The sequence below is a fragment of the Pseudoclavibacter sp. RFBG4 genome (assembly GCF_002931515.1).
Taxonomy (GTDB): domain Bacteria; phylum Actinomycetota; class Actinomycetes; order Actinomycetales; family Microbacteriaceae; genus Pseudoclavibacter.
The window spans coordinates 1-56,912 of record NZ_PSYC01000035.1 but is presented as its reverse complement, the minus strand read 5'-3'; the positions used below and the strand labels follow the sequence as shown (position 1 = coordinate 56,912).

At 63.5% G+C, this 56,912-nt stretch carries 55 protein-coding genes (1 of these 55 running past the window's edge); 31 read left to right on the top strand and 24 right to left on the bottom strand.

Features of this window, described 5'->3' with window-relative positions; genetic code table 11:
* The 5 genes from C5E10_RS13515 to C5E10_RS13495 all read right to left on the bottom strand — a co-directional run.
* Positions 1-283 carry the start of an iron ABC transporter permease gene (locus tag C5E10_RS13515; RefSeq protein WP_258071136.1) on the bottom strand. 710 nt of this gene lie to the left of the window's left edge, so only the first 283 of its 993 coding nucleotides appear in the window; the start codon lies at positions 281-283; the stop codon falls past the left edge of the window.
* Between the two features lie 61 nt (positions 284-344).
* The gene (locus C5E10_RS13510) at positions 345-1,427 is read right to left on the bottom strand and encodes an ABC transporter substrate-binding protein (protein ID WP_104332079.1); all 1,083 of its coding nucleotides are present in this window, start codon (positions 1,425-1,427) and stop codon (positions 345-347) included.
* 1,030 nt (positions 1,428-2,457) lie between these two features.
* Positions 2,458-3,015 carry an OsmC family protein gene (locus C5E10_RS13505; protein WP_104332078.1) on the bottom strand — a complete coding sequence of 186 codons (558 nt, stop codon included), beginning with the start codon at positions 3,013-3,015 and terminating at the stop codon, positions 2,458-2,460.
* A 48-nt stretch (positions 3,016-3,063) separates the two neighbouring features.
* Complete coding sequence (locus C5E10_RS13500; protein WP_104332077.1) at positions 3,064-4,275, bottom strand: mandelate racemase/muconate lactonizing enzyme family protein; 1,212 nt, start codon at positions 4,273-4,275, stop codon at positions 3,064-3,066.
* A gap of 43 nt (positions 4,276-4,318) precedes the next feature.
* Positions 4,319-5,758: an MFS transporter gene (locus tag C5E10_RS13495; protein WP_219820370.1), complete on the bottom strand. Its 1,440-nt coding sequence runs from the start codon at positions 5,756-5,758 to the stop codon at positions 4,319-4,321.
* A 104-nt stretch (positions 5,759-5,862) separates the two neighbouring features.
* Here C5E10_RS13495 and C5E10_RS13490 point away from each other — a divergent pair, with 104 nt between their 5' ends.
* Together C5E10_RS13490 and C5E10_RS13485 are read left to right on the top strand one after the other, a co-directional pair.
* Positions 5,863-6,708 carry an IclR family transcriptional regulator gene (locus C5E10_RS13490; RefSeq protein WP_146080282.1) on the top strand — a complete coding sequence of 282 codons (846 nt, stop codon included), beginning with the start codon at positions 5,863-5,865 and terminating at the stop codon, positions 6,706-6,708.
* A gap of 13 nt (positions 6,709-6,721) precedes the next feature.
* A complete protein-coding gene (locus tag C5E10_RS13485; protein ID WP_181062771.1) occupies positions 6,722-7,693 on the top strand; it encodes a C-terminal binding protein in 972 nt (323 codons plus the stop codon).
* Between the two features lie 73 nt (positions 7,694-7,766).
* On the opposite strand, the gene C5E10_RS13480 is transcribed toward C5E10_RS13485, so the two are convergent.
* Positions 7,767-9,008 carry a MalY/PatB family protein gene (locus C5E10_RS13480; protein ID WP_104332073.1) on the bottom strand — a complete coding sequence of 414 codons (1,242 nt, stop codon included), beginning with the start codon at positions 9,006-9,008 and terminating at the stop codon, positions 7,767-7,769.
* Positions 9,009-9,125: 117 nt separating this feature from the next.
* Positions 9,126-9,452 (bottom strand): thioredoxin, encoded by a 327-nt coding sequence (trxA, locus tag C5E10_RS13475; RefSeq protein WP_104332134.1) that lies wholly within the window; start codon positions 9,450-9,452, stop codon positions 9,126-9,128.
* A gap of 209 nt (positions 9,453-9,661) precedes the next feature.
* Here trxA and C5E10_RS13470 point away from each other — a divergent pair, with 209 nt between their 5' ends.
* A complete protein-coding gene (locus C5E10_RS13470) occupies positions 9,662-10,279 on the top strand; it encodes a GntR family transcriptional regulator (protein ID WP_219820369.1) in 618 nt (205 codons plus the stop codon).
* A 581-nt stretch (positions 10,280-10,860) separates the two neighbouring features.
* Positions 10,861-11,424, top strand: a complete 564-nt coding sequence (locus C5E10_RS13465; RefSeq protein WP_104332072.1) for a class I SAM-dependent methyltransferase — start codon at positions 10,861-10,863, stop codon at positions 11,422-11,424.
* 84 nt (positions 11,425-11,508) lie between these two features.
* Here the strand turns inward: C5E10_RS13465 and C5E10_RS13460 are convergent, their stop codons facing one another.
* Positions 11,509-12,354, bottom strand: a complete 846-nt coding sequence (locus C5E10_RS13460) for an NmrA family NAD(P)-binding protein (RefSeq protein WP_104332071.1) — start codon at positions 12,352-12,354, stop codon at positions 11,509-11,511.
* Between the two features lie 52 nt (positions 12,355-12,406).
* Between C5E10_RS13460 and C5E10_RS13455 the strand changes: the two genes are divergently transcribed.
* From C5E10_RS13455 to C5E10_RS13430, 6 genes are all read left to right on the top strand, one after another.
* On the top strand, positions 12,407-12,799 hold the full coding sequence (locus tag C5E10_RS13455; RefSeq protein ID WP_219820368.1) for a helix-turn-helix domain-containing protein: 393 nt from the start codon (positions 12,407-12,409) through the stop codon (positions 12,797-12,799).
* 852 nt (positions 12,800-13,651) lie between these two features.
* Positions 13,652-14,173, top strand: coding sequence for a hypothetical protein (locus C5E10_RS13450; RefSeq protein ID WP_104332070.1), 522 nt, complete (start codon positions 13,652-13,654; stop codon positions 14,171-14,173).
* A gap of 437 nt (positions 14,174-14,610) precedes the next feature.
* Complete coding sequence (locus C5E10_RS13445) at positions 14,611-15,030, top strand: hypothetical protein (RefSeq protein ID WP_104332069.1); 420 nt, start codon at positions 14,611-14,613, stop codon at positions 15,028-15,030.
* 83 nt (positions 15,031-15,113) lie between these two features.
* The gene (locus C5E10_RS13440; protein WP_104332068.1) at positions 15,114-15,335 is read left to right on the top strand and encodes a hypothetical protein; all 222 of its coding nucleotides are present in this window, start codon (positions 15,114-15,116) and stop codon (positions 15,333-15,335) included.
* The gene (locus tag C5E10_RS13435) at positions 15,332-15,592 is read left to right on the top strand and encodes a hypothetical protein (protein ID WP_104332067.1); all 261 of its coding nucleotides are present in this window, start codon (positions 15,332-15,334) and stop codon (positions 15,590-15,592) included. The genes C5E10_RS13440 and C5E10_RS13435 overlap by 4 nt, the downstream gene beginning before the upstream one ends.
* A gap of 38 nt (positions 15,593-15,630) precedes the next feature.
* Positions 15,631-16,050, top strand: a complete 420-nt coding sequence (locus tag C5E10_RS13430; protein WP_104332066.1) for a single-stranded DNA-binding protein — start codon at positions 15,631-15,633, stop codon at positions 16,048-16,050.
* 386 nt (positions 16,051-16,436) lie between these two features.
* Here the strand turns inward: C5E10_RS13430 and C5E10_RS13425 are convergent, their stop codons facing one another.
* The gene (locus C5E10_RS13425; RefSeq protein WP_146080281.1) at positions 16,437-17,120 is read right to left on the bottom strand and encodes a hypothetical protein; all 684 of its coding nucleotides are present in this window, start codon (positions 17,118-17,120) and stop codon (positions 16,437-16,439) included.
* A 455-nt stretch (positions 17,121-17,575) separates the two neighbouring features.
* Here C5E10_RS13425 and C5E10_RS13420 point away from each other — a divergent pair, with 455 nt between their 5' ends.
* The 3 genes from C5E10_RS13420 to C5E10_RS13410 all read left to right on the top strand — a co-directional run bounded on the left by C5E10_RS13420 (position 17,576) and on the right by C5E10_RS13410 (position 20,194).
* Entirely contained in the window at positions 17,576-18,529 is a 954-nt protein-coding gene (locus C5E10_RS13420) for a helix-turn-helix domain-containing protein (RefSeq protein WP_181062770.1), read from the top strand.
* 88 nt (positions 18,530-18,617) lie between these two features.
* A complete protein-coding gene (locus C5E10_RS13415) occupies positions 18,618-19,181 on the top strand; it encodes a hypothetical protein (protein ID WP_104332063.1) in 564 nt (187 codons plus the stop codon).
* Positions 19,181-20,194 carry a zeta toxin family protein gene (locus tag C5E10_RS13410; protein ID WP_258071128.1) on the top strand — a complete coding sequence of 338 codons (1,014 nt, stop codon included), beginning with the start codon at positions 19,181-19,183 and terminating at the stop codon, positions 20,192-20,194. Before C5E10_RS13415 ends, C5E10_RS13410 begins: the two co-directional genes overlap by 1 nt.
* A gap of 88 nt (positions 20,195-20,282) precedes the next feature.
* On the opposite strand, the gene C5E10_RS13405 is transcribed toward C5E10_RS13410, so the two are convergent.
* Positions 20,283-20,660 (bottom strand): hypothetical protein, encoded by a 378-nt coding sequence (locus tag C5E10_RS13405; protein WP_146080280.1) that lies wholly within the window; start codon positions 20,658-20,660, stop codon positions 20,283-20,285.
* A gap of 277 nt (positions 20,661-20,937) precedes the next feature.
* On the opposite strand from C5E10_RS13405, the gene mobC reads away from it, so the two are divergent.
* The 5 genes from mobC to C5E10_RS13380 are packed head-to-tail and all read left to right on the top strand — an operon-like array spanning position 20,938 to position 26,137.
* Complete coding sequence (gene mobC / locus C5E10_RS13400) at positions 20,938-21,348, top strand: plasmid mobilization relaxosome protein MobC (protein ID WP_104332131.1); 411 nt, start codon at positions 20,938-20,940, stop codon at positions 21,346-21,348.
* A gap of 26 nt (positions 21,349-21,374) precedes the next feature.
* Positions 21,375-23,054: a relaxase/mobilization nuclease domain-containing protein gene (locus C5E10_RS13395; protein ID WP_258071127.1), complete on the top strand. Its 1,680-nt coding sequence runs from the start codon at positions 21,375-21,377 to the stop codon at positions 23,052-23,054.
* Positions 23,055-23,070: 16 nt separating this feature from the next.
* The gene (locus C5E10_RS13390) at positions 23,071-23,919 is read left to right on the top strand and encodes a hypothetical protein (protein WP_104332060.1); all 849 of its coding nucleotides are present in this window, start codon (positions 23,071-23,073) and stop codon (positions 23,917-23,919) included.
* A 50-nt stretch (positions 23,920-23,969) separates the two neighbouring features.
* A complete protein-coding gene (locus C5E10_RS13385; RefSeq protein ID WP_146080279.1) occupies positions 23,970-25,490 on the top strand; it encodes an AAA family ATPase in 1,521 nt (506 codons plus the stop codon).
* A 14-nt stretch (positions 25,491-25,504) separates the two neighbouring features.
* Complete coding sequence (locus C5E10_RS13380; RefSeq protein WP_146080278.1) at positions 25,505-26,137, top strand: HNH endonuclease; 633 nt, start codon at positions 25,505-25,507, stop codon at positions 26,135-26,137.
* A 117-nt stretch (positions 26,138-26,254) separates the two neighbouring features.
* On the opposite strand, the gene C5E10_RS13375 is transcribed toward C5E10_RS13380, so the two are convergent.
* The 8 genes from C5E10_RS13375 to C5E10_RS13340 form a co-directional block, all read right to left on the bottom strand.
* The gene (locus C5E10_RS13375) at positions 26,255-26,635 is read right to left on the bottom strand and encodes a DUF4913 domain-containing protein (protein ID WP_181062769.1); all 381 of its coding nucleotides are present in this window, start codon (positions 26,633-26,635) and stop codon (positions 26,255-26,257) included.
* 67 nt (positions 26,636-26,702) lie between these two features.
* On the bottom strand, positions 26,703-28,502 hold the full coding sequence (locus C5E10_RS13370) for a type IV secretory system conjugative DNA transfer family protein (RefSeq protein WP_104332056.1): 1,800 nt from the start codon (positions 28,500-28,502) through the stop codon (positions 26,703-26,705).
* Positions 28,499-30,070, bottom strand: a complete 1,572-nt coding sequence (locus C5E10_RS13365; RefSeq protein WP_219820367.1) for a type IV secretory system conjugative DNA transfer family protein — start codon at positions 30,068-30,070, stop codon at positions 28,499-28,501. The genes C5E10_RS13370 and C5E10_RS13365 overlap by 4 nt, the downstream gene beginning before the upstream one ends.
* Positions 30,067-31,578: an SCO6880 family protein gene (locus C5E10_RS13360; RefSeq protein ID WP_181062768.1), complete on the bottom strand. Its 1,512-nt coding sequence runs from the start codon at positions 31,576-31,578 to the stop codon at positions 30,067-30,069. Before C5E10_RS13360 ends, C5E10_RS13365 begins: the two co-directional genes overlap by 4 nt.
* Positions 31,565-33,163, bottom strand: coding sequence for a hypothetical protein (locus tag C5E10_RS19205; RefSeq protein ID WP_181062767.1), 1,599 nt, complete (start codon positions 33,161-33,163; stop codon positions 31,565-31,567). The genes C5E10_RS13360 and C5E10_RS19205 overlap by 14 nt, the downstream gene beginning before the upstream one ends.
* 110 nt (positions 33,164-33,273) lie before the next feature.
* Positions 33,274-34,032: a hypothetical protein gene (locus C5E10_RS13350; protein WP_104332054.1), complete on the bottom strand. Its 759-nt coding sequence runs from the start codon at positions 34,030-34,032 to the stop codon at positions 33,274-33,276.
* Positions 34,033-34,045: 13 nt separating this feature from the next.
* Positions 34,046-34,348, bottom strand: a complete 303-nt coding sequence (locus tag C5E10_RS13345; RefSeq protein ID WP_219820366.1) for a hypothetical protein — start codon at positions 34,346-34,348, stop codon at positions 34,046-34,048.
* A 10-nt stretch (positions 34,349-34,358) separates the two neighbouring features.
* Complete coding sequence (locus C5E10_RS13340) at positions 34,359-34,976, bottom strand: DUF6668 family protein (RefSeq protein ID WP_104332053.1); 618 nt, start codon at positions 34,974-34,976, stop codon at positions 34,359-34,361.
* Positions 34,977-35,118: 142 nt separating this feature from the next.
* Between C5E10_RS13340 and C5E10_RS13335 the strand changes: the two genes are divergently transcribed.
* From C5E10_RS13335 to C5E10_RS18910, 10 genes are all read left to right on the top strand, one after another.
* Positions 35,119-35,445, top strand: a complete 327-nt coding sequence (locus C5E10_RS13335; RefSeq protein ID WP_258063905.1) for a helix-turn-helix domain-containing protein — start codon at positions 35,119-35,121, stop codon at positions 35,443-35,445.
* 161 nt (positions 35,446-35,606) lie between these two features.
* Positions 35,607-36,158 (top strand): hypothetical protein, encoded by a 552-nt coding sequence (locus tag C5E10_RS13330; protein WP_104332052.1) that lies wholly within the window; start codon positions 35,607-35,609, stop codon positions 36,156-36,158.
* A gap of 2 nt (positions 36,159-36,160) precedes the next feature.
* Complete coding sequence (locus C5E10_RS13325) at positions 36,161-37,252, top strand: M23 family metallopeptidase (protein WP_104332051.1); 1,092 nt, start codon at positions 36,161-36,163, stop codon at positions 37,250-37,252.
* Between the two features lie 12 nt (positions 37,253-37,264).
* Positions 37,265-38,845 carry an AAA family ATPase gene (locus C5E10_RS18915; protein WP_146080277.1) on the top strand — a complete coding sequence of 527 codons (1,581 nt, stop codon included), beginning with the start codon at positions 37,265-37,267 and terminating at the stop codon, positions 38,843-38,845.
* Positions 38,846-38,847: 2 nt separating this feature from the next.
* Positions 38,848-39,696, top strand: coding sequence for an FHA domain-containing protein (locus C5E10_RS13315; RefSeq protein WP_104332050.1), 849 nt, complete (start codon positions 38,848-38,850; stop codon positions 39,694-39,696).
* Positions 39,697-39,948: 252 nt separating this feature from the next.
* Positions 39,949-40,281 (top strand): Lsr2 family protein, encoded by a 333-nt coding sequence (locus C5E10_RS13310; RefSeq protein ID WP_104332049.1) that lies wholly within the window; start codon positions 39,949-39,951, stop codon positions 40,279-40,281.
* 199 nt (positions 40,282-40,480) lie between these two features.
* Positions 40,481-41,383: a type IV toxin-antitoxin system AbiEi family antitoxin domain-containing protein gene (locus C5E10_RS13305; protein WP_104332048.1), complete on the top strand. Its 903-nt coding sequence runs from the start codon at positions 40,481-40,483 to the stop codon at positions 41,381-41,383.
* Entirely contained in the window at positions 41,380-42,003 is a 624-nt protein-coding gene (locus C5E10_RS13300; protein ID WP_258071126.1) for a hypothetical protein, read from the top strand. Before C5E10_RS13305 ends, C5E10_RS13300 begins: the two co-directional genes overlap by 4 nt.
* Positions 42,004-43,010: 1,007 nt before the next feature.
* Positions 43,011-44,174: a DUF262 domain-containing protein gene (locus C5E10_RS13295; RefSeq protein ID WP_181062766.1), complete on the top strand. Its 1,164-nt coding sequence runs from the start codon at positions 43,011-43,013 to the stop codon at positions 44,172-44,174.
* Positions 44,171-45,610 (top strand): AAA family ATPase, encoded by a 1,440-nt coding sequence (locus C5E10_RS18910; protein ID WP_146080276.1) that lies wholly within the window; start codon positions 44,171-44,173, stop codon positions 45,608-45,610. The genes C5E10_RS13295 and C5E10_RS18910 overlap by 4 nt, the downstream gene beginning before the upstream one ends.
* 218 nt (positions 45,611-45,828) lie before the next feature.
* On the opposite strand, the gene C5E10_RS13285 is transcribed toward C5E10_RS18910, so the two are convergent.
* Positions 45,829-48,213 (bottom strand): ATP-dependent endonuclease, encoded by a 2,385-nt coding sequence (locus C5E10_RS13285; protein ID WP_181062765.1) that lies wholly within the window; start codon positions 48,211-48,213, stop codon positions 45,829-45,831.
* 693 nt (positions 48,214-48,906) lie between these two features.
* Between C5E10_RS13285 and C5E10_RS13280 the strand changes: the two genes are divergently transcribed.
* Together C5E10_RS13280 and C5E10_RS13275 are read left to right on the top strand one after the other, a co-directional pair.
* Entirely contained in the window at positions 48,907-49,143 is a 237-nt protein-coding gene (locus C5E10_RS13280; RefSeq protein WP_104332043.1) for a hypothetical protein, read from the top strand.
* A 303-nt stretch (positions 49,144-49,446) separates the two neighbouring features.
* Positions 49,447-51,294, top strand: coding sequence for a hypothetical protein (locus tag C5E10_RS13275; protein ID WP_104332042.1), 1,848 nt, complete (start codon positions 49,447-49,449; stop codon positions 51,292-51,294).
* 89 nt (positions 51,295-51,383) lie between these two features.
* Here the strand turns inward: C5E10_RS13275 and C5E10_RS13270 are convergent, their stop codons facing one another.
* The 5 genes from C5E10_RS13270 to C5E10_RS13250 all read right to left on the bottom strand — a co-directional run bounded on the left by C5E10_RS13270 (position 51,384) and on the right by C5E10_RS13250 (position 56,374).
* Entirely contained in the window at positions 51,384-52,397 is a 1,014-nt protein-coding gene (locus tag C5E10_RS13270; RefSeq protein ID WP_104332041.1) for a YhcG family protein, read from the bottom strand.
* 116 nt (positions 52,398-52,513) lie between these two features.
* Entirely contained in the window at positions 52,514-52,753 is a 240-nt protein-coding gene (locus C5E10_RS13265) for a hypothetical protein (RefSeq protein WP_104332040.1), read from the bottom strand.
* Between the two features lie 463 nt (positions 52,754-53,216).
* Positions 53,217-54,242, bottom strand: a complete 1,026-nt coding sequence (locus C5E10_RS13260; RefSeq protein WP_181062764.1) for a PASTA domain-containing protein — start codon at positions 54,240-54,242, stop codon at positions 53,217-53,219.
* Between the two features lie 339 nt (positions 54,243-54,581).
* Positions 54,582-55,247 (bottom strand): recombinase family protein, encoded by a 666-nt coding sequence (locus tag C5E10_RS13255; protein ID WP_104332038.1) that lies wholly within the window; start codon positions 55,245-55,247, stop codon positions 54,582-54,584.
* 146 nt (positions 55,248-55,393) lie between these two features.
* Positions 55,394-56,374: an arsenic resistance protein gene (locus C5E10_RS13250; RefSeq protein ID WP_258071125.1), complete on the bottom strand. Its 981-nt coding sequence runs from the start codon at positions 56,372-56,374 to the stop codon at positions 55,394-55,396.
* Between the two features lie 97 nt (positions 56,375-56,471).
* On the opposite strand from C5E10_RS13250, the gene C5E10_RS13245 reads away from it, so the two are divergent.
* Positions 56,472-56,906 carry a MerR family transcriptional regulator gene (locus C5E10_RS13245; protein ID WP_104332036.1) on the top strand — a complete coding sequence of 145 codons (435 nt, stop codon included), beginning with the start codon at positions 56,472-56,474 and terminating at the stop codon, positions 56,904-56,906.
* The last annotated feature ends 6 nt before the right edge of the window (positions 56,907-56,912 follow it).

The following is a 56,912-nucleotide window of genomic DNA, read 5'->3' as shown; positions in this document are numbered from 1 at the left end:
CGGACGAGACGCCAATGATGTAAGGGTCTGCGAGAGGGTTGCGCAGGAGCCCCTGGAGTGCGGCTCCCGCGAGAGACAGCCCTGCACCGACGACACCGGCGAGGAGGACGCGCGGGGCTCGGAGCTCCCACACGATCTTCTGATGCAGGGGATCGACACCAGTGAAATCACCGCTGAGATTCGCGCTGACCACTGACAATACCGCTGTCGGGCTTACCTGCACGCTGCCGATCGAGACGGCGAGCACAGCCGTGATGGCAGCGGCCACCGACAAGTAGAGCATCCACACGAGAAGTGACCTGCGGGGAGCTCGGGTGGCAGGACTCCCCGCAGGTCTCATCGTGCTAGAAGGCGTCAGGATGGGCGGCCTGCGCGATCTTGGTCACGGCCGCCGCGTTCGTTGGGCCGACATAGACGCCGTCGGACACGGTGACGTACTTATTGTTCTTCGCGGCGTCCCACTGGGGATACTCGGCAAAGAGGGCCGCAGCTTCAGCGTCGAGGTCTTCGTCTCTCATGAACCCGCCGACGACAAGGATGTCGACGTCGGCGGCTGCCAGTTGCTCTGCGTCGATGGACGAGGTGAAGTCCAGACCCCCCCCGTCAAGCGCTCCGCCGACTCCGGCTCGGGTCAGGACGTCGTCGAAGATGCCGCCGAGGAAGACGGCCGGCATCCCATTCGGGGTCATCATCGACATGCCAGGGAACACGATCAGGCCGTTCGGCTTCTCGCGGCCTTCGACCGCCGCTGAGACCGCGTCGATCTGAGCGCGAAGGTCAGTGACCAGCGAGTCGGCTTCGTCCTGGCGATCAAAGACGTTGCCGATGAGGTTGAGGAGCCCGAAGGAGGATTCGACGGTGGCGTTGTCGAACGCATCCTGCTCTGCTGCTGTGGCGTCTTCCTTGCCCATCGCGCAGTTGGCGGGATTGACGATTGTCTTGATGCCTGCGGCGGCAAGCTCGTCTCGCGAGGATTGGCCTGAATCGGGGTCGAACCCGCCGGAGGTGGTGGCGATCACGAGGTCAGGTTTGAGGGCCAGTAGTTGCTCTGCTGGGATTTCGAAGCTGCCGGCCATTTCCAGATCGCCTGTTGGGAGTGCATCGATCTGTTCGACGAGTTCCGGCTGGTCGGACATCCCGTAGTTCTGCGTGTTCGCGAGGACGGTGTCTCCGAGTCCGAGGAGCAGGAGCGACTCCACCTCTGCGACGGATGCCCCATTGAGGAGCACAACCCGAGATGGGGCTGTTTCGAAGGTCTGCTCGAACCCGCAGTTGTCGACTGTCAGAGGGTATTCGGTTGACCCGCCAATCAGAGTGGTGCCGTCGGTGGCCTCTGCGGTAGCTGGGCTGGTCGAGCAGCCCGCGAGGGCCACCAGGACCGCGACCGAGCCGAGGGCCGCTGAGGCTCGAAGTGGTGTCGTGCGCATGGGGAGTTCCTTCTGTAGACGAGATCTTCATTTAATCTACAAGAAGTAGCGTTAATTCGCGAGGTGCGTGCCGGGGCATCGATGGCAGAACGCGCCCGCTGTTACCAGCGGGCGCGTTCGACTGGGCACGTTCCTTGCGTGAGGCTTCCCTCAGTTCATCGAGGGTCATGCCTTCCAGGCGGCATCCATTTCGGCGAGGACCTGGTCAACGGTTTTCTGGTCGGTCAGAAGGCCCAGTACGCCGACCGACAGGGCGTCCTACACGGCTATGGCTCGGCCAGCTGGATCGGTGACGAAATTGCCCGAATTCACGATCTCGCTGGCGGGCATTTCGGAGTGCCAGTCAAGTCGAGGTCGGCGTATCCGACTGAGGGGAGGCTGTTGTTCAAGGTCGACGTCAGCTCTGCCTGCGCGGGTTCCGCGGCCAACGCTGCGAAGTCGAGGGTGGCTTCGTGCGACGACGCTGTCGTGCATCGACGATGCTGCTTTCCACCAGCCCTTCCTTTTCTGAACTCGGTTGCAGTGTTGGCAGAACCAAGTGGCGGCGAGTCTCGACGTCCACGTTACGAGCGACACTTGGCATCACGTCGGGCCATGTCCCTATCAGCGATCACAAGCCGCCAGACCAGGCTGGGTGACAACACCCACAGATCATCAACGACAGGGGCAGGAATCACGCTGAGCCAGGGATGGCCAACATCCTACAAGGATCACTCCTCAATCGGATAGGAAGAGAACAACGGGGAATCAAGTCACCGGTCGGCGGAAATTTGAGTTGAACCTAATGGTGCGTCCTACCGAATTCCGACTTCTCTCGCGCCTGGACATAAGTCCCCTCCGACGGATGTCATCTGGACGGTTAGTTCTCGGAGCTTCTAAGACGGAGATGGCGAGCGGGAAACAGGCGGGTCTCTGTGGCACGCTGGGTCCAAGGCTGAATAAATGGAACCATATTCCAATCTCAAATTGGCCTTACCCAACGTTCACGAGCCGAGAGGCGCTGCAGGCGTCTCCCGGCTCGATTGACGCATTACGCGAGCGTGGTCACGACCTTGACAGGGTTGATCAGCGTTTCGCGGATAACGGACGTCTGCTCAAGGACTTCGACGAGCTCAGCGAGCGTTGCGTCCGAGACTCCTGGCGCATCGATCTTGACACCGACTCGGATCTCCTGGATTCCATTACGGACACTGTCGTCGACGCCAAGGAACCCGGCCAGGTCCAGGTCCAGGTCCAGGTCCAGGTCGATCTTCTCGAGTTCGATTCCACGCTGTGCTGCGATCGCGCCGAGGCTGACGATGTAGCACCCGGCAAGCGCGTGTGAGATGTACTCGGCTGGACTCAATGCCGCGTCCGTGCCGAGCAGAGCAACAGGTTCGTCGCTGTGCACCGTGAACTTGCCCGCGCGGGAGTTGTCAGTCTCTCCTGCCTGGACAGTGGTGCCTGTGGATGTCTTGCCCGTCGTACCGCCAGTCGAGACGCTGCTCACTGAGATGGTGAGCTGGCCCAGCGCGCGGTTGTCAGTGACTGCAGCGATCGTCTCCTTGAGTGCGACGGCGTTAATCCCAGGCTTCTGCGTGTTTGACATGTGTGTCCTTATTTCTGTGTTGTGGTTGGTGGTCGGTGGAGGAAATGGTCAGCGCTTGAGAGGCTTGTTGCCGAAATAGCCTTCTCGGTGCACGGGAGGGCGGCGCCGGATCTCGTCCTCGATGGGGGTCATGCCCCAGCCAGGACCGCTCGGCACGGTGAGCTCGTCGCCCACGATCCGCGGACGGTCAGTAAAGAGGTCATCGTCATAGCTGAGACGATCGACGTCGTGCTCCATGATGCGGAGATTCGGAACAGCCATCGCGAACTGGGCGCTCATCGTGGTGGCTAGGTGGCTGTAGAAGTTGTGTGGCGCGATGTTGACGTCGAATGCTTCTGCGGTGTGTGCGATCTTCATTCCTTGGGCGACGCCGTTCCAGACGACGTCAATGATGCCGACATCGATTGCCTGTGCCCGCAGGTACGGCAAGAACTGACGCACGCCGAACGACGTCTCACAGGACGCAACGGCGACCCCCGATTGCGCGCGGATGAAGGCAAGTGCGTCTGGGTTGTAGATGTCGAATTCGGCCCAGGAGATGTTGAATCCGTCGAGCGCACTGAGGAGCTTGAGCACTCCCTCTGGCTTCGCGTTGAAGTTGAAGTCAATGAAGAGCTCGACCTCGTCACCGACTCCGTCGCGAAGTGCACCCACGTGGGCGGTGACATCGTTGAGGAGTTTGGTCGTGATGTTGAGACCGGGGTTGAAAGGGTTCGCGAACCCTGTCGCCCAGGATTTAGGGCCGGACTCGCCGTACTCAAACAAGTTCGTCTTGACCGCGTGGAAGCCTCGCTCTCGAGCTTCCTCGCCCGCGGCCCGGACGCCCCCAAGATCAGTGACCGCGTTACCGTAGTGCTGAGGGTGGCTGATGCGCCAGCTTGCGCAGTGTGACCAGTAGATGTTGATGCTGTCGCGAATCTTGCCGCCGAGGAGCTCGTAGACGGGAACTCCGATCGTGCGAGCCTTGGCGTCGAGCATCGCGTTCTCGATCGCGCCGAGGACTTCGCCGGTGATGCCATGTGGGGCTGGTCGCATCGTGGTCGCGAGTGCTTGGTAGGCGCGTTCGGTCTCCATGATGTCGGCCCCCAAGAAGAGTGGCGTGTAGAGCTCGAGTGCCTGGGTGAGGCCGCGAGGGCCGTAGTCCTCGTCGTACTCGGACCATCCAATGACGCCGTCGGAGGTTGTGAGCTTCACGAAGTGATAGTTGCGCCAGCCGGCGTCACAGGCCAGCAGCTCGATGGATGCGATGGTGGAAGTCAATTGCTTCTCCTTTTGGTTGGAGGTCAGAGCGTCGTTGCGGTGACTAGTTGTTGATTTCTTGAGGAATGACTCTGACTTCGCGGGTCGCCTCGCCAGCTCGGCGCAGTCGCGTGCGAATCAAGAGCACTGCGACCGACGCCGACACGATGAAGAGCCCGGCGAGCAGCATGCCGGCTTGGTAGGAACCGGTGGCGTCCTTGAGTCCGCCGATGATGTACGGCGCGAAGAAGCCCGCGAGGTTGCCGATCGAGTTGATGATGCCAATACCTGCTGCTGCGGCTGCGCCGGTCAGGAACAGCGAGGGGATCTGCCAGAACACTGGGATGGTGCTGAACATGCCGATGGCTGTCACGGTTACTGCGGCCATGATCGCGTAGGGCGAGTCGAACGTGAAGGCGAGCGTGAGCGCGATTCCGCCGGCGGCGGCGGCTATGGCGACGTGCTTGAAGCGCTCGTTGGTGCGGTCGGAGTGCTTGCTCCAGAGAAACATCGCAACGGCTGCAAAGGCATAGGGGATCGCGGAGATCAGGCCGACTTGAAGGAGGGAGAGCTCGAGTCCGAACTGCGTCTGGAAATCGCTGATGGCCAGCGGGAGCAGGAAGCCGATGCCGTAGATGCCCCATGCGATACCGAAGTACACGAAGGCAAGCGCGAACACGCGTGGGGTGAATGCTTTCTTCAACGTTCCAGCTCCGTGGACGGCGGCAATTTCTTTGTCTTCCCCGCTGATCTTCTCCTCGAGATCCTGTGCTTCCGCGGCGCTCAGCCACTTCGCTTTCGAGGGGCGGTCGACGAGGAAGAAGAATCCGACAATGCCAAGAACAACGGTGATGATGCCCTCGGTCGCGAACATGAAGCGCCAGCCTGTGAACGACTCATGGCTGTTGCCGATCTCCATGAGGAACGCGGAGAGAGGTCCACCCATGAGGAACGAGATCGGTGCAGCCATGTAGACGTAGGAGAGGATCCTCGCGCGCTGTTGGCGGGGGAACCAGATGCCCAGGAAGTAGACGATTCCGGGGAAGAAGCCGGCCTCAGCGATGCCGAGCAGGAAGCGGAGGACGTAGAACATCGTCTCGCCGTTGACGAATGCCATGAGGCCCGCGATCGTGCCCCATGAGATCACGATGCGGGTGATCCAGACTCGAGCGCCGAACTTGTCGAGCAGGATATTGCTCGGTACTTCGAAGATGAAGTAGCCGATGAAGAACAGGCCCGCGCCCAGCCCGTACGCGGCCGTGCTCATGCCGAGATCGGCGTTCATTTCGATGGCCGCGAAGCTGACGTTGACTCGATCCACGTAGCTCATGAAGTACAGGACCATGAGGATCGGCAGGAGACGGAACGTGACGATACGCAGGGTGGCCCGCGTATCGATGGGAAGTTGTGTAGAAGACATCCTTGGCCTCTCAGAAACAGCTGTGGGGGAGTGATCCGTGCGGCGTCGTTGCCTGCGCGGTAGATGACAGAAAAAGAACACCACGAGGATTTGTCGCTGTCAAGGTCTCTGTCTCACCAGGTGGATCAGTGTCTCAAAAAGAAAACTCCCTGGGCCAGTTCAGCCCGACTTCTGCTACCGTCGAGTCCGTGAGTGAAACAAGTTCCCAGTATGGTGACGATTCCGGTTCAACCACCGTCCGCAGTGTCGACCGTGCGATGGTGCTGATCCAGGCTCTCGCGAACGCTCAAGGAAAAGGGTGCAAGCTGGCCGAGATCGTCGGCGCAACTGATCTCTCGAAAGCGACAGCCCATCGCATCCTTGCCACGCTCATGGCCGCTGGTTGGGTGGAGTTCGATTCGCAGTCGGGTGTTTATCACCTTGGCGTCGCCTTGGTCGGGATCGGAGCTGCGGCCTCTGCTCGGCATGGGGTGCTAGAGCTGGCGAGGCCTCATTTGGAGCGACTCGAGCAGCTTGCCGGGGACACTGTCTATCTGTCGGTCCTCATCGGCGGGTGGGCAGTGTGCGCGGACCTCGTCCAGGGATCCCACCCTGTGCGTGTTGTCGACACGCTCGTCGGGGATAAGCGACCACTCGGATCCTGCGCCGGGAGCTTGGCACTCCTGTCGTGGATGGAAGACGAGGCGCTCAGCGCGTCCCTTGCAGCGCAGCTGCATCAACGGGCTTTCGGCCCAAAGGTTCCGGAAGCCTCCGAGCTGCAGCGCCTCATGGAGGCCTCTCGGACGCAGGGGTTCACCGAATTCTTCTCAGCAGACATGCCCGAGGTTGTCGGGCTCGGAGTCCCGGTGTTCGGAGCGGGGGGCGAGCCTGTCGCAGCCCTCAGCGTGCTCGGGACAGTGACCCGCTTGGCTGAACCGCGTCGTGAACGCGTCGTTGAATGGCTGAAGAATGAGGGCGAGGCACTCACGAAAGACTTGCAGTCGCTGAATCCCGGGTTCGGGCTCGGCGATGTCCGCCGTGCGTTCGCGGTCTAGGTGGAGCAGCCTCATGTTTCACATCGTGAAGACCGATCCAGGACTCATCGAGCTCACTCCTGAGTCGCTCGAAGAGCTCGACGGGATCGACTACCGAATCTCCGAGCTCCCTGGTGCCTCGCCCGCCGAGCTGATCGCCCATGCGCGCAACGCGGATGCTCTCATCATCATGACCGAAGCGGTGAATGAAGAGGTTCTTGCCGGATTGCAACACCTCAAGATCGTGGCCCGCCCGGGCGTGGGTGTCGACTCCATCAATGTGGAAGCGGCAACGCGGAGAGGAGTGCAAGTCACGAACGCGCCGGACGCGAACTTTGACGAGGTGGCAACCCACGCGCTCGCACTCATTCTCGACCAGGTTCGCGGTATTGCGCAGTACGACCGGACCATGCAAGCTGGCCAGTGGCTTCCTCAAGGTAGGCCGCGCGGTAGCCAGCGCATGAGGGCTCTGTCGTTGGGGCTCGTCGGATTCGGTCGAACGGCCAAGCGCTTGATCGAGCTGGTGGCACCCTTCGAGATGCGTGTCCGCGTCTATGCCAGGCCGCATCATGCAGCCTCAATTCTGGAGGCTGGGGCGGAACCTGCGTCACTCGAAGAGGTCACGACCCTCTCCGACATCGTGTCCCTGCATATCCCGGTCTCACCCAGTACAAGAGGCATTTTCTCCGAGAGGAGGATTCGAGCGATGAAGCCCGGGGCCGCGCTGATCAACGTCGCCCGAGGGGGCCTCATCGACGAGCGCGCGTTGGCTGACGCGGTGCTGGAAGGTCGACTCTCAGGGGCCGGCCTCGACGTGTTCGAGTCAGAACCGTCGTTCGGTGGTCCACTCGTGGGTGTTCCCGGCATCACGCTGACTCCGCACGTCGCTTATCTCTCCGAGCAGGCCGCTGCCGAGGCGGCACTCACAGCCGTGGGAGAAGTGGGCAGATGCCTCCGGGGCGAGGCTGTCCGTCATCCAGTCAATACACCGACCCGGACCGCATAGTCAGCCCATCAAGGGAGCCTCGGCCTGCGCCCGCGCAGGGCACGGTGCTGCGCAGGGTTGTGATGGCGCTCGACTAGCTGCCGGTCCACGCGCGTGTCGCGGTGCCGATTCGCGTGAACGCTTCGCGAAGGATCTCGGGAGATGTCGCGAAATTGAGCCGGACGTGGCCGGCGCCGTTCGTGCCGAACACGTGTCCTGAGCTGACTGCTACTCGAGCACTGTCGAGCAGCCACTTCGCGGGTCCAGCGAGGTCAGTGACAACGGCTAGCGCATCGCTACCAGAGGTTTCCTCGAATCCATACGCACTGCAATCGATCCACGCGAGATAGGTGCCCTGAGGTCTGCGCATCGAAGCGCCGGGCATCTCGGTCCGGAGCAGGCGCTCGACCAGGGTCCGATTCGAATCAAGCCCAACGATGAGTTCGTCCAGCCATTGGCCCCCACTCGTGAAGGCTGCGGTATGCGCAATCACACCTACGTGGCTGGGCCCGTGCGAGACCTCCTCGGGTATGCGAGCGAGGTCCGACACCGCTTTGGGGCCCGCGATGAGAAGTGCCGCTTTCAGACCAGCGAGGTTCCACGCTTTCGACGCTGACGTAAGTGCAAACGCGTCCTCCGCCCCATCAACACTGAGATACGGGGTGAATATGGCACCGGGGAGGGTGAGCGGGGCGTGGATCTCGTCGGAAATGACCCGAACGCCGTACTGATGAGCGAGGTTGGCGAGCGTCTGCAGCTCTGCTCTGGTGTGAACCGCACCGGTTGGGTTGTGTGGATTGCTGAGGAGAAACACGCCACGTTCACCGTTTCGGCGAAGTCGAACAAATGCATGCTCAATCGTCTCGAAGTCGAGTCGACCGAGCTGAGTCAGGGGTGCCTCAGCGATGTACCTGTCCGCGTGTGTGACAAACGCGAAAAAGGGCGCGTAGACCGGGGGAGTGACGACTACCGTGTCGCCTGGGACAGTGAGGGCTTTGAGGACCTCAACGATGCCCATCATCACGTCCGGCATGACGGCCGTATGAGCTACGTCGAACCCTTCCCAGTCCCAGCGGGCTGCCGCGAACTCTTGAAGTGATTCGGCGTAGGCCGTTCCCATGGGGTAGCCCGTGTCGCCGGTGCGGAGGGTTCGCTCCAGGGCTTCGACAATCGCAGGTGCGAGCGGCACATCCATCTCTGCGACCCAGAGGGGGATTACGTCGTCTGGGTGTGCGCTCCACTTCATGCTCGTCCGCTGCCGCAGCTGGTCCAAGCTGAGCTGACTGAGGGGATTCCGGCTCGAAACCTGGCTGAGGGAAGAAGTTGAATCTGTCATGGGGGCGCACCTTCATGCGAGTCGCGAATACCGAGCGGGAGTGGAGTGAGCGAGCGAGCTGGCGTCGATCAAAGTCAGCGCCAGCTCGCTGGATTCGCTCGAGGCGTCTGGGGGAGGCTAGGCGAGCACGTCGCCGAGCTGTGCTTCAAGTGCTGGCTTGGGCATTGCACCCACGATCGAATTGACAATCTCACCGTCGGAGAAGACCATCATCGCCGGAATAGACCTGATGCCGTACTTCGCGGCCATGCGAGGGTTCTCGTCCACGTTGAGCTTCAGGACCGTGATCTTGTCCGCGTGCTCGTCCGCAATCTGATCGAGGATCGGCCCGACGGCGCGGCAAGGCGGGCACCACTCGGCCCAAAAGTCGACCAGGACAGGGCGTTCGCTCTGCAGGACGTCGGCCTCAAATGTTGCATCGGTGACGGGGAGTGCTGCGGACATCATGCCTTCTTTCGTGTAGGGGCATCGCGATGCCGCCCTGGGGAGGGTGACCATGTTCTGGCGATGTCCAGCTGTGGTGTACGACTGGTGCAACCAGGTCGATCATAGTTGTATTCCATATGTATACAATGATTTCTGTCTCGATGGAGCGTGACACCCTCCCGCTCTCCTGGCCGTACGCTTGAGGACCACCAACTGAGAGGCAAGTCGTGAGCGAAGTTGCGCAAAGCGCTGGCGAGCGTGCCTACGCGGCGATCAGGGCTGGCATCCTCGACGGTCTCTATCCGGCTGGAGCGATGCTCGGTGAGGTCGCCATGGCGGCGGAGATCGGCGTCAGCAGGACGCCAGTTCGTGCGGCCCTGTCGCGACTTCAGGAAGAGGGTTGGCTCACCATCTACCCCAACCGTGGTGCAGTCGTCCGTGAGCTGAACGATCGTGCGATCGCGGATCTTGCTGACGCTCGCTTGGTGCTCGAGGCTGCTGGAGTCGCGTTAGCTCCGGCTCCTACACGGGCGAGGCTGGCGACCATCCTGGAGGAGTCGCTCAAGGATCAGCGCGCAGCCATGGCAGAACGGGATGTGCGTGCGTTCATCGAATCCACGATCACGTTCCACCGCTCGTTCGTTGAAGTCGCCGGCAATGACGTACTCCTCGAGCTCAACGACCGGCTGGCTGATCGACAGCGTTTCCTTCTTTCCAGTTCTGGGGACGAACTGTTAGCTCGCTGTTCGGAAATCATCCGTGAACACGAAGACCTCGTTCGACAATTGGCCGAGGGGTCAGCTGACGCCTTCGCAGATACACTGCGGGCACACCTCCGCGCATGAGAGCGCCTGGGTCGACTGAACGCGTGTCTCGGTGCCCGATACTCTCTTCCTACCCGGTTGAGGAGTGATCCTTGGAGGGTGTTGGCCATCCCGGGCTCGGCATGATTCCTGCCCGTGTCGTTGATGATCTGGGGGTGTTGTCACCGAGCCTGGTTTCGCGACAGGGGAATCGCTGATAGTCACAGGGCCCGGAACGCGACGTCGAAGCCAGCAGCGGGTGGGAAGAATAGGCAGGCTAACCTCTTGCCCGGTCGCCGGCTTCGTCGCGGGCAGCTTGGGCGAGAGGTGCCTCGTGCTCCCCGACGGCGCGGACTCCGGATCGGAGCGAACCCCTGCGGGCCGGTGATTTGCGGCCACCTTGAGGTGGTGTCGGGGAGGGGGCAAATCCCAGATCCGTGTGCTCTCCGCAAACGAGCGTTTGTGGCTCGCCTGGCGAGGGTGTTAGAGGGGCCTCTCAGACAGATGGGCCAGACCTGTGCATAGGAGGACATTTTCGGCGCGCGATCGTGCACTTGAAGTAACCGACACGGCGTGTGCGGTAATGAGTCGAGTGAACGCGTGGCGTGACGTTAGGGGTTGGCATGAACATCTTCGACACATTCGTGGTTCCGCGGGGTGCGGACGGAGAGCGGGGTGCTGATCTTATGGAACGCAGCGGGTCTACGTTGCGCGAGCTTGCGGTAGCGGCACTGGAGCTTCACGATGCGGCGCGCGTGTTGGAGATCGGGTTCGGGCCTGGGCTGGCTTTGGAGGCGCTGATCCCGCTCGTGCCCAGGGGGCGTGTCACCGGTCTTGATCCTTCGCCGTTGATGCACCGACGCGCGCGAGCCCGGAATGAGGACGCTCTCCGCGGTGGATGTCTAGAGCTGGTTGTCGGGGAAGCAAACCAGATGCCTTTTGCTGCGGCAAGTTTTGACGCGGTGCTGGCCATTGATAACGCCCACTTCTGGGTGGACCGGCCCGCAGCGCTCCAACAGATCCGGCACGTCATGGACGGCGATTCTGCCTCGCTGGTGTTGGCGCTCAGCCCGCAATCGGGCGGCTCGGCTCGAGCGATATCCCGCGACCTTGCCCGAGCCGCGTTCGAGGTCAACTATCAGATGGAGTCCTCCGACGGGTTCGTCGTCCGCGCCACCGTGGCATGACCTTCGTCGTGTGACGCCACGGTCCCGGGCCAAGTCAAAGTGGCGCCGACCCGTCAAGCCGGCGCCACCGCTCGAACGGAGGCGTTAGATTCCCATGTCGCGCAGCCACTGCTCAACGGAGCGAGGGGCGAGGCCAAGCAACTTCTGGGCGGAACGGGACTCGTCGATCCGTTCATCGGGCATCGACCAGCGGGCGTGGTACGACGCGATGACAGGTTCGACGCCGGCTGGACCAAAGATGGGGAGGATCAGCTTGCCGTAGTCGTCCGGGGTCTGGCTTTCGAAGGTGACCGCCTTGTCCAGGTGAGCCGAGAATCCGTCCGCGAGGTCGTCGCCGAGAAGGGCAGGGAGAGCCCCGGCGGTGACAACTCCCTGCACGTCGACGTTGTCCGTGAGGAGTTTCACGGCGATGTCGGCCATATCTAGGTGGGAGATCCATGAGATGGCGTAGTCCTCACGGATTGGGTAGCGAAGCTTTCCCTCGGTGCGGGCCGGTTCAAGGCTGACCGGCAGTAGCAGGTTCTCGAGGAACGTTTTCGGTGCGATGACCGCGTACGGCACTCCGGACTTCTCCAGCTTGTCGTGAAGGATCCCGTGCGCAGTGTTTGTGCCGTCGGGCAGTGTCAGCGGGTAACCGCTCGTGGAGAATACGACACGCTCGGGCTGGGCCTGTGCCACCGCGTCGCCGATCGCCGTGGCGAATGCGGCCTGCTGGTCCGGGCTTCCCAGCGGCAGGTGAACGAAAACACCCTTCGCGCCCTGGTAGGCCTCAGCGAGGGATGACACCGAGTTGAAGTCGACGGAAACGGCCTTCCCGTCGACTTTGGTCGTGTCGCGCACAGCGGAAGTGGTGTCGTGGCCTGCTGCCTGCAGGAGTGAGAGGAGAGGGGCGCCCTGGGCGCCCGATGCGCCATGAATGATGATTGTCATGAGACTATTAGTGCATAGGATGCATCAGTTACTTCAAGTGCACTAAGGAGACATGATGGGGTTCATGGCACAGACTTGGCCGGAGTGCGGAATTGCCCGCTTCCTGTCGCTCCTCGAGGGGCCGTGGGCGACGTTGATCGTCAGGGAACTCCTGAATGGTCCTCACCGTTTCGGGCAGCTGCGTGACGCGTTGCCCGGGATCAGCGCTCACACCTTGACCGACAGGTTGCGTAGGTTCGAGGCGTACGGAATCGTCACCCGAACCTCCTACCCGGAGATTCCTCCCCGAGTTGAGTACGAACTCACGGCGCTGGGCCAGGGTCTGCGGCCTGTCCTCGACGCGATGAACGCGTGGGCTATGACTGTTCCCGCGGCAGTGGGTGTGGACGACGCGGTAGCGCTCCCGGCCTCGTGCGCCGGAGTGGTCTACGAGCCGAGCATGTAGGGCTGACCCAGCAGGATCAACCGTGCCCGTGCCGGTCGCGGCATTGCCGCAACGCGCCGAGCAGTCCTGCTCACCGTTGCGGCTGGTTCCGATGAACACTCGTTCGCAACCTGAGCGGGCATTCGATCCGAAGCGCTCACCGTGACCCGAGAAGCAGGCCGCCCGCGCGGAAGCGCTCGCGCCGGCCGTTGCGGAGCTGCGCGACCAGATCGAGTTCTGGGAAGGCGTCAGGGCGGAGCGGATCGCCAGCGGGAAGGCGACCGATTGTGGTCGCCGCAATGTCGCCAAGGGCGACGTCGTGTAGCTGCGCGGCAACTGGTGGATCGTCGCGCGCTGTAACGCCAAGACGGTTGCCGTGGCGACCGAGTACAGGTGGACGCACAAGACACCTGGCACGAGGTGCAGGTCCACCGCACGGCCGGGCAGCTTGAAGAAGCGAAAGCGAAGAAGGCAGCCGCCGAGGGTGCGGAGTAGGGAACACCCCCGCCGCACCCGGGCAGCCTGGCGGACGTCGCGAGGGGGAAGCATCCCCCTCGCGCACCCCCAGTCCACAAGAGGCTCCCTGCGGTCGTGAGGGATGCCGCTAGGCGGCCCGTGCTTTTTCGCGCCTGTCGCGCTCGTTCTTTTGCCTGGAAGCCTGCGGCGATTGTACGGACGCTCCATTGCGCACAAGCCGCGCTGCGCGCGGCCAGCGCCACCGAGATTTTCGACCCGCGCTCGCAGGCTCGCTTACTTCGGGGCGAAATTCTCTCCCCCGCTGCCCTGCGGGTTGCTGCTCCATTCCTCGTCCTGATCGACACTGCGTGCCTTCCAGGCAAAAGAACGATGAGAGAGATTGAGAGAGAGCACCCCATGAGCGCAATCATGCTTGGCCCCGAGCACTTCAATGTCCTGATCTGGGCCGCGATTCACGCGGCCCCCGCTGTCCCGAGTGAGCGGAACCTCGTCACCAACACGTCGGCCGAGTCCACTCCGTACAACGGGGTTCGCAGCTGGGGACACATGGGCAACGTGCGCGAGCTCACTGCCGGCACTGAAACGGTGTACGGGCAGATGCTCGTCGACGCGAACGCCGCCGCCGTGAACGGCAAGTACGGCGAAGACAACGCGTACGTCTACGCCTACTCGCGGCCGAAGTCCACCGAGTGGACGCCGCGCGAAGTGCTCTCCGCGCTCGACGGGTTCGAGTACCAGGCATGCGAGGCCGAGGACTGGGCGTCGAGTGAGGCGAAGCAGTTCTGCGACATCCTGCGCCGCCGCCTGGAGCGCCGCATCATCGGCAACGACGACGGCCCCTGGATCATCGGTGCGGACACCTTGCCCGCGCTCGTCGAGGAGCGCCGAGCGAACATGCGCCGCCGCGGCATCGCCTGACCCGGAGAGACGCCGGGGGGTCGGGCGGTCTGAGAAACCGGCCCTCGCTTCCCCGAGAGATTGCCACACCGAAAAAGCGAGATCACTCCGACCGAGCCCAGGCGACCTGGCGGCCGCCGCGAGGGGGAAGCATCCCCCTCGCGCACCCCCAACTCACAAGAGGCTCCCCTTCGGGTCGCGAGGGATGCCGCTCCGCGGCCAGTGCTTTTCACGCCTGCGGCGCTCGTTCTTTTGCCTGGAAGCCTGCGGCGATTGTACGGACGCTCCATTGCGCACAAGCCCGCTGCGCGGGCCGGTTCCTCCGAGACTTTCGGCACGCGGTCGCAAGCTCCCTTATCTCGCGCCGAAACTCTCTCCCCCTCCGCCACAAGGGTTGCTGCTCCACTCCTCGTCCTGATCGGCACTGCGTGCCTTCCAGGCAAAAAAACGATGGAGAGATGGAGACCCACATCATGGAACGTCCTACAGGAGCCGTCGCGATCAAGCTCGACGCAGACATCCTTCTTACCCGCGCTCGCGCGGCCGAAGCCGCACGACTCGAAGACGAAGTCTTCGACCCGGCAACGCTGACCCACGGGCCAGGCCCGCAAATGCTCATCGCGGTGGATCGCGGCGTGGCCGCCGTGATCAACGGTGAAGGTGTCGGGGAAGTCGAGCAGGACGTCGACCGCATCGACGTCTGGTTCACCCGCTACGGCATGTGGGAGACGGTGCCGCTCTCCCTGGCCGACATCAACGCCGCCGCGACCGAGGAAACGATCGACCTCGCAGACGGCATCCGCCGCTTCGGAGATCGCCTCGACATGAACTTCTTCCGCTGGTTCAGCCGCTACGACCGCGACCACCGCCCCGCCTAACCGAAGAGACGGCGAGGGTCGGGTGCTCTGGAAGACCGGCCCTCGCTTCCCCGACAGATTGCCACATCGAGAGGACTCGAATCATGCTTGAACTCATCACCCCGACCGGCACCCTCACCGCAGACACGGAGGTCGAGCTCGCGTCCCGGTGGGCCGCGCTGGAGCACGGCGACGACTGGGAAGCTGACGTCATCCCGCTCGTCGAGCACACGACTGTGTGGGCGTACGTCGAGGCGCTGGAGCTCGTGCGAGACGGCCACGTCGACGACCACACGCTGACCGAGACCGTGGCAGGTGCGCGATGACCCTCATCGGCCGCAACGAGGATAGCTCGGGCTTCTACGAGATCCACCAGAAGGGCGCCGCACTCATCACGTACACGGGCTCGAGCCGTGATGAGCTCCAGGAGCTCGTCGTGCAGCTGCTGCGGCCCGTCGATGCCGGTAGCGTCGACCAAGGCGACGCGCACTGGTACGAGTACGGGACGAACGGTCACAGCTGCGGCATCTACGAGGGTGACGGGTTCGCCCGCATCGACGGCATCACGTACGAGCTTCACTGACCACTAACCACCACTTTTCAGACGCCGAGGAGGGCGCAATGTTCACGCAGATCACTCGCACCGGGAACCTCACCAAGACCCCGACCCTGTTTCGCGATCAAGAGGGCGGCAAATACACGTACGCGAGCATCGCGTGCTCGCGCCGCTTCAAAGATAGGACGACGGGGGAGTGGCAGTCAGGTCCCCGCATCGTCTACGACGTGCACGTCACCGGAAACCTCGCCGCCGCCGTCGTGGACCTCGCCTCCCGCTGCGGGAACGTCGCGCTGGAGTTCACCGGCCGCCTCATCGAGGAAGCCGACGAGCCGGGCACCATCCGACAGAAGGTGTACGCCGACAACGTGACCGTGAGCCTGCGCGGCCAGAACGTCACCGTCGACCGCCCCAAGGGCAAGCCGCGCCAGGGGCCGGACCTCGCGGCCGAGGCCAGCAGCGCGTGGGAAGAGCAGGCCGACTAGCCCCGGCCCGAGTCGCCGGCCTCGCTGTGGGCAGCTCGGGCGAGGGGGCACCCCTCGCGCACCCCGCCGAAGTCACGGTTCTGCAAGCAGGCCAACGGCCTCTTCATATTGAGCGGGCAGGAGGTCGTCTGCCGTGTTGCAATCGGGAGCGGAGCTTCCTCCGCGCACTGCATCCCAGGGGTGGGGGTGGCGGTGGCTTCCAACGAGTGCGTTGTCGGAAGCCACCGCGGGGCACCTCATTCAGCTGGTCGTCGCCGACGATGCACGCTCTCCCCTGACAGCGAGCCGTGGGTGACGACTTCGCACGAGGTTCCCCAACCGGTGCCGCTGAGTGAGGTGGGCCGTGGCCAGCATTCCGCGTTGGTGCGGCGCTGGTTGAAGGGTGGTTAGCCGTTGAAGATGTTGTAGTACCAGAGCGGGGTGCCGGAGCCCTGGGTCGCGGAGGAGCTCTGCGAGCGTCCGTTGACGACGAGGCGGGAGCTGAGTGATGTGCCGCTGCACGAGTTGGGGAGGGTGACTCGTGCGAACGGGTAGTTGGCGTTGCCGTTGATGGAGTTCGCAGATCGAGCGAAGCTCGTGATCGTGATCGTGGTGTTGGCCGGAATCGGCTGCGTCGTCGTGTAGACCATCGAGGGAGAGGTCGCAGTCTGCGAAGCGGGTGCCGTGAGGCTTCCGGCGGGGGCTCCGCTGATGGATGTCTGGCCGAGGGTGATCTGGCGCGTGCCATCCGCGTAGCTCACGGTGATTCGTGATCCGACCGGGAGTGGCTGCGGGCCGGTGTACGAGAAGGTGGTCGTGATGGCGATGTTGGTGTTGGTGGGAACGCGGTAGTACTCACCTGAGCCGAGGCCGTTGTCGCGAGGGAAGTTGCGAGCACCGGTGCTGGAGATCGTGTAGGCGTACTGGCCAGCATTCGCGGCCGGGATGCAGTTCGACGCGGCGTACGCAGGTGCGGCGACAGCGGTCGCGATCACTGGGAGGGACCAGGCAGCGCCTTGGACGATCGATCGGCGTGTGACGGTGGACTGCTGCTGCTCGGGGGAAGGCACGGGGAGTACCACTTTCTTCATTGTGGGGACGAGACGGTTGACGTGCGGCGCACATATCGAAGTGAACTCACAGCCTCGCGCCGAGCATAGGCATAGACCGCGGTCTCGACGAAGGATGGGTGTCCCTGTTTTTCGGTTCAAGACTCGAACGCTTATGCGGTCTGATCTGCCCTTTTGGGGCGCTTTAAGGCCCGGGGTGGTCGTGTTGCCATTTCCGTTCAGCACGTGATACCAAAATCATTCTGATCACTGCCACGTGGTTTGTGTGATCCGCGATTTCCAGGGCGACAACGGGATTTGTCCGGGGAATTTGTGCTTGAAAGCGTGACTCCTGCCGTCTTTTGTGTCCCATAACGTGACGAATGGGGCCCCGACTTCGTCTCTACGTAGAGCCGAGCAACCGCCAAGGACGTTGCTGCCCATGTGTCTTCCTCGGTTGTGGGCTCTTCCTTTGGTGTTTTGCGGATGGAGTGTTTGTGTCGCCACAGCCGAGCAGTTTCCGATTCGAACTTCGCGAAGATGCTGCGCGCGCAGATCTCTCGCGGGCGATTTCTCTCTCTGTCGATGAGGTTGGGCAGGCTGCGGAGGACACGGCGCGTGCTTGGGGTTGGCACCTGCAATCGCCCGCGGAGGAGTTCGCGCTGCGCGGTGACGTGGTGAAGAACGAGACTTTCGCGCTCAGTCGCTATCGGCACACAGCAGCGTCGTTCCGCTACGAAGTCCCGCGGGCGTTCGCGGGGGGAGCTGCTCGGATGCTCCTGGCATGTCTCGAGGGTGAGAGCGAGGTTGAGGTCGCAGGGGTCACGGAGAGGCTCACGCCCGGCCGCGTGCTCTTCGCGAACCCCGAAGACCTCGCGGGCAAGCGTGCGGAGGTGCCGGTCAGTAACTTGCTGGTGATCTTTCCCCGTCCACAGCCGACCACGGACAACTACGTGAGTGCTGCCGCGGCGTCGGAGGCGTACCTGCGGATTCTGGTCGATGCCTCAGCTTCCATTCTGAGTAGCCGTGCGAGCGTGGAGGATGCTGCGTTCAAGCGCGTCGGGCTGGCCGTAGAGGCATTGATTTGGGCGCTCGCTACCCACACTGAACTTCGAACGCTGCCGAGCGCCAACAGCGAGCTCGCTCGCGTCTACAACGAAGCCGTGAAGTACGTGGCCTTGTTTGCCGGAGATGCGGCGACCACGGTGTATTCGATGGCAACAGCGCTTGGGGTCTCGCAGCCGCACCTCTATCGCGCTTTCGTGGCGACGGGCGAGACTCCGTCGGTGTACCTTCGGCGCGCCCGCGTGCGCCTCGCGGAGCGGTTGATCGCAGATGGCGTGACCGCCGGCATGGCGGCGAGAGGGTCCGGCTTTGGAACCGTCAGGCGCATGAGAAACGCACTCGCCAGCGGAACGATTCCTGCCACTGAGGAGGCTGCGCCTCACTGATCGAGTTCGTTTCAGGTGGGGCGTTCGGGGACCCTCCCTCTCTATAAATGCAGGTGATACCGTGCGGTATCACTACTTGGAGGTTCGCATGTCTACTCAGCTTGAAGACCGCGCCAAGGAGGCGCGTTTGCTCCGTCGTCGTTCCGAGCTCGACCGGCTCACGTACATCCGCAAAGTCGGTGAGCTGGCAGCACTGGGTTCCCAGCGCGAGATCGCGAAAGTGCTCGGGATCGCGCAACCCAATGTGTCGAAGACGATGAAGGCCGCTGCGGCTGCGCCGCCGCTGGTGAAGGGGTTCTCGGGTGCTGATCCGTTCGAGATCGCGGAGCGGTACTCCATCGGTGAGTTGACGTTGTTCCAGCTGGTCTATGAGCTGCTGCGTTGGGACTACTTGCCGACACAGCGCACGGATGGATACAACGACTTGCTGTTCTCGGTTCCGGGTTCGTGGGATGACATCGTGCGCGCCGAGAGTGAGGGACTGATCGGCCTGGATGTGTACGGATTCGTGCAGCGGGAGACCGCTGCGCTGGACGCGCGCCAGGAGGCCGCGGGGGAGCCCTATCGCGGGTTCACTCACGAGGAGGCGAACGAGGCCGCACAGCGGTTCGTTGAAGCTGCCTCTGGTGATGTGCTGGCCGGGTCTGCCTAGTGGCAGATGCGTCGCTGGTGGAGCGTCACCGCCGAGGTGTGGTCGAGCTCTCGCGCGAGGGCGCTGCGCTCGCGCCGAATGCGCCTACGGCCACGATTCGGAACCCTGAGTGGTTCGTGACGCAGCGCGGGGTGTCGACGCCGACGCCGCAGCGCCGCGAGCTCCACAAGGCACTGAAACGCGAGTACCTGGAGAAGTACCCGGACGTGCGCAATGAGTCGCGCGCCATGGTGCTCGCGGGTCCTCCCGGTGCTGGCAAGTCGACCGCCAAGAGCGAGGTGCTGGGGGAGCGTTCGGAGCAGTATCTGACGGTGGACGCGGACGAGTTCAAAGCGATGCTGTTGCGCGAGGCGCTGGCTGATGGCAGTTACGAATCGTTCATCAAGCCGGAGGCTGTGAAGTCGCTCGAAGCGACCGGGGAGCAGTTCTTCCCGCTGGAGCTTGCGTCGCTCGTGCACGAGGAGTCCTCGATGCTCGCGAAGAAGTTGCGCGACGAGGCGCTGCGCGAGGGTAAGAACGTCATCATCGACACCGTGTTGTCGTCGGAGACGAGCGCCCGTCAGCTCGGGCAGCAGCTCGCAGCCGAGGGGTACACGGCCGAAGTGTTGGACGTCGAAGTGTCCTACGACATCTCGCAGGGACGCATCGCGAAACGATGGCAGCAGTCCTACGAAGAAGCCACCGAAAAGGGCGGGCTCGGTGGCCGCTGGGTGCCGAGCGAATACGCGCGCAGCGTGTTCAACGGACCGAACGGCAAAACCAAGTCCGAGGCTGCCGCGAAGGTGCTCGCTGAGGAGTGCCCGGTGGTACAGCGCTACCGCGTCTATCGCACCACCCAGGAGAGCACGCACGAGCGTCCCGCGGTCGCGTCCTGGGAGGTCGACATGAAGCGTGCAGCGCCGGGCGCTGCGCTGACAACTCCGAAGGCCGCCGCCGCCGCTGAGCACTACAACATCGCTCATCCGCAGCCGCCACAGATCGATCCGAAGCGTGGTTCCGATCTCGGCCGGTAGATGCCGCTACGGACGTCACGACCCCCTGCGCCGGTAGCCCGGTGCAGGGGGTCTTTCGCAACCGCCCACGGTCGCGAGGACGTGCGCGTTACTGCTGGTCTGTGTGCTGCTCTTCGCCGCCATTGGTGTCAGCTCTGGAGGAGGTTGCCGCCACCTTTGGTTTCCGAGCCGAGCGGGCGCGAACGCGCTTCTTCTTCTCGGGTTCCGTGAAGCCGATGTCGCGCAGGGCATCCGCGCTCCAGCCCGCCTTGATCGCCGCCGAGTAGGCACGCACGTCGGCTGCTTCCGCGTCACGCTGGAGCTCCGCGTGATGCGCTTGCAGTTCCGCGAGTTCGCGCGCTGCGTCCTCGCGAGCATCGGTGATCGATTGCCGCGCTGTGGCGAGCACTCGGATTGCCTCGATGCGGTCTTGTTCCGCGCGCTTCGCGCGCTCCACTGCTTCTTCAACGCTCACGCTATTACTCATGCTCTCCATCGTAGAGACGCGGAAGAAGAACGTCGAGTGATGCGCGCTCTCTGGGTCAAGCGCTGTGCGCTTTCTCGCGGGCTCGGCCCGCCACACCTCACGGCCCCCGTCTGAAGACATGTGCCGCTCCGCAGGGTGTCCCAGAAGGAGCAAGCTATAGACTTAGCTGTGCTAAGTTGGCTTGGCCCTCGACATTCTGTCTCTGGCTTGGCACACTGGTGGTGTGGTCCCAACGTTGTTGGTTCGCTGCGCTAGGCCGGAAAGGGGAGTGGTGTTCATGGATGACCAGGCTCCTCGCGGACGGTTCTTCGACCGTCGCCGGCGCGCGAATGTCGAGGGTGGTCGGCAGCACCGTCACGAGGTGAAGGTGACGCCCGAGGAAGAGGGCGCGCTGCTGCGCAAGGCAAACGCCAAGGGCATCACCATTCCCCGGCTGCTCGTTGAATCAGCTTTGGCCGAGGACGGCGCGGAGATTCCTTCGGATCGTCGCTCGCTGCTGGTCGACATGTTCGCCGCGCACCGAACGCTGGCGAGCTTGGGGAACAACCTCAACCAGATCGCCAAGGCCACAAATGCGGAGGGTTCGGTGCCACCCGAGCTGCGGGAACCGCTGCGGCACACGCTTGATGCTGTCCGGGCTGCCGCTCTGGCGATGTATGAGGCCATCGACGAGATGCCGAAGCCATGATGCCGAACGTTGTGCGCGGAGATCGCATGTCGGGTCTGATGGCCTACCTCGTCGGCCCTGGCCGTTCCAACGAGCACGAGGAACCGCATCTCGTCGCGGGCGACAACTCGCTCATGGCTTGGTACGACGATGCCGAGTTGAGCCGTGAGTCGGCCATGCAGATTGCGCACTACCTCGACCAGCCGAGGCAGGTGTACGAGACCGAGGTGAATGGCGGCCACGTGTGGCACGCGTCCTTGTCTCTGCGCGCCGACGAACGCGAGGTTACCGATGCCGAGTGGGGGCAGATCGCGGAAGAGTTCGTGCGTGAGATGGGGTTCGATGACCACGAGGGCACGAAGGCCCCGTGCCGTTGGGTGGCGATCCGTCACGGCGTCTCGACGAACGGCAACGACCACATCCACATCGCGGTGAATCTGGTTTGCGAGGACGGCACGAAAGCGCCTATCCACAATGACTATTACCGTGCGCAGCAGGTTGCTCGCGCGCTGGAGACCAAGCACGGTTTGGAGGAGCTGGAGTCGATGCGGCAAGAGCGCGCGACGCGCGGTTACGACCCCGCGGAGCGCGAGGCACAGGCGCGGTCTCGTGCACGAGCTCGTCACGAGCGTGAGCGCACGAACGGCGACCCCAAGTCGCCCGGGTGGGAGGCGCTGTCGGGCGATGACCGGCGCACGAAGATCGCGGCCGAGCTGCGTACAGATCAGCCCCGCTATCTCCTCTCTCTTCGTGTTCGAGGTGCTGCCGCGGCGTCGCAGGACGAGGGCGAGTTCGTGCGACGGATGCGCCGCGTCGGGCTGCTCGTGCGCCCACGTTTCGCGGACGGTCGCACGGACGTGGTGACGGGGTACTCGGTCGCTGCGCGACCCACGTACGGGGAGCGTCCCATTTGGTACGGCGGCGGTCAGTTGGGCCGCGATCTGACGTTGCCGAGGTTGCGCGCTGAGTGGCCGGATACGCCCACGGGTGCGTCTGATGCTGCGAAGGAATGGGAGGCTGCGTACCGCGGTCGCCGTGCTGTTTCGCCGGGGCGTGAGACGCTGGAGATCGACCCGGAGATGTGGGAGCGACAGAGCAAGGAACTTGCTGAGACGGTCGAACGTCTCCAGCGAGTTCCGGTCGAGGATCGTGAGACGTGGGCGCGGGTTTCGCGACACGCAGCTGGTGTGATGTCGGCGTGGTCGAACGCGACGGAGAAGACCCCCGGTCACCTCGCGGTCGCGGCCGAAGCGCTGTCGCGTTCCGCGCAGACGTATCGGCGGCCGGAGCGGGAGCCGAAGGTGAATATGCAGGCCCTTGCGGGCACCGCCACGCTGGTGGCCGCGGCTGCTCGGGGTGGGCAGGGCATCGTCGCGCAGACGGCCATGATGCGGCAGATGCTGCGCCTCACTGGCGCGCTCTGTGACGCCGCCGAGGCGCAGGGTCAGTTGAAGCTCACGCAGCGGCTGGAAAGTGACACCCGGAAGCGCATCGAGACGTTTGGTGCCCGCCTGCAAGCGGGGGCGAAGAAGGCGCAGGCGGAGACGCAGGAATCGCCAGCCAGGACGTTCGCGAGTGAGAAGGCACGCATTGCCTACGAGCACGCGCAGATCGGTCAGGCGCACCCACCAGGGGACGCCGGGCGGTCGCCGCTACCCAACACGTTGGAGCAGCCGACGCGCACCCACGAACCAACACCGCAAGCCGATACCGGCGTGGAGCGATAGGAAGGGAACACAGACCATGGCTGAGGAATCAGACGGCATCGAGGAAGCCTTCGAAGGACAGATGCGCATGGTCGCGATGACCGCAGCGCGAGCGGGGGAGATGTTCGCCCGAGCTCGCGAGGATGCGATGCGCCGCGCACAGCAGAAGAGCGACCGCGAAGCCCGCGAGCTCGCGTCTCGGTTCGAGGCGGAGAAGCAGTTGGCCCGTGCGCAGTACGCGGACGTGCACCGCGCGGAGTGGTGGGATCGCGCGACACCCGACGAGATCGGGCAGCGCTTCCAGACGGCCCGTGCGTGGCAGCAGGAAGACCCGGAAGCAGCGCGCGCCGAGCAGCAGATGCGCGGTGAAATCAAGAGTCGCTACGACATCGACGTGCCCGCGGACGGTCGCGCCGTCAGCGGAGCGGAAGTCGGCACGGCGGTGCAGGGCAGCGTGGACCAGGACCGGGCCGCGGCCGAGCGCACGCGCGCGGAACGCGAGCGGGCCGAAGCACTGTTGCTCGACGCTGACGCGAACCGGGACGACCGCGACGCGGACGCCGCGCGCAGCGCCGCCGAGTTCGAGCCCGACGCCGAGGAGCGCGAGCGCGCCATTGTCGAAGCTACGCAGCGCGACACGTCGTCGACGGCTGCACGCGACAAGGGCGAAGTGCTCTACGACAGCGCCGAGCGACGCGACGCGACCGCCCAGGAGCTCCAGAAGCAGGGCATGAGCGAGAAGGCCATCGCGGCCCGCATGCACGAGGACATCGGCCAGGCCACCCCACCGGGTGCGGCGGTTAAGAACGGCGGCCCGAAGAAAGCACCGAAGGCCCGCAAGGTGAGCGGGCCGCAGAGGGCCCAACAGGCCGAGCTTGGCCGCTGATCGTCTGATGTGCGAGCCACGACCCATGCTCGGCGCTTAGGATCAAAATCGTGGAAATTCGTAAATTGCGAGATCGAGCTCACCTCCTGATGCAAACGGTCGGGAGATACTCGCATCCCGTCGACGCCAAGACGATAATCAACACGGCCATGCGGCGTGATGAGCGGCAGAAGATCCACCCTTCCGAGGGGCGCTTAGACCTGCGAGCACTCAATCTTTTGTATAAGCTCGGTTATATTCAACTCGACCCTTCGGGCTATGGCTACCAACAGACTGCCGAGGGAAAGCAGGCCCTGTCGAGTGATCTGCAGGTTCCCATTCAGGCTGAGTGGCTCGAGGAATGGCTGGAGATAGAGGATCTGGCCGACGAGCAAGATGCACGCCGGATCTCTAGCGAGGTCACGCTCAGCAGCCTTAGTGTCGAGAACTGGCGGCAGTTCAAGTCCGTGGAAATATCTTTTCATCCGAGATTGACTATCCTCACCGGTGCCAACGGTGCAGGAAAGACTACTCTGCTAAATATCCTGGGTCCACATTTTGCATGGACGGCGCAACTACTCACCCGAGGTCCCGACTCGCGTGAGCCGACAGAGCCTCTCAAGGTGGGGATGCTGAGATACACGAACGGCGTCGTCTCGCCCCTAGTGCAGCAAGTGAGCCAAGGGGTTAGTAGTGCCCCGATCGCGATTCCGCACATACAAGCTGTGCCTGGCGTTTTCATAAACTCGCATCGGTCAATTAGCTCTTATCAGCAGTTGAAATCTCTCCCGTCAAAATTCTCTGAGTGGAGTTCTTTGCAGGAAGAGTTCCGATCTGAAATACATCAAAGATATTCTGGATCCGGCTCTCAGAGACCTCCACTGCACCGCATGAAGGAAGCGCTGATAGCCGCGGCTATGTACGCATACGGCAACCCAGCTGTAGAAGCAGATGACTCGGCAAAGGAAGTGTGGGAGGGGTACCAAAATGTGCTGCAGAACTTTCTCCCAAGTTCCTTAGGTTTCTCCCGCCTGAGAGTTCAAGCTCCAGAGCTATTGATTGTCACGCACGGCGCCGAATTCCCCCTCGAGGCCGTTTCTGGTGGTATTGGTGCGATGCTCGAGCTGTCCTGGCAAATCTTCTTACGACAGCGAGGTCAAGATGCATTCACTGTATGCATCGATGAGCCAGAGAATCATCTACATCCGGAGCTGCAACGATCTATCGTCCCCTCGTTGCTTGCCGCGTTCCCCGACGTGACGTTCATCGTGGCGACGCATAGTCCCCTCGTCGTCACTTCTTCGCCTGATTCGAATGTCTATGCACTGGCCCGCAATGATGAGGGTCAGATAGAATCTCGTCTAATAGAGACCATGAGCAAGTCCGAGACTGCCGACGCCACCCTTGTGTCAGTTTTGGGTCTCGATACAGCGTTGCCAATATGGGCCGAGCGGAGGCTCCAGGATCTTCTCGACGCCCTCCCTGTCAATCCCTCAATTGAAGATATGCGGGCCTTGAGGGGCAGGTTAGAGGAGCTGGGTTTGGATCGGCAGTTCCCCGCTGCCGTTGACTCATTGGGGTTTGATGCGTGATTAGGCTTGAAAAGTTGTCGGCTCCAGTTTGGCTCGAAGACAACAAGGTCACGCGCACGAAGGAGTATCTGGAAGCCCCCTCAGGTGCGAAGCCTACTCCCTGGCGTGCAAAGGAAGTGGTGGCGCAACTGAAAGTGGAGTCTGCGGGGAAGTGCATGTACTGCGAGTCCTTCGTAGACGACGTCTCCTACGCAGCGGTGGAGCATGTACGGCCAAAGTCGAAATTTCCAGATCAGGTCCTTGAGTGGGGTAATCTCGGTATCGTCTGCACTCGCTGCAACACGAACAAGGGGAGTTACTGGACTGATGATGAGTCCTTGACGTTGATTAATCCATACCAAGATGACGTTGAGGCTCATCTCTCATTTCATGGCCCTATGACTATGGCCCGAGTGGGGAGTAGTCGAGGTGAGAACACGGTTCGCAAGTTGCAATTTTCTCAACGTGTGGATCTGCTCATTTCTCGAGCTGCTCAAATGGAGAATCTCTACACGCTAATCACGGCATGGGCGACCGCAGAAGACGGATCAGAGCTGAAGGAGCTTCGCGCCGAAGACGTGCGTGCTGCCATCGGCAAAGGTGTCGAGTATGCGGGCGTTCTGCGGGCGTTTGCGCGGCGGAGCGGATTCCCTGTTACAGGAGACTGATGAGTGTTCTGCATCATTGCTGCAGGATTGGCCGCTCAACACCGCGGATTGGTCCAAATGACCACGCTCCTGTTCCTGTCGACCGCCGGTTGGTCACGGGGCGGGTCTCTCCTCGAGTCAGTCTTGACTTGCTTGCTCCACGGGCACGTACGGTAGCGGTTCACCCGGACGGTTCAGGTTCTCGGGGTGGTCGTGGTCGGCGCCGGCGAACGGGCCGTCCTTGTCTAGCAGGACGCGCATGTGCGGGTCGGCGTGGTTCAGATACCAGACGCTGAGGCCAGTCGAGGAGTCCTTGCGGAGGTACTCCCATGCGCGCCACATCGCGCCGAGACGTGAGAGCGCTTCTGGGTACTCCCAGTAGCGGCCTGCCCACACGCGTGCATGACCGTTGATGTGCCGCGCGTACCCGCGGATCAGGAAGCCACGCACGAACTCATCCAGCGAGCGGTAATACAGGTCAGGCTCCTCGTCGTCGCTCGAGTCTTCGTCCGTTTCCACTTCGTCGTCTACGTCGCCGGGAGCAGGAGCGAACTCCGCCGCTTCAGCCCCAAATTCTTCCCAGTTTCTAGGCATTGATGCCCTCCCGCCCCGGGCGCGCCTGCGCGCCGCGCAGCTCCTTCTCGTGGTCAGTGATCGTCTGCTGCCCCTGCGGGTCGTACCTGCGGATGGACTCCTTCACCGCATCCGCGTGTCCGCCCGCCATCCACGGAATGGTCTTGGCCAGCACGGGGCGGGAGCCGGAGGCGAAGACGATCGCTCGCCCCTTGGGGAGCGCGGTGAGGTCGTCGACGTCCATGATCCGTTCCCGGTTCACGTTGTTTGAGACGGTGCGCTGCCCTCGTGTGTAGGAGGTGGTGGAGGTTTGGCGGTCTCGGTCTCCGATGACTTCCGACATGCTCTTCATGAACGCGGGCTCGTCGACGCCGCCGCCGTAGACCTTGATGTTGGAGGCGGACCAGAGCTTGCGCATGCCGGAATCTCCCCACACATCGACACCCTGTGACCAGGACTGCAGAATTGTCATGAGGATGATGCCGCGCGAGCCGTAGTGCGAGTAGAGGCTCGGGAGCTGCGCCCACCGGCACACGTTCGCGGCCTCGTCGAGCACGCCCACGAGCGGCACGCGCAGGCGTCCACCAGGGGACTGGCGGCCGAGCTCTTCGGCGGCTTCCGTGACGGCCACGGTCAGCGCTGTGACCAAAGGGCCGGCGGTGCTCTCACCCTCCATGGAGAGGCTGTAGAGCGTGCCAGGCGTGCGCACGAACTCGGCGGGGTTGAAGTGCGGGCGCGCATCGTGCTCACCCTGCGGGTTCACCCACGCCGCCACTTGGCGGTTCGTGAGGCACGCGGCCATCTGCATGGCCGTGCCGTAGATACCGCCGCGCTGCTTCTCGGGCGAGCGGATCACGCCGCGCAGCTGCTGCGCCAGCAGCGGGTAATCGTGGTGCTGGAGGATCACTGCCGATTCTTCATCGTCGGGCTTCGCCAGCCACGTGTAGACGTCGGTGATCGGGCGCTGGTCGAGGGCCGCGGCGAGGAGGAGCCCTGCGAGGAGGTCTTTACCTGCGGGCTCGAAGAACGCGTCCGTCTTGGCCCCGGCTGGCCGAGAGCCGTTCGCGAAGTGCGCGGCGAGGTTCTTCGCCTTCACCTCGTCGGTCACGTACGAGAGGGGGTTCCACCACCACATCGGTTGCTCGTTCGCGACGCCCTGCGGATCGAAGACCCATACCGGCCCAACGTTCGCGCGGACCCCGCGAGTGGCGTCCACAACGTCGCGCTTGTTGGAGGTCACCAGCACGCCTCCTGGAGCGTCCAGGATGGCCGGGATGGCACGCGAGGTCGTCTTGCCCGTGCGAGGCCCCCAGATGTCGATGTGCATGTCTTCGACGGAGCCGTAGAGCGTCTGCCCGTCGATGACAGCTTTGCCGACCTCGACCCCCACGAAGCCGTTGACACCGAGACGCTGGGCGGTGCCCTCGGCCGCCTTGCGCTTCAACCCGGCGATGTCGCGGCCCCGGCCCATGGAGCGGGCCGCGTAGTCGACGCGGCTGCGCTTGCGCCCGCTGCGCAGCCGCGCGACGAGGAACAGCGTCAGCAGGGCAGCGAGGATCACGCCGCATGCGATGGCGACGACGGTGCCCCACACCCCTGGCCAAGCGAGATCGCCACCGAGGAGGCCGAAGAGGAGCTGGAAGGGATCGACCGGGAGCGTGTCTCCCGTGGCCGCGAGCTTGTGCCCGAGGCGCATGGAGACCCACACGATCCCGAGGGTGACGACGACGAGGCCGATGCCCACGAAGAGGAGCTGCGTGCCGCCCGAGAGGCGCGCCCCGTTGTCGTAGCGTTCCCGGTGCTGTGAGCTCATGATGCTTCGCCTGCCCTGTCACCGACGCGGGATTGCTCGTGCCAGCGCGTGTTTGTGTCGCTCATCAGGTCGTCGGCGGCGGTGAACTGGACGTCGACGGGGATGCCTGGGCGCCCACCGACTTTCACGAGGAACTTCCCACGCCCGGGAGGGGTCGCTTCCTGGTTCGTCGTCGGGTCCCACGCGGGCGGGTCCTGCCAGCCGACGAGCAGTTCTTGCTCTGCTCGGGAGAGCGGGATAGCGGACGTGAGCTGTGTCATCTCCGCGCCGGGGAGTCCACCGCAGATGACCATGCCCGCGCGCTCCACGAAGCCCTTGGCCTTCATCCGGTCTTCCTCCGAAGACAGCGCGAGGAGGTCGCTCATCGTGTGCGTGACCATCGCCATGCCGACTCCTCGAGTTCGGTTCAGACGGGTCAGTGCGTCCACCCGGTCGACCATGCCGCGGCCGGCGCGGAGTGCTCGCCAGAGTTCGTCGAGCACCACGAAGTAGTGCCGGCGCGGCTCCAGCCCAGCGTCAGCGAGGGCGTTCGCGACGTTGACCGTGCCGAAGCCGGCGGACCAGCACGCGAGCAGCGCAGCGGCCTGCAAGTCCATTTCGGAGTCGTCGATGGATGAGACGTCGTAGACCACGGGTCGGTCGCGGCGCATCGGGTTCGTGGTCGGCTTGGAGAAGATCTCCCCGAGACGCCCGCCGCCCGTGAGGCCGATGAGGGAGGCTTCGAGATCCTCAGTGATCTCCTTGTACCGGACATCGCTGCCGCGATCCAGTGCCACGGCCCGCACTTCCAGGGGCGGGTCCTGGATGACTTTGAGGAGATCGCCCAGCACGGGCACCCCCTCGTGGTGCTCGTCGAGCACCTTCAACGCCCGGTCGAGGATGGTCTCTTCTCGGTCGGTGGGAGGAGCGCCGCGCATGATCGTCAGGAGCGCGGAAACCATCGTGTGCCGGCGGCCGTGAGCGTCCGCGAGGACCTGGAGCGCTTCCTTCTCGTAGCCCTCCGAGCGCAGCCGGCGAGCTGCTTCCGTGGACTCGCCGGGGTCGAGGATGTTGAGGTAGCCGCGGCCGCGGCCCAGTTCGATGACCTGTCCGCCGAGTGCCTGGATCATGACCAGGTAGTCGGGCTTCAAGTCGCCCAGAACCATGGGGATGACGCCGTAGCCGGAAAGGCCGGCTGCCATGCGGCGGATGATCGAGGACTTCCCGAGGCCCGGCTTGCCGAGCACGAACACGGACGGGTTGGAGATGAGCTTTGCTCGCTGGAACCAGGAGATGGGGTCGCAGCAGAGCGTCGCGCCCGTGTGAATGTGACGGCCGAGCGGCACGCCCACCATGGGCGTGCCGGTCCCGATGGCGAACGGCCAGAGCCCGCACACCTGGACGGTCGTGCCGCGCCACTCCTGCGGAGCCTGCACATACGTGGACTCGCCGCGGCCCCTGCCGAGCCAGCCCCGCATCCCCGGCCGCTTGGGCCGGGGAGCCGCGGGCTCAGTCTTCTCGTTCTTGGCTGCCTTCGAGCTCTTGCGCTTCGTCTCGCTCGCTTTCGCGTCGCGCCTGGCGAGTGTCATAGCTTGTCCCTCAGTTCGGCTGGCACCTTGACGTGCTTCTGGAGCACCAGGCCCAGCGGCAGGGCTGCCGCAAACGCGGAGTCCTGCGATCCGAAGACCGGACGCACCCGCAGGCGCGCGGTCGCGGCCAGGTTGTCGATAGCGGCCCTCGCGTCGGCCACCATGTCGAGATCGTCGACGGTTGCCGTCACGAGCACTCCGAACTCGACGAGGCCCGCGCCGGATGCTTCCTCACGGGCCGTGGCTTCCGCGGCACGGATGCCGAGGCTGTCACGTGCCGAGGGCTTCGCCGTCGCGGTCGCGCGGAACTGCGCGGCCGAGAGGTCGGCTTCCACGATGGCGGCAGCTCGCGCCGAGTCGATCGGCCGGTACAGCAGTGTGATGCGCTTGCGCGCGATGTCGCGGTGCGGGGCGAGCAGCTTCGCGAGGACCCCCGACTGGACGCTGCCGCGAGGAGCCGAGGTCATCGACCAGGTGACCGAGTAGGCCGAGTCGTGGCGGTAGCCGCCCCAGTCGGCCTGCGCGGCCGTGGGGCCAACGTCGGGCCAGGTCAGCTCGGGCGTCTCGCCGTTCGCGTGCGCCTCGTCGATCAGGGCGGCTGCAGCCGGGTCGTAGGCGATGCGCACGGTCTCGCACAGCTCTTGCGCTGCGACCGGGTGCGCAGCTCCAGCGCCCGTCGCTTCGAGCCCCGCCGTGAGACCCGGGATGCGAGCTGCCAGCTCCCGCGCCATGTCGTCGGCGCTGCGCTTCTTGCCACCAGATCGCACCGTGGCGGAGAACGTCAGCGCCACATACGCCTTCACCGTCGAGGAGCCAGACGGGTACGAGTCCACGATGTCGGTCAGCATTCCGCGCGCGAACTCAGGCGCGGACGCATCGATGTTCGTGGCGACCTCGCGGCGCAGGCGCGTGCCCGAATCGGGGGCAGTCTCGATGGTCACGGCCGCGGCCTCCAGGCCCGGTTCGTCCCCGATGTTCGAGAGCCAGTGCCCCCAGTCGGCCACCCACGAGTCGACCTGTTCGGGGTCGACGAGCGCTGCCCCATCGGGCTCGGTGCCGAGCACGATGGAGTACGACAGCGTGGCCGGGGTGTAGATCAGCGCGAACGGGCGACCGTACGAGTCGCGGTGCTCGCTGAGCCTTGTCGGTGCTGCGAGGCCGGGGAGCTGGAACGTGCCCCAGTCGGTGCGGCCGATGGGGCCAGACCGGTACACGTTCGCACCCCGGCTACGGGCTGTGGCGAACCCGAGGCGGGTCGCAATGCGGCTCACCACGGACTGCCCGTGGGAGTCCTTCGTGACGACGGCGAGCATGAGGATCGAGAGCACCCCGAAGGTGATTGCCGCCTCCAGCACGCCGACGAGCATCACGATCAGCACCACCAGGACGAGGCTGCCGAGCATGAGCGCGGTTCCCACGGACCCGAGGCCCATGAGGCCGGGGGAGGTTGGACGCCGCCAGTTCCCGTAGGTACGGGGGGCACGGTTGTTGGGATCAACGGCTACCATCTGGGCCGCCTCCTTCTCCAGTCGATTGCTCACCGAGGTCCTTCACGGCTCCTGCCGCGGCCTTTCCTGCCTCTGCTGCCTTACCGAGCGTCACGCCCGCGGCAGCGCCGGCAGCCATGCCCACTGGGCCGCCTGCGGCTCCAGCGGTCGCGCCCGCGGCGGCCCCGCCACCAGCGCCTGCCGCGGCTCCAGCTCCAGCTCCAGCACCGGCTCCAGCTCCTGCGGTTGCTGCGCCGGCACCGCTGCTCGCGGCTCCCGTCGACGCTGCGCCGGAGGATGCTGCGGCCCCGGACTTCCCACCGGCTGCGCTCTGCGCGCCAGCATTCTGGGCTGACGAGGACGCGGACTGGCCGCCAGACTTTCCACCTGTGGGCGCTGATGTCGACCCGCTGTCGCCCTTGTCGCCGGTCTTGCCGCTGTTGCTGTTCCCGCCGCCAGATGCGAGACGCCCAAGTGCGGCTGCGCCGCTCGGGAGCGCGGCCAGGGCGCCGGCAGCGAGCATGCCGCCACCAGCACCTGCGGCCATCGACCCGACCATGGGCGTCACGAACCGCATCAGCGCGGGCATCGCGAAGAGCGCGATGATCATGAGCATGAGGCCCGTCAGGATGGCCAAGATGCCCGTGCCGTCGTCCTGGAACACGTCGGTGCCGGCCAGCTGGAACGCCGCTGCGTACACGATGGCTGCGGCTGGCTTGTAGAGCACGAGGGCGATGATCCAGCCGACGCACTTCTTGAACCAGCTCTTGCCCATCTCGGTGTTGGTTGCGGACGAGGCGAGGGGGAGGATCCCAACCAGAACGACGAGCATGCCGCCGCGGGCGACCATGAGCACGATTTGAAAAGCAGATGCCAGGATCGCGATGAGGCCGAAAACGATGACGAGGATTGGTCCGAGCGCGCCACCTCCGGGGACGAGCATGACCGCCAGCAATGTGGTGATGTTCTCGCCGAAGCAGGTGCTGCCTTCGACATCGACTTCGCAGTTGGTGGAGGCGTTGAGCAGCCATACGGAAAATTTGTCGGCGGCTCCGATCAGGACGCCAATGATCGCCGTTCCAAATGCGGTGATGACGATGAGAGTCATGAGGCTGGAGACCAGCTCCCGGCCTGGTTCGCTGCGTCTCTCCCAGGCCATGCGGATGCCCCCGACGAGGACGGACAGCACGGCGATCGCGCCTAAGAGCCACCAGAGGGATGACTGGATGAAGAACGCCGCTCCGCCAGAGCCTTGTGGGCCTCCGCTTCGCACGATCTGCGAAACGATGGCACTGGCCGCGCTCATCAGGACAACGCCGCCGAGAATGAAACCGAGCTTTCCGACGGCCATGAATCCCTCGCCAGCGCGCATGCGCGTGGAGATTTGCATGGCGAGGAAGAGTGCTGAGATGACGGCGAGGGCCAGTCCGAGCCAGGTGACCCAGCCAAGTAGTACTTCGATCTCGGGGCTGATCGGGGGAGCTCCGACGTTGACCTGGTCACCGGTGTCGGTGAGGTTCGGGGTGCCGATGTAGACCCAAATAGTGCCGAGAGAGGCGAGGATCTTGCCGACGCCCTCCGAGACCTTTTCTGCGGCGTCCGCCATGGCGCCATCTGCGACACCGCCAGCGATGTCCGCCGCGACACAGTTGATGCTCAGTGGTCCGCAATCCTGCGTGGGTGGTTCCAGTGGGTTCGCCATCGGACGCATGGGCATCACGCTCCCCAGGCGGTGTACCCAGCGAGGTCGGGGATGGGCGCTGCGTCCATGGGCTTCGCGATATTGGAATCAATTTTCCAGTCGCCGTTTTCCCACACCAGGTAGTACATCGCCGACACGATGATGTTCTCGCCATTCCCACTGAAGCGGGCGGCGATGTCCACAGTCGCTCGTTCTCCGTCGTAGCTCAGGATTCGGTATCCCGCGATCTGTAGTCGCGTGCCTGGCCCGGCATCTGCGCCTGCTCCCTGAGCGAGAAATGAGTCACGGTATTCGCCTTCGGAAAGCACGACATTCATCCACTCTTCGGCCGTTGCGACATCGCTTCCCTGCGAGAGGGCGTTCGCGGCGAAGAACAGAGCGCCGGTTGGTGAGTGCTGATAGCACGTCCGCGCCACGCCCTCTGACGAAGCAGGTCCGTAGGTCGCCGACGTCGGGTACGGGATCGCCATTTGGTAGGCCCACTCTGCTTCTGGAGCAGTGGGAACACTCCCGGACAGCTCCACACCTGGAAGGCCGCAGATGCTCTCGGAGTCGGCTGGGACTGCCGCTTCGACTGTCTCAGGTGGTGCCGCAGGGCTGCTGGATCCTCCCGGTGTCGACGACGCCAGAGGTGCCTCGTACTCGTCCCCGTTCAACGCTCCGACGACGGCCAGGGTGATGCCGAGGGTCGCGACGATCGCGACGACGATGGCGGCGACGACGAAACCCGGGCGCGTGAACGGGCTGGAGGTGTTTTCTCCGTTGTTGGCCATGTTGCAGCGCGCCCTAGATCAAGAACCCGATCAGGGACGTCGCCGCCGAGATGATGATGACGCCGCCCAGAGCCATGGCGATCTTCCCGGCGTGCTCGCCACCTTCGCCGCGGCGCGAGTTGACGGCCATCATGGCTCCGGCAGCGACCAGGCCAGCGATGCAAACCGCGAGAGCGACCCACTTCAGCCAGCCCAAGAGCGTGGTGATGCCTTCGGTGCCTGGGGGCTGAACGGGCGGGGAATCGGGCAGTGCGACGGGGGTGTTCGCGGCGAATTCTCCGATGAGGGCGGCAGCGGTGATGAGTTCAGGGCTCATGACGGTCCTTTCAGTGGGCGGTGCTTTGGGCACCGGTGAGCGTTGCGGTCAGATCGGTGACGAACGCGCGCACGTCTTTGTGCGCGGTGGCGGCGTCGAGGGTGTCTCCGAAGCGGAGGGCGTCGCTCCAGGGCAGGTGCCACACGCGGGGGACACCGCCTCGGACGACGGCGGCGAAGTCGCGCAGTGGTTTGGGGAGCTTGCCGGGAGCGTCGGCGACGATCGCGAGCCCGACCACATCGACGAACGGCACAAGGCCGGCACCCCACTGCGTTGCCGCTCGTTGCGCGGCGAGCAGACCCTGGATGTTCGAGCGAGCGACGATCACGACTCGAGCGCGAACTGAGGCGTTCGCGATGCGCGGCCAGGCATGCTCTGCAGCGGCCCAGGAGGGGGAGAGGGTGGCGAGCGAGGATTCGCCGGCGCCGCCGTGTGCGCCGACGAAGTAGAGCTCCGCTGCTCGAGGGTGGTCGCGTACCTCGAGCTGGTCTGCGCGATCGGGGGCTGGTACTCCGAGCTGCGGTGCTGAGGGGCCTTGCAAGCCTGCCCAGGAGCTGATCGGGGGCGGCTGCACCTCGACTGCAGGTGTGACGGGCTGGGAGACCCATGGGTTGTTTCCGACCGTCATTTGTTCCCTCCCCGGATAATGAGCGCACACCTGCGTAGACAGGAGTCGCATCTAGCACTGCGCATCTGTCTACCTGAGTCCATCACAACACACAGGAGTACACAAGAATGCACATTAGAGCATTTTGCTATACGGTGGTCCCATGTCGCGCAGAACAGTCATCGGCATCGTGATGACGAATGTCGAGGGCCCGAGTGGGCTCGAGGAGATGTTCCGTGGCTACCCGCGCGTGCTCACGGTCCCGGAAGTCGCGGACCTGCTGCGCATGACGAAGACGAACGTCTACCGCTGGTTGAAGGACGGCACGATCCCGGCATACAAGCTCGGCTCGAGCTGGTTCATCCCGCAAGACCAGCTGCGCGAGGCGCTCGAAGCTGGCTCGAACGCGAACCCCAACAACACGAAGTCCCTCGCGGATCTTCCCCTGGGCGACGACCCCGACGAAGAGGTGGGCGCCGATGACAGGTGATGTTGACGGCCTCGCTGCGGTGCTCAAGAAGGGAACTCTCCCGGGGTACATGGTCGCTCGGACCTGGTTCGTAACGCGGTACGGCCAGGAGCGAGGGCTCCGGACCGGATCAAACCACCCCACCACAATCCCGGCATGAAGCGAAGGGCAGAACTCCCCCTATGACTCACCACGCACGCTCCACCGCAGGCCTCGCTCTCATCGCGATGCTCGCCCTGACCGCGTGCGCGACTGAGCCACCCGCCGATCCCGGAGCCGCCCCGACGGCCACAACGACATCGACGATGGTCGTGCCAGACCTCGACCAGTTCACGCCGCCACCCGCGGGCATCATCGACGACAAAACCGGGCAGACCACGGGACCGAAAGCCCCGGCCGTCTGGGATGACGCGTCTCGCGCGGCGGTGATTGCTGCAGCTGAGACGGCGATGACGGCTTACGCGCGTCCGAGCGTGGATCCGAACACGTGGATCGAGGACCTGACGCCTCTGCTGACGCCGAAGGCGGCGAAGGACTACAACTTCATCCGCAACGGCAACCTCCCCGCGACCCAGGTCACGGGGCCTGGCGTGATCGTCAACGACGACAGCGTGTACCTCGCGCACGTCGAGGTGCCGACCGACGCCGGCACGTGGACGGTGATGATCGTGCGCGAGTACGGCGACTCCCCGTGGCTCGTCGAACGCTTCACGCCTCCCGAGGGGATGCACTGAGGGTGGAGGGGAAGAAGGGTTCCGGCGCGATCATCGCGATCGTCGCCGTCCCAGGCGTCGTCATCGCGCTCGTGCTGAGCCTGGTGCTGCTGCTCGGCACCAACGCGGACGCCTGCAACCCCGCATCCGGCAGCGCCAGCGGCGTTTCCGTCGACCCGAACAGCGTGCCCGACGGGAAGATCGCCGGCTACGAAGGTGAGCAGCTCGTGAACGCCGCGAACGTGATCCTGGCCGGCAAAGACATGGGGTTGAGCGTGCGGGACCAGACCACCGGCGTCATGACGGCGATGGGCGAATCGACGCTCAACAACATCGACTACGGCGACTGGGAGACCAGCGGCGTCACCAACCCCGACGGCAGCCCGACGACGTCGATCGGCCTGTTCCAGCAACAAGACCACTGGGGGAGCAGGGAAGAGCGTCTGGACCCGTACCGCGCCTCCCAGATCTTCTACTCCGCGATGGAGATCTCCGTCCCTTTGCCGGAGCGGGACTCGGTGGAGCCGACGCTGGTCGCGAACCGCACGCAGGTCAACCTCGACCCGTACTACTACGAGCAGTTCTGGGACCCAGCCGTGCAGGTCGTGGAGGAACTTTCCGGCACCACGACCGGCCTTAAGAGCGGCGCAGGCGCCCAGGTGTGCTCGGGCGTTGCCGGCACCCCGGGCCAGGTCTCCTCGACCGGCTGGGCAGCCCCGGGAGAAGGTCCCATCACGGACCCGTACGGGATGCGTATCCACCCCATCTACGGTGACCAGCGGCTGCACTCCGGCACCGATCTTGCGGCCGGCGGCTGCGATGGCCCGATCTGGGCGGCCCAAGCTGGCACGGTCACGTTCCGCGGCTTCGACTCCGGCGGCAACGGCACCATCACTCTCGATCACGGCGAGGGCATCACCACCAAGTACCTGCACTCCTTCGAGAGTGGGCTGTTGGTGAATGTTGGTGACACCGTCCAAGCTGGGCAGCAGATCGCGATGACCGGCACGAGCGGCCAGTCCACTGGCTGTCACCTGCATTTCATGGTGCTCGTCAACGACGAGACCGTGGACCCCGAACCTTTCCTCGCCCAAGTGGGCATCACCCTCGGATAGATGGAGCACCCCATGGCCACGAATCAGGCAGTCCCCGTCGTCACCGCCTTCACCGACGCATCCGGCACCGGACACATCGCAGTGGACGGCGTCCAAGAGCCGTTCGACGCCCCCACGGTTGACGTGGCGCGGGGGTACATCGTCGACAAGCTCAGCGCGATCGCCCGCACCCGAAACGAAGTCGTCCGCGCAGCGACCACTGACCCGGACGGCGTGTGGACGCTCGTCGTAGACCCGCAGGGGCGCGTGCAGGCCGAAGTGCAGCACCGCAACGAGAGCATCGATGAGGACACCGCGCAGTCGCCCTCGAGGCCGCGCCGCGAGCCGAAGCCCATCACCGCACCACAGTCGATCGTCGCGACCGAACCCCCAGCACCCATCGCCCCCGTGCAACTCCCCGCCCCGGCGGCTTCCGCTGCTCCTGCAGCGCCGAGCTACGAGGCTCCGAGCGCCTTCATCTCGACACCACCCGAACCCCAGGCGACACCGGCGCCGGTCCCCAGCTATGCATCACCTGCGGCCCCCCCGACGGCATCTGCTCCAGCGGCCAGCTACGCGCAGCCATCCGCGGCCCCCGCCGCGTCTGCTCTGGCGCCCACCTACGCGCCACCCCAGGCAACACAGACACCTGCACAGCCCCAGCAGTCGCAGCCGGGGGATCCGCAGAACCGCCGCGACGCTCGCCGATCGTTCCTCACCCAGGAACAGACCGAAGAGCCCGCAACGAACGGATGGCGCGGCGCGCTCTCTCGCGTCGGTATCCGCCTCAGCCCGTCCGAGGACGAACGGGCCGAACGCGCTGATGTGCAGGCCGTGAGCCAGCACTGGCCAGGACCTCGCACGATCGCCGTGGTGAACGCGAAGGGCGGCAGCTCGAAGACGCCCACGACGATACTGCTGGCTGCCGTGTTCGCGCGCTTTGGCGGCGCCGGCGTGCTCACCTGGGACAACAACCAGACCCGCGGCACGCTCGGCTGGCGCACTGAACAGGGCCCGCACGAATCCACCCTCCTCGAGCTGCTCCCGCAGGTGGACCGGCTGCTGTCGACCGGAGCGCAGTCCGCGGACCTCGCGCACTACGTGCACCACCAGACGCGCGACCGGTTCGACGTGCTCCGCTCGCAGCCCACGAACCTCGCCCACGAGCAGCGCATGGCGCCAGCCGACGTCGACGCGATCCACGCCGTCGCGTCGAAGTACTACCGGCTCGTGTTCATCGACTCCGGCAACGACGAGTCCGACCCGATGTGGCTGCGCATGATCGACCACACCGACCAGCTCGTGCTCGCCACCACCACCCGCGACGACCACGCCGAAGCCGGCGCCCTGCTCCTCGAGGCGCTCGCCCAGCGCAACGAGAAGTCCGCGCAACTCGCCAACCAGGCCGTCGTCGTCGTGAACCAAGCCAACGCGAAGGGCAGCAAGGCCGACGTCGACCACGTCGCAAACGGCTACCGGGGCCTGGTGCGCGACGTCGCGACCATCCCGTTCGACCAGGCCATGGTCGATGGCGTCCTGCGCTACGGGTCGCTCGGCGCGAAGACCCAACGCGCGTGGCTCGCCGCAGGAGCGGCCGTCGCGAGGGGACTCTGACGATGCCGCACACCCAGACCCTGCAGCAGGCGCAGCAGCTCGCCTCGTGGCCGCGCATGGTCGCACTTGTTCGACCTGACGGGAGCGGTTCGCTCACGATCAACGGCACCGAACGTGCCTGCGCTGCAGCGTCGCTTGAGGAGCTCCGCACCGGCGTGATCGCCCGCTGCGTTGCATACGCGATTCAGCTCGGTCGCCCCGTCCGCCTCGACGTCGACGAGACCCCACATCAGTGGACACTTGCTGTCCGAGCCGACGGCATCGTGCAGGAAGTCGACGAGACCGGCTCCCTGCCGACAGCGGAAGGGCTCGCGCCGATCGAGGGGCGATGCCGCGTCTGCCGGCACCTCGAGCCCGTCATCGCGGACGCGTGCTCCCAGTGCGCGACTCCCGAGCCGCACCGTGTCGAACTCGATGCAAACGTCAGCGAGAGTGCCCAACTCGCCACGATCCGCGATGACGAGAGTCAAGCCGAGCAACCGCCGGCAGACGAAGCTCCCAGAGAGCTCAAGCAGCGGCTGCAGCTGACGCTCAACGGGCACGCTCCCATCGTCGTGAAGGGGTATGCGGCCATCGGACGGGATCCTGAGCCGGTCAATGGGCGGACTCCCATCCGCGTGCACAGCCCCGAGCAACTCGTGTCCCGCACACACCTGTTCGTCGACGTCGACGAGGCGGGCCGCATCATCGTCACGGACAACAGCTCAGGCAACGGCACTGAAGCGCAGACCGAGCCGCCCATGGAGCTCGCCGCCGGCACGCCATATGCGCTTCACTCCGGTACGACGCTGCACTTGGGCGACGCCACGTGCCGCATTGATCTCATTCCCGCTCGGGCCAATAGCGACTGACGGTAAGCACCGTCATCTCTGAAATTCTCAGGGGAATCGGCACGCTGAATCGAGTGGGATTCCCAGTGGCTGCGGGTGACCCGCTTTGGGCCGCACGCACGCGCGTGTCCGCCCCACCCAGGCTGGTCTTGGTAGCGTCAGGAACTTCGAGCGAGAGCGCATCCGGAATCATGCTCCGCAACGAATTCACCACGAGCACGCAGCGGAAGAGTGCCGCGTGCGATCGTCGACTAATCAGAAGGAAGCATCCTCATGGCTAAGAAAGTCATTTACCAGCTCACCGACGACCTCGACCAGAGCACCATCCCTGACGGCGAAGGCGAGACGGTCACGTTCGGTCTCGACGGCACCGCCTACGAGATCGACCTCACTGACGCGCACGCCACGAAGCTCCGCAGCGTGCTCAACCGCTACGTGGAAGCTGCCCGCAAGACCAGCGGCAAGAGCGGCTCCGCGAAGAAGGCATCGGGCCCGAAGCGCGACCTCAACGCCATCCGCGAATGGGCCCGTTCCAACGGTCACAATGTCGCCGAGCGCGGACGCGTCTCGGCCGACGTCGTTGACGCGTACGACGCAGCTAACTAGCGACGCGGTGACGGCCTGAACGCGTCGAGCTATATCTCACCGAATCTAAGTTTGAGTCTAGATAGCCGTAGACACTCCTAGATTTCGTCACTGAGAGCGACGTGTCCAAGTGGCCCGACGACGTCCCCGGACGGGGATGAACCTCTCCGTTGGTCACCTGAATCTACTTTTGTAGCGCCGTGGGTGCGACAATAGTCACATGTCAGTTTTTAACTCTCTCCGTGCGCTGGTCGACGTCACGTCGAACCAGTGGGGTCTGGTGACGGTGAAGCAAGCTGAAGCTCACGGAATCCGGCGCGACCAGTTGAGCCGACTCGAGCAGCGTGGCCTGCTCGATCGGGTTATTCGGGGGGTGTACAAAGACGCTGGTGCTGGCTCTGATGAGCTCGATGAGCTGCGAGCGCACTGGTTGGTCCTCGAACCGGGGGCAACGGCCGCTGGGCGTTTGGCTGCGGGGCGAGAGAGCATCGTTGTCAGCGGGTCCACCGCGAGCTACCTCCATGGCTACGGAGATTTGCAGCCCTCCCCATTCGAATTCAGTACTACGGAGCGACGACAGTCGAAGCACGCGGGGCTCCGGATGCGGCGGCGGGAGCTTGCTCCCCGTGATGTGACGCTGCGCGCTGGTCTTCCGGTAACGACCATCGAGCGGACTATTGTCGATCTAGTGGCGGACCACGAGGACGTGAGTCTTGTTGGCGATGTCCTGCGAGACGCCGTTCGAGCGCGATCGATCGATTTCGCGGTCCTGGCGCAGTACCTTTCGCCGCTGGCGCGCGCCAATGGTTTCGCGAAGGACGATGGCAGCGCGTTCCGTGAGCGTCTCCTCGAGCTGTCAGGCTCAGACGAGCGCACGCAGCTGACGAGGATTCTGAACACACCAGCCTTTGCGGAGGTCCTGCGCGCGGTCCTTAAGGTCGAGACTCCGAGTACAGGCATGGGCGCCTTCGGGGATGCCCCCGCCGAGGTCGTCCTTGTGACGAGGCTGCTGGCGAGTGCGCTCGCCTCTCCGGGGTTTCGAGCGCTTGTGGCGGACTCGGCGGCGTCGCTCGAAGAGTTGCAGCCTCTGGTGGATGCCGGCATGTATTCTTCGCGACGATGACGCAACCTTGGGTAGCTCCTGCCATGGCGGGTTACGTGGACGAGTCTTCAGCACCTCGAGGCGAGGGGCAACGTGAGTACCTCATCTGCGCGGCGATCGCACCCACGGCGGAGACGGAGGCGATCCGTGAGCGATTGCGACCCCTGCTCAGGCCGGGGCAGCGAAAGCTGCACTGGACGGATGCTGGTTCCGGCGACAGGCGAAAGATCGTAGAGACCATCGCGGCGCTCGAGCCGATGAACGTCGTCGTGACGCATCTCAGCGAAGCGCAGCGCAAGGAGGAACGGTTTCGACGTAAGTGCTTGGAGTTGCTCTACTTCGAGCTCGTCGGCACAGAGGTGTTCGATCTGACGCTCGAGTGTCGAACTCGCGCACAGGACAAGAACGATCGAGCGCACATCGTGGCGCTGCAGGGCAGTCACGGCCTCGATAGGCGTATGCGCATCGCGCATGTTCGAGGGGAAGCAGAGCCGATGCTCTGGATCGCTGACGCAGTGCTCGGCGCCATCAACGATGTGCATCGCGGCGAACCTGGGTACCTGCGCATTCTGGAGCACACGATCGTGTTGAACGAGCGGACGGCCAGTTCCGTTGTCCCCAGGCAAGACGAAAGGCCCTAGATCCAGTCGTCCGGCTGGTCTTCTAAGGCCTTCTTCCCGATCCGTCGTAACGGTGGGCGTGCTCTAATTTACTCTCACAAGGGTGCGCATGCAACCACTCCGAGGGGTCCGGCGTGGTTCGGGGGCCCAGAGGGTCGCAGCAACGTGTGCCTCACCTGCAGTGAGGTCGACTCTGCTGTCGAAGGCATCCAGATTCGGCTGCAGCGGACGTTCATGGGGCCGAAGCCTGTGACGACTCGATCGGGCCGCTGTAGTGACGTGTTCCTGCACCTTTGTGCCGAACTGGGATGGGCCGGATTGTCGATCTGCACCGCCACTCCCCTGGCCAAAATTAAAATCCGATAACCTTTATTATGACATTGTGCGACCGAGGCTGCTGGTGTGCTTGAAGACTCGACCTTGCGCTGCACTAGGCGTTTGGTCTAACGGATCCCCCATCTTTTATCGTTGCTGGTCACCCTAATCCTCAGAGTGATGTGCAGTTCAGCTAGTCACGTTCTGGTCTTCTGCCTGTCATCTCTGTGAGTTGCAGGCGCGGTGAGGCGCTTGAATCGAGTGTGCTGCTTAGCTCAGCGGGCGGAAGCTGCGGCGACGTCATCCGACTACTAGCTGATTTCGTGGGTTCTCAACACCACGAGGTTCGCGAGGTGTGTCAGGTCCGAGCAAGCGAATCCAGTATCGAGTGTTCGCCTCGCAGAGAGGTGCTGCATTCGCGGGCGTCCGGCTGGCAGCCACGAACTTCTCGCGGTGCCAAGGCGGGCGCATCTGGCCGGATCCTCGATTAGTTGCATCTGATCTAGTGATTTAGTGGTGACGAGTATAGTTCTCCGGGGACGCTGCCGTCTCAGATTCGGTGTGCTCTATTCCTAACCATGGTCGAGTCCGGGGGTGACCTACAATCCGCCATACGCCCGTCGTGCAGGAGAAATCCTGATGTCAGGCCCAGACATGTCGTACCATGACTCATGTAGTTGAACCTAACCATGACGTACCTAGGGAGTCTGTCCATGAGGTTTCTATCTCAAGACCCGGATATTGAAACGATTGTCCGGAGAATAAAAGACGGCGACTACGATCTTCAGCCTGACTTTCAGAGGGGTGAAGTGTGGACTACGCAGAAGAAGAAACGTCTCATTGACTCTATACTCAGGGGCTGGCATATTCCGCCTATACATTTAGTTGCTCGAGAGGACGAACGCAGTGACGTCCTGGATGGTCAACAGCGGCTCACAGCGATACGCGATTTCGTTCAAGGAAAGTTTCCTATTGATGGGAACATCGAGCCAATCTCCGAGGCATTGGGGCGTCTGGATGGATTGCGCTTTGGCGAATTGCCAGAGTCAACCGCACGCACTTTTCGTAAATCCACTATCCGAGTTTTCGAATTGGTCGACTTTCAACCTGACGAGCCACATGAGCTATTCTTCAGGTTAAATCAACCCACAAGCTTGACAGAGGCAGAAAAGCGCAATGCCTTCGTTGGTACCGCTAGAAATCAAGTGCGGGATTTGACAGCGTGGGCTACGGAAAGTCAGTTACTCACTGAGAGAATCGGCTTCTCGAATGCACGCATGGCGTACGACGATATGCTTGCGAGATCGCTAGTTACTCTTGAAGTGCACTCTCTCGATACGAAGATAACGGCCTCTTTGGTTACGTCTCGTTATAGAGAAGGTTCTCCGTTCGCGGAATCTGATGTCGCAGCAATGCAGCACGCAATGCAAATTGTTTTGCCAGAACTTTATGCCGTCGGAGTCGAGGGTACCGTATTGCGACCCAATCGAGCGACTCTCCACACTTGGCTGACTACAGGTGCCCAACTTCATCTATCCAATGCAAGCCCCGATCTCAACGCCGTGTTTGTGCAGACCGTGACGAAGATCGAGGCTGCCCGCTGGCTGAAACAAGATGCAGTGGGTTCTCTCGATCAGAGGCTGATTGAAATTTTCCAAAACAGGAGTACCGCCCGCGTGGCTGACGTCTCGTCAATCATTGTTCGCGACTTAGTCACCTGGATGTTCATGGTCACAAGCCTTGAGACGGCTCCCACTCTCCCAAAGCTGCAGCTGGCTGCCGCGGCTTGGGAGCATGTGGTCAAGACGAGCAATCTTGAGGAGAGTCTCTTGAAGTTTGCATCTGCTTTCGACTGGGGGAAGGTGGGCTGGGAGTGAGACACGCAGAGGTTGCCGCAGCCATACAGAAATTGACGAAACGTAAATATACCTCCTCTCTTACGCGAGTGGAGCTACACCTTTTAGATGTGGCATCAAATACTCAGGCCCTGAAATTTCACATCGCCACAGGACTGGGCGTTGTCACCGGCGGCAATGGTGCGGGTAAGTCTACCTTGCTCAGGGCATTGCGAGCATTCGACCAGAGCACGGTTGGCGATTGGCCGGACTATTTAAGGTCGGTAGAAATTAGCGGAGAGAGCAACGGGACGGCTTGGAAAGCTCTCGCATCGCGAAACGATGGGTTGCTTGATCAAGGAATCACTATCACTGGAGACCATCCCAAGGTGACTTGGATGGATCCGTCTTTAGAGTCCGAGCGTGTCAGGGCACGGTTGGGTCTCGATAGTAACTTCAAAGACCTGCTAGAAGGATTTGACCCAGCTCGCCTTGACCAGGCATGGGTGGACCACACATCTAGGCTGCTACGTCGGCAGTATGATTACATCGAGGTAGTGGAGTTTGACGGCGAGGATGACTCAGTTATGCCTTGGTTCAAGGTATCTAGTCACGGAAGCACCTATGACACTCTAAGCATGGGTAGGGGGGAGCTCTCGGCCATCCATCTGGTGTGGAGGCTTTCGCGGATCTCGAAAGGGGAGATCGTTGTGATTGATGAGCCAGAGGCTAATCTGGCCACCTACTCACAATCGAAACTGAAAGATCTTCTGGCTTATATAAGCACGAAGGGTGACACGCAATTTATTGTTGCCACGCACGCCCCAGACTTTTATTTGGGGCTTTTGGGTGACTGCGTAACAGTGGCGGAAGCTCTTCCGGTTCGCGCTGCCAGAGGTCCCATGAGTTCGCGCGCGGCTGCTAGGGCGCTTGGAGTTCCTGCGCGCCCGTCCCTTGTGGCGGTAGCCGAGGACGCGGCTGCGGGCGCGCTTCTCGACGCCATCATCCACGCGGTTGATCCCGCGATCCAAGATTCAGTCCAGCTCTGTCATGCGACGGACGGCGAGTCCCAATTAGCGCGGATGGAGAACGAGCTGGTTACAGTCGGCGGTGCGCCTAAGATTCGAATCATCCCCGTCTTTGATGGGGACCAAAGAAAACGCGGCCAGTCCTCAGATCGACTCTACTTGCCTGGCGATTTGGCGCCTGAGCAGAATATTCGCAGTGTCTTGACCAGGATGTTGCCTGTTCTAAGGGACGATTCGCTGCGCGAGGCCGGTGTCTCCCATCCTCAAACTTTCAGGATGAAAATATCCCAACTCGACGGGTCGGACCACCACGACTGGTTCGTGGAACTTTCGCAAGAATTCGGTAGCTACGCTGTTCTTAGCGCCGTACTTGTTAACTTGTGTATGAAGGATAAAGACTTTGCACTCGACGCTGGTGACCTAGTGCGCAGGATTCGCGCACTGGCCTAAAAGCACAGTTATCGACGACCACTGACGGGCGAGGCGGAGACGGTACTGGCGACGTGGTCGGACCGCAGGATTTGTACCCTGCTGGCGGGAAACCCCGACCAAGTTGGCCATAGTCTGACCCGATCAGCAGGCAGCCGGACTTAGACGGCAGACGTGCGCTGTATTCGCAGCAAACTCGCGAGGGCGAGGGTTGCCTGCTTGTAAGGCCGCTCCGGCGGTCAATCGTCCCCGATAATGGCCGCCGAGTCCGTATTTTTAAGCAGGTGGGCGGCAGGATCCCTCGCAGCATCGTCCTGGTACTCCTGGCGCTCTTTCTCGGCCAGCGCCCGGATGTCCTCGCGGAAGCCCTCGAAGTCGCGTACATGAGTGGACGCCGGATCCTCGAGTTCGTGGGAGGCGCGAATCCTTGCGATTCTTTGCGTCGCTTCGTCGAGCCATGTGCTGATTGCAAACGCGTCCGCGAGCTCCCGTAGGAGGCGCTTTGCTGCTCGCTTTGTGATGCCGCGAGTATGAGTCTTCATGAAGTTCTTCACCGTGCGCTTGATCTTGTCGTCGCTACGGTTTTGGTCTTCCTCGACCGCTGCCGTGTCTAGTACGTCAGCAAGATGCACCAGCAAAGTCCCAAAGCGCTCGCGCATCTCATCTGCTCCGTCGACATCCGGGGAGTGTCCAAGGAGCAGGACGATTTCTCGTGCGAGACCAACTTTCTCGATGTGCTCACCTTCGAATCTATCGCGATAGAGGCTGTCGAGCGCACTCCACACCGAGCGCTCGGCATGAACTGCAGATTCGAGATCGGCCAGGGGGAAATTATCTGGGTCGATGTCATCAATAGGGACGAAACGAGTGAGGTGGGCGAGTGCGGCTCGATGCACGAGTGAGATCGGAATTAGGTCTTCAATCTCTGTGACCACCACGCCGTCGAAGTTGAGGCCGGATCCTGATGCCCACAAGTCGAGGCGGACAATGTAATCGTCCTTCAGAACGCGCTTTCGTCGTGCTTCGCCGCGCTGCAGGACTCGTTGTGCCTCCCGTCCGGACGAATCCCCGTCGAGTAATGCGACACACGGCGGCTTTAGAGTGTCGCGACCGCGAGCTAGGTAGACCATATACGGGATACCGTCTGCTCCGCCCGCAGCGACGATCGTAACCTCGTTGAGGTCGAGGCTCTGGGAGTGGCTTCGTTGGCGCTGAACGAGATGGGCGGACATTCCTGCGATCAGCAGCTGATCCGCTAATCCCTCGACGAACAAGTTTTGTCCGCCGATAAAAGCTGTCTCCGCTACGTAGGGTCCCAGCGACGATCGCAGTGGCTCGTAGCGGTTGTTGGCTGCGTCGCGGACGACGCGCGTTCCTTCATCCTCCGAACCTTTGTCGAGTACTCGAATCCGCTCAGGGGAATTTTTGTCGATGAGGAAGGGCGAGTGCGTCACATAAACGACTTGACTTCCTTGGGACCCGTCCTCTGGAATGGCGTAATCGTGGAGAACGCGCAGCAGGTCCTGCTGGCCCACACTCGATAAAAAAGCATCGGGTTCGTCAAGCAACAGAATGTCCGGCTCCGGCTGCGTCAGACGATGAGCAGCCAACTGCACAAAGTAGCTCAGAAAGTACCGGAGCCCTTGACTACGTTCTTGAAACGAGTATGTGGATCCCGTGCGGTCGCGGATTGTGAACGCGAGCTCTAGTTCTCTTGCTTCGAGGATGAGATCGAATTCGCGATCCTGAGTCCACCACCTCTGCACGTTCAAATTGTCGCGGATGGCCGTGTTCATGGCGCCGACGATTGCTTCCACTTGTCCCTCGCGGCCAGAGGCAAGCGCATCGCGAAGTTCGATAAAGGCCTCAGGAGCGATGCGCGCCGCGTCAACTAGTAGCATGCGTGCGAGATTGAATTCCTTCTTTCGACGCTGTTCTGCTTCCTCAGAGTCTGCGTCGGCGGGAGGTGCCAGCGCCGGCGTGACCACCTCGCCCACTGAGGCATCGGTCGGGTTCGCGAGTCCAAATATCTGATCGAAGATGCTCGTTCGCTGTCGGCGGTCGTGCAGTCGAGTCCGCCTCTGTCCGGTGAGCTCCGCGATGGAGACACTGTCCGGAATGGCAATTCCAGTTTCGAGTTCGAAAGTCTTCGGTAGCGCTGCGACGAGCTTCGTCAGCTGTGCCGCCGGGAGTTTTATGGAATCGCCGTCGACTACGATGAATGGGGCGTCGGAGCCGGGCCGGTACAGTCCGAACTGCCGAGCCTCACCGAGGACGGGTACTCCAGCAATTGCCTCGCCAGGTTCAAGGTCAAAAATTGCCCCAAATTCGGGCAGTCGGATCTGATTGGCTTGCACCGAGTACTCCTCGCTGTAGCGGCAGAAGTCCTCCCGACGGATTGGGTCGCCGGTAAGCGCAGCTTGGATCGCCTTCAGCAGCTGGCTCTTACCAGCTTCGTTCGCCCCAACAATTGCCGTGATGTCATTCTCTAGCGGGACGCGGACGAAGGGGTACCATGGTTCGGACTCTTCCCAAGAGGCTGGCGCCTGCCCTTCGCGTGCTTTGCGCTCGAAATCGAAGTTGAACGATCGGAAGAACCTGACATCGATCCTGTTGAGTTTCATTTCACTCCTGGTAGCGGCCGTTTGGCGACGTGGTGTTGACAGTAGCGTCCGCGGCCGACAAGGTGCCCAGCTTTGGACTCGGGTCATGGTGCCGTGGCCGGTCTTTTGCCTTGCGAACTGCGCCCGCAGCGGCACCGGTAGGGAATCAGCGGACGAGCTTCACAGCAGTTGCCTGGTCCGTGACGCAATGGCGCGAGCATTGACAGGAGGGTTCGCCTCAGCAGTGCGTCGATGATCGCTGGCAGCGCGGCTGGTGGTCTCACCGGAATGGGGTCCCCACAGATCCATACTCGTGTCATCCCACGATCTGATCAGTTCATCTCAAGTTGCTCGGCGCACTCTCCCGAAAGAGGTGGCCGACGTCGATGGCGTAAACCGGTGGTGATGAGGACGACGGCAGGGCGGAGCTCCGACAGTGCCGTCTGTGACCAGGGCCCAGGGCATTGGGCGTTCCAGTCGCGGTCAGATCGTGCGACGCCTGATCTCACCGGAGTGCTTGCAGGGTCGTGAGACCTGTGCCCCTTGGGCATCGACTCTCCTGACTAGGCACCGCTCTCATGGAGCCGGCGCCGACTCTGCTCTGAGCCAAGCTGTTCGCAGGTCAAGAGCCTTCCTCGTGGCTCGAGGGGTGCGATCTGCGACACACCCGCGACCTTCCGACTTAACATGCCATTTAGGGGACATGCTCTAGTTATGTCCAGTCCCAACGCAGGCATCAGGCGCAACCGACGCCCCGCCGGTGAGAAGAGCTTCGAGAAGCGGGTCTTCCTCAGCGAGGCGACGCTCGCCGCATTCAAGTCTGCGGCGCACGAATCTGGCAATCTCTCGCTCTCGCTCTATCTCGAGCGGCTAGCGGCACAAGTTCTCGAGGAACAGGGCACGCTCCCCTTGTTCCCAGATGCCGAGGAGGCCCACACCGAAGCCGCATAGACGAAGAAGCCCGCCGCTTCCGCGACGGGCTCCCAAAAGTTTCGTAGCTCAAACCCTCACAGCTGCCAGGCCCAGAGGTTCGAGCTAATCCCTACTCAGCACCGGCTACCAACCGGGGCTTCGTAGTACCCGCTCCGAAGAGGAGGTGCCCTCATAGTACCTAAATCTGTCTCGTTTGTCCCTGTATTGACGCTGAGTCGTGCGCACGAGGGTGTTCCAGCCACTCCGAGTGGGTGGGAACTGGCCCGCGCACTGAGCCCACGGCCCCGTATTCGCGTCGCGGATCGCCTCGCTGACGGCGAGTTGCTGAACGCGTACAGCCGCGACGTTTCGGTGTTCGCGGAGCAGCCGCAGAGCCCCTGGGCGATGTACCTCGCGACTGATGCCGGCGCCTATCGGTTCCTCTGCTTCGACTTGGATGCGAGCCGCGGCAATACGGTCTACGACGCAGGCAAGCTCACGCTGTGGTTGAACGAGCTCGGCATCGACCACGTGCTCACGAAGTCCGGTCCCAGTGAAGGCCGTCACGTCTGGCTGGCTCTTGAGGATGAGGCGTCGGCCGAGACCGTGCGCGAGCTCGCGCAGCTCGCCGCGCAGCTATTCCCCTCGCTGGACCCCACTCCCCTCATGAACCCGCGTACGGGCTGCGTACGTCCCCCTGGATCGCCTCACCGCAACGGTGACTCCTCGCGGCCGGCGGGCCCAATCGATGCGCTGCTTGATCCATCGGTGACGCCGGACCAAGTGCGCGAGCTCCGCGCGTTCCTCATCGACGCGGGAGCTGAAGAGCTTGCTCCGGTCACGTCGCTCACTAAGGGCATGGTCGTCGATGCGGACGGCTACCCCCACATCACCGGCACGCGCCGACCGCTCAGCGCGCGCGTGCGCCTGGTGCTCGACACTCCCCCAGCCGACGATGCGTCCTACGCGCTCGCGACCGTCCTGGCAGGTTGCGCAAACGCCCGGTGGACGCTCGCGGAAGTGCGCGAACTCGTCGACGATGCGCCCGGGTTCGAGCACGTGCGCTCGCAGCGCCATAAGCACGGCCACCGCATCCCTCGCACGCCACAGGGGCGGGAACGCGCGTTGGTCTCCGCATGGCGGCACGCCATCACCTACGTGGCCGCGAACCCCTCTACGGGTGACGGCAGCGACGAAGGATTCCTCACCCGCTGCGCCGCCACCGTGGAGGCCGTCGACGCGGCACAAGTGCGCGCGAATGCGATGCCAGGGCTCTGGGGTGGCGACCGGGCATCGTCCTCTCAGCGGTCGCGCACGGGCACGCACAGCACCCGCGCCGTCCTTGACGCCCTCTGCCTCTACATGGCTCAGGCTGCGCAGCTCACGATCGAGGCCGACGTGCGCCGCATCTCCGCCGACACCGGGTACGGCCGCACCACCGTCCACGAGGCACTGCGCCGTCTCGCCACCCCCACCGACGAAGCCTCGCCGGAGTCAGCGTGGATCGTCCGAGAGGGAACCCCGGAGGGCGCCCACGCGCAGCGCTACCGCCTCTCTCGGAAGTTCTCCACAGAGACTCAAGCCAACAACCGGACACAAGTGCTTGCACGCCCCGGCGCTGCCCTCCCCCTCCAGGCTCGAACGCAGCACATCGCCCGCCTCGCGAAGAACCTGCAGGCGCTAGCTCATGATGCGTTCACGGCGCCGCACAGCTTCGGCCGCACTACCGGTCTGGTTTACAAATACGTTGACGAAGGTTCTGTGGTTACGGTCGACGACCTCACCCGCAGCACTGGTCTCGACGCCGCTCGCACTCGCACAGCTCTTCGCACGCTCCACGCTCACGGACTCCTCCAACGCCTTGATCAGGGCTGGACCCGAGGAGAACAATCAACTGTTGAGGCGGCTGCACGCATGTTTGGTGTCGCAGGGCACCTCGAAGCTCGTCGAGCGCGCTACACCGAGGAGCGGCACTGCTGGGCGTGGTGGCAGGCGGAGGTGCAATGGATGTCGAGGCGAGGGAAGCGTCGTCGTCGACGCCGTCCCCCCACCGCGGCGCAGCTCCTAAGTGTGAGCGATCGTCCGGAGTACCCTCGTTATCCGCGTAACGCCGGACGTGGCGATCATCGTCTGGCGCTTGCCCTCGTGCGAGCCGGCTCCATTGATGTACCGGTCTTACGAGCCGCTTAGAAGTCCGGGCGAGTCATCATCATCGAGTGCTCGGAGCTTGCTTAAAGGACGGCGGCTTCGTTCGCGCAACGGTGCGTTGCGCGAACTGTTTACGGAGTGTCCAGTGCGCGCCGAAGATCCACTTCCGACGGAAGCGCAGCCTGCTCGGCGGGAGGGAGCAGATCGTAGCTCGCGATCGCGATCGGGTGGCTGCTACCGGCGAGTGCATATCGCACGACCCGGTCGTTCTTGTCGGTGCAGAGGAGTAGTCCGACGGTGGGCGCGTGTGCGGGCCGTCGAAGCTGGTTCTCGACGAGCTCGACGTAGAACCCGAGTTGGCCGGCGTACTCGGGTTTGAACTTGCCGACTTTCAGCTCGACCACGACGTACCGCAGCTGCTCCACATGGAAGAACAACAGATCGACGAAGAACTCGTCGCCATCGACGTCGAAGGGCATTTGCCGGCCAACGAAGCTGAACCCACTGCCCAACTCCCCCAGCGTCTCGATGATGCGCTCGACGAGGGCCTGCTCGAGCTCGCGCTCAGCGTGACCCGGCTCGATGCGAAGGAAATCGAAGACGTAGGGGTCCTTCATGATCTGCTGCGCGAGGTCGGAGGAAGCAGGATCCAAGAGGCGATCGAAGTTCGTTGGAGCGGCGCCGAACCGCAGGTGAGCGGTGGTCTTGAGGTGATGCTCGAGAGTGCTTCGAGTCCACCCGTTGGTCGCCGCTTGACCTGCGTACCAGTCCCGCAGTTCCGGGTCATCGAGCTTATCGAGGAGCACGGTGATGTGTCCCCACGGCAATTGCGCAACGGCCTGTTGCGCAATCTCGGTGACGTCCGTCCATGCGCGGGCGAAGGAGCGCATGTAGACCAGGTTGCGGGGCGAGAAGCCCCGGGAGTCGGGGAACTCCGCGCGCAGGTCAGCGGAGAGCCGCTGGATGATCTTGGTGCCCCACTGAGCGTCGTCCGTGCGCTCGGCGAGGACCTGACCAATCTGCCAGTACAGGAGGGTGAGCTCCACATTGACTCGGCGTTGCGCTCGGTAGCGGGACTCATGGACACGTTGCTTGAGGCGAACGAGCACGCTCGCGTAGTCGTTCGGAAGTGCCAGCTCGTCCATACTCGAAAGCCTATCCGCGGGCCCTCTGGTCAATCGGCATCGTCGAGTCCGCTCGGCAGGAGATCTGGTCACCTGCCGAGCGGAGGAGCTGCTCTCATACGGGTCTGGGACGGAGGCTAGACGCCGTGTGCCTCGCCTCCGAGGGCAGTCGCGATCTGGGGAGCGATCTCTGCGGAGTTGGTGATGCCTTCGCTGGAGTTCAATGTGAGGGCTGCGTTGCCGTAGGAGACGTAGATGCCTCCGAGAGAGTCGCTTGCCTCACCCCAGGTCGTGAGCGTCGCGGTGTCGGGGAAGACATTGATGCCGGCATCGAAGCCGTTGATCGTGATGTCGAACCGTGCCTTGGCGCCGGACAATCCGGTTTCTGCGCGGACGGGATCGGTGTGTTCGATGCCCAGCTCGTCGAGCGCCCCAACGAACGCTTGGACAGAGGCCTCGATTTCGGAGACTGTCTCGGCAGGTGCTTCCGGTGTGACCGGCGCAGCCGTCTCAGCTGGAGCTGAAGATTCTGTGCTGGCTGCCGGCGTTGCGTCTGTTGCTGTGCCGCTGGTGCATCCAGTCAGGGCCAGCATGGTGATGAGTGACGCAGACGCGGTTGCTGTGACGATTCCGTATTTCATGGGGTCGCTTTCTGGAATGAGGTGTGAAGAGTTGAACTTGGTCAGGGTGGCGAAGCGGTAGTGGGCTGTCGGGGCCGGCGTCCCGGAACGCCTGCTGGCAAGCGGTCACTGCCCGCTGATGAGCAGCGCGAGTGATGCAAAGGGTGTTGTTACTGGCAGGGTTGATCAGAGGGAGCGGGGCGGCAGCGATTCCCGGGCATCATCCGCAGGAGACCACCGCGTACGGTCCGGTCGACGTGTTCGTGAGAACGACCTCTCCGTTGCGGTACATCGTGCAGGTGATGCTGTCTCCGTCGAGCATTTGTGCGTTGAAATTGCCGCGTTCGTAGCGGTCGTACCCGTTGTCAGGGAACGTCATCGACCACGGGACTGAAGCGCCGGTGTCTTGCGAGATGGAGAACGACCCTGGGGGTGCCCACGTGACCATCGCCGTCGATCCGTTCCCAGTGACTTCGAACGTGATGGTTGGCCCAGTGAGCGTGTAGGTCACCGTCGACCCTTCCGCGACCTGCGTTCCCGCCGCTGGCTCCTGGCCGGTGATCGTCCATGAGCCTCGTGCAGTCGGAGTTGCAGACGCCGGGGTGAGGCCGAGCGCCTTGAGTTCGGAGTCTGCCGTTGTTGAGTTCTTACCGGAGAGATCTGGCACCGTCACAAGCGGCGCTTGGACCGTGAATGCAACGGACGTCCCATGCTGAACGCTGGCGCCCGCCGCGGTCGCCTGGGCGGACACTGTCCAGTCAGTTTCGTACCCAGTCGGCGATGCTTCTCCGCGCAGGCCGGCGTCGGTCAGTGCGGAGGTCGCCTCGCTGACAGTGAGGCCGGCAAGATCCGGTACCGCAACGTTGGGGACTTCCAAGGTGAGTTTGACTGCATCCCCAGCGCGCCCGTTCGTGCCAGCGGATGGGTCTTGACTGAGCACCTTCCACGACTGTGACTCGGTCGGCGTGAAGGGGATCGAGATTGACACTCCAACTTCATCGGCCAGGATCAACGCGTTCGCGACGTTGCTAGCGGCAAAATCGGGGATCGAGACGGGGGCTGCTTCCATCTCGAGGTCGACCGAGGTGCCGGCCCAGAGCATCGCAGCGGGGTTCGACAGCTGCGTCTTGACGACCTGGTGGTCTTTGTCGAGGGTCTTCACCCAGTCGATGTCGCCAACCTCGAGGCGAGACGTGTCGAGCTGTGTGGTTGCTTCAGCGAAGGTCGTGCCCACGAGGGATGGCACGCGGGTCAGGTTCGACAACACGAGCACAGCCACGACGGCAAGCACTGCCGCCGCAGACGCAGCTGCTATCCACTGGGCTCTCCGAGACCGGAACACACGACTCGTCTTTACCCAGACGCGCGCCGCACGTGCAGCGAACGGAGTCGAATCGCTGTCCTGCTTGGGTGCGGGTGTCGACCAATGCGGCTTCAAATCGGGTGTCATGCGGTGCTCGCTCTCAACACAGGTGAGCCGAGAGCTCACTGCTTACGCTTATCGAAGCGGAGAGGCGCGGAAAATCCTACGACCGGGTCGCACCCGGGTGATTACGATTGGCTCGCTGCGAGCGACGACTTCTTCCTAGATGCGCTCGATCGGCACGGTGAGTCCAGGCAATGATGGTGGATGTATGCCTGCCGTGATCTCCGGAAGATCGCTCACCTCGGAAACCTGAGCGGTCTGGAGACGGCGGTACAGCGTTGCCCGCGAGATGCCGAGGTTCCGTGCGACCTCTGCGACCGGCACGTCGGCTGCGACCAGGTGAGCTGCGTTCTTGAGCTGGCTCTCGCTGATCTTTCGTGGGCGGCCGCCCAGGTCGGAGCCGGCGGCTCGGCGTTTGCTGACGGAGTCGAGGACTCGTTCGCGTTTGATCTCGAGCTCCATCTGCGCGAGGGCGGCCATGACGGTGAACACCATGGATCCCATGGGCGTCGACGTGTCCACGTCTCCCCCGCCCAAGTTAAAGACCCGCAACGCGACTCCTTCGTCGCGGAGCTCTTCGGCGAGCGTGAGCATGTTGCCGGTCGAGCGGCCGAGACGGTCAAGCGTCGTCACCACGAAGGTGTCGCCACGTTCGAGAGCCCGCAACGCTTCGTCGAGTGCGGGCCGAGATGCGTTCGCGCCCGACGCTCCTCGATCGACATAGAGGTCATCGGCGCGGACGCCGGCGGCGCGCAGATCGACTTCTTGCCGATCGGTGTCCTGGTGGCGGGTCGAGACACGGGCGTAGCCGATGAGCTTGGTCATTCACGCACCATACGTGTCGCAAAACCGACCCCTGCGACATGTCTGCGGCGGGTCGGTTATGGAGCATAGTTTTGAGAATCTGACTCCCGCGAGATTCCGCCACTCACTCCCCCGGTCTGGTGTCTCATGTGGGTTGTCGCGAAACCCTAGGGTTTCGAGGCGCTCGCTTCTCGTTCTCGCGTGATCCTTGGGAGGAAGCGCACGAGCGCGACCATGCCCACGAGCTCGACGAGCGTCTGCATCACGATGACCACCGGTGTCAGCGCTAGTGCTGGTGGCAGGGCGAGTGCGAGCGGCAGCACGACGAGGGAGTTGCGAGTGGCACCACTGAACGCCAGCGCTCGGGTCGCGGGAACGTCGAGTCGGAAGACTCGTCCTGCCAGGAGCCCGACGAGCACCATGATCGCGAGGAACGCGACGTAGATCGGCACGAGCACGAGCAGCCGCGGCCCGGCAGCACCGACCGCTCCAGCTTGGGATGCCACAACGGTGAACAGCGTCGCCATCATGAGCGGCACCATCAGGTTCATCGTGGTGCGCTCGATCACCTGGCCGCTGCGGTGTCGTTTCGCGAGGAACTGGACAAACGCGGCGGCACCGAGTGGCACCACGATCAGCAGCAGGAAGGCGCGCGCGAACGGGGCGACATCCACCACGGCCACCTCATCCGGGCCGAGGAAGATCAGCAGGTAGAGCGGCAGGAGCAGCATCTGCGCGAGCATCAGGAGCGGGGCAACTGCCAGCAGTCGGTCGGACGCGCCGCCCGCGAGGCCGGCGAACACGATCACGTAGTCGATGCACGGCGTGAGTAGCACCAGCAGCACTCCGAACAGCAACGCGGGCTCGTCCGCCACGAACCTCGACAGTGCGTAGGCGACGAGTGGCACGATCACGAAGTTCACGACCCCCACGGCCCCGAGGAAGCGGGCATCGCGAAGTGACCTCCCGATGGCAGCGAACGGGACGCCCAGGAACGTCGCGAACAGCAGCAGCGCGAGCACCGGTTCGATCGCGAGTTCGAGATGGTGCACCCCGGGCACGAGGAGGCCGAGCGCGCCGCCAGCGGCGATTGCCGCGAGATACAAAGCGATCTGGTGGCGCTCCAGGACTGCGACGAGGCGCGTCACGAGACGGGGTTCGAGGTGAAGTTGATGGGCACGGCTTGACGCTAAACGTTCGACCCGCTCGAAGGTCAAGCCTGTTCCGCGCTCGTAAGCTCCCGGCATGCGTATCTCTGAGGTCAGCAGGCGGAGCGGGATCAGCGCGACCGCGCTGCGCTACTACGAGAGCATCGGCCTCGTCACACCCCACCGCTCCAGCAACGGCTACCGGGACTACGACGCCGCCACCCTGCACCGACTCGATCTCATCGAAGCGAGCAAAGAGCTCGGACTCCCCCTCGCTGACATCAGCAGACACCTCGCTTCCCTGGAGGTCGACTCCTGCACCGACGTGCGCGAGCAGCTTCGACCACTCCTCGCTGAACGCGTGCGACAGATCGATGAGAAACGGGCCCGGCTGGACGAGCTCCGAGAACGACTCACGGCCGCAAATCACGGCCTTGCCGACTGTCCTGACCGCGACGACAGGTGCTCCACGGAGTGCATCTTCCGCACCTACGACGAGAGGGCTGGAATCTGCTCCACCAACCCGGAGTGAGACGTA

Coding starts and splice junctions, on each gene's coding strand:
- C5E10_RS13510 (WP_104332079.1), bottom strand. CDS start 1,427: ATGCGCACGACACCACTTCGAGCCTCAGCGGCCCTCGGCTCGGTCGCG.
- C5E10_RS13505 (WP_104332078.1), bottom strand. CDS start 3,015: ATGTCAAACACGCAGAAGCCTGGGATTAACGCCGTCGCACTCAAGGAG.
- C5E10_RS13485 (WP_181062771.1), top strand. CDS start 6,722: ATGTTTCACATCGTGAAGACCGATCCAGGACTCATCGAGCTCACTCCT.
- C5E10_RS13480 (WP_104332073.1), bottom strand. CDS start 9,008: ATGACAGATTCAACTTCTTCCCTCAGCCAGGTTTCGAGCCGGAATCCC.
- trxA (WP_104332134.1), bottom strand. CDS start 9,452: ATGTCCGCAGCACTCCCCGTCACCGATGCAACATTTGAGGCCGACGTC.
- C5E10_RS13465 (WP_104332072.1), top strand. CDS start 10,861: ATGAACATCTTCGACACATTCGTGGTTCCGCGGGGTGCGGACGGAGAG.
- C5E10_RS13460 (WP_104332071.1), bottom strand. CDS start 12,354: ATGACAATCATCATTCATGGCGCATCGGGCGCCCAGGGCGCCCCTCTC.
- C5E10_RS13455 (WP_219820368.1), top strand. CDS start 12,407: ATGATGGGGTTCATGGCACAGACTTGGCCGGAGTGCGGAATTGCCCGC.
- C5E10_RS13450 (WP_104332070.1), top strand. CDS start 13,652: ATGAGCGCAATCATGCTTGGCCCCGAGCACTTCAATGTCCTGATCTGG.
- C5E10_RS13445 (WP_104332069.1), top strand. CDS start 14,611: ATGGAGACCCACATCATGGAACGTCCTACAGGAGCCGTCGCGATCAAG.
- C5E10_RS13440 (WP_104332068.1), top strand. CDS start 15,114: ATGCTTGAACTCATCACCCCGACCGGCACCCTCACCGCAGACACGGAG.
- C5E10_RS13435 (WP_104332067.1), top strand. CDS start 15,332: ATGACCCTCATCGGCCGCAACGAGGATAGCTCGGGCTTCTACGAGATC.
- C5E10_RS13430 (WP_104332066.1), top strand. CDS start 15,631: ATGTTCACGCAGATCACTCGCACCGGGAACCTCACCAAGACCCCGACC.
- C5E10_RS13425 (WP_146080281.1), bottom strand. CDS start 17,120: ATGAAGAAAGTGGTACTCCCCGTGCCTTCCCCCGAGCAGCAGCAGTCC.
- C5E10_RS13415 (WP_104332063.1), top strand. CDS start 18,618: ATGTCTACTCAGCTTGAAGACCGCGCCAAGGAGGCGCGTTTGCTCCGT.
- C5E10_RS13405 (WP_146080280.1), bottom strand. CDS start 20,660: ATGAGTAATAGCGTGAGCGTTGAAGAAGCAGTGGAGCGCGCGAAGCGC.
- mobC (WP_104332131.1), top strand. CDS start 20,938: ATGGATGACCAGGCTCCTCGCGGACGGTTCTTCGACCGTCGCCGGCGC.
- C5E10_RS13395 (WP_258071127.1), top strand. CDS start 21,375: ATGTCGGGTCTGATGGCCTACCTCGTCGGCCCTGGCCGTTCCAACGAG.
- C5E10_RS13390 (WP_104332060.1), top strand. CDS start 23,071: ATGGCTGAGGAATCAGACGGCATCGAGGAAGCCTTCGAAGGACAGATG.
- C5E10_RS13370 (WP_104332056.1), bottom strand. CDS start 28,502: ATGAGCTCACAGCACCGGGAACGCTACGACAACGGGGCGCGCCTCTCG.
- C5E10_RS13365 (WP_219820367.1), bottom strand. CDS start 30,070: ATGACACTCGCCAGGCGCGACGCGAAAGCGAGCGAGACGAAGCGCAAG.
- C5E10_RS13360 (WP_181062768.1), bottom strand. CDS start 31,578: ATGGTAGCCGTTGATCCCAACAACCGTGCCCCCCGTACCTACGGGAAC.
- C5E10_RS19205 (WP_181062767.1), bottom strand. CDS start 33,163: ATGGCGGACGCCGCAGAAAAGGTCTCGGAGGGCGTCGGCAAGATCCTC.
- C5E10_RS13350 (WP_104332054.1), bottom strand. CDS start 34,032: ATGGCCAACAACGGAGAAAACACCTCCAGCCCGTTCACGCGCCCGGGT.
- C5E10_RS13345 (WP_219820366.1), bottom strand. CDS start 34,348: ATGAGCCCTGAACTCATCACCGCTGCCGCCCTCATCGGAGAATTCGCC.
- C5E10_RS13340 (WP_104332053.1), bottom strand. CDS start 34,976: ATGACGGTCGGAAACAACCCATGGGTCTCCCAGCCCGTCACACCTGCA.
- C5E10_RS13335 (WP_258063905.1), top strand. CDS start 35,119: ATGTCGCGCAGAACAGTCATCGGCATCGTGATGACGAATGTCGAGGGC.
- C5E10_RS13330 (WP_104332052.1), top strand. CDS start 35,607: ATGACTCACCACGCACGCTCCACCGCAGGCCTCGCTCTCATCGCGATG.
- C5E10_RS18915 (WP_146080277.1), top strand. CDS start 37,265: ATGGCCACGAATCAGGCAGTCCCCGTCGTCACCGCCTTCACCGACGCA.
- C5E10_RS13315 (WP_104332050.1), top strand. CDS start 38,848: ATGCCGCACACCCAGACCCTGCAGCAGGCGCAGCAGCTCGCCTCGTGG.
- C5E10_RS13310 (WP_104332049.1), top strand. CDS start 39,949: ATGGCTAAGAAAGTCATTTACCAGCTCACCGACGACCTCGACCAGAGC.
- C5E10_RS13305 (WP_104332048.1), top strand. CDS start 40,481: ATGTCAGTTTTTAACTCTCTCCGTGCGCTGGTCGACGTCACGTCGAAC.
- C5E10_RS13300 (WP_258071126.1), top strand. CDS start 41,380: ATGACGCAACCTTGGGTAGCTCCTGCCATGGCGGGTTACGTGGACGAG.
- C5E10_RS13295 (WP_181062766.1), top strand. CDS start 43,011: ATGAGGTTTCTATCTCAAGACCCGGATATTGAAACGATTGTCCGGAGA.
- C5E10_RS13285 (WP_181062765.1), bottom strand. CDS start 48,213: ATGAAACTCAACAGGATCGATGTCAGGTTCTTCCGATCGTTCAACTTC.
- C5E10_RS13280 (WP_104332043.1), top strand. CDS start 48,907: ATGTCCAGTCCCAACGCAGGCATCAGGCGCAACCGACGCCCCGCCGGT.
- C5E10_RS13270 (WP_104332041.1), bottom strand. CDS start 52,397: ATGGACGAGCTGGCACTTCCGAACGACTACGCGAGCGTGCTCGTTCGC.
- C5E10_RS13255 (WP_104332038.1), bottom strand. CDS start 55,247: ATGACCAAGCTCATCGGCTACGCCCGTGTCTCGACCCGCCACCAGGAC.
- C5E10_RS13245 (WP_104332036.1), top strand. CDS start 56,472: ATGCGTATCTCTGAGGTCAGCAGGCGGAGCGGGATCAGCGCGACCGCG.